The 56,497-nt window shown below is 67.4% G+C and carries 54 protein-coding genes and 1 pseudogene (2 of these 55 cut by a window edge); 41 read left to right on the top strand and 14 right to left on the bottom strand.

Annotated elements, in window-relative coordinates:
• On the bottom strand, positions 1-1,450 hold the 5' portion of the coding sequence (locus BCR55_RS28970; RefSeq protein ID WP_065497160.1) for an ABC transporter ATP-binding protein. The gene continues 404 nt to the left of window position 1, outside the view; 1,450 of the gene's 1,854 nt are visible here — the first part of the coding sequence; the start codon lies at positions 1,448-1,450; the stop codon falls past the left edge of the window.
• A gap of 278 nt (positions 1,451-1,728) precedes the next feature.
• Between BCR55_RS28970 and BCR55_RS28965 the strand changes: the two genes are divergently transcribed.
• The 10 genes and pseudogenes from BCR55_RS28965 to BCR55_RS28925 all read left to right on the top strand — a co-directional run bounded on the left by BCR55_RS28965 (position 1,729) and on the right by BCR55_RS28925 (position 7,517).
• A complete protein-coding gene (locus BCR55_RS28965) occupies positions 1,729-2,295 on the top strand; it encodes a TetR/AcrR family transcriptional regulator (RefSeq protein WP_006399226.1) in 567 nt (188 codons plus the stop codon).
• A gap of 233 nt (positions 2,296-2,528) precedes the next feature.
• Entirely contained in the window at positions 2,529-2,954 is a 426-nt protein-coding gene (locus BCR55_RS28960) for an organic hydroperoxide resistance protein (RefSeq protein WP_065497159.1), read from the top strand.
• A 59-nt stretch (positions 2,955-3,013) separates the two neighbouring features.
• Positions 3,014-4,048 (top strand): alpha/beta hydrolase, encoded by a 1,035-nt coding sequence (locus BCR55_RS28955; protein WP_006405408.1) that lies wholly within the window; start codon positions 3,014-3,016, stop codon positions 4,046-4,048.
• 68 nt (positions 4,049-4,116) lie between these two features.
• A pseudogene (locus BCR55_RS33980) lies at positions 4,117-4,236 on the top strand (acetaldehyde dehydrogenase); the annotation flags it as partial.
• A gap of 34 nt (positions 4,237-4,270) precedes the next feature.
• Positions 4,271-4,468: a hypothetical protein gene (locus tag BCR55_RS33650; RefSeq protein ID WP_244104639.1), complete on the top strand. Its 198-nt coding sequence runs from the start codon at positions 4,271-4,273 to the stop codon at positions 4,466-4,468.
• A gap of 23 nt (positions 4,469-4,491) precedes the next feature.
• Positions 4,492-5,550: a maleylacetate reductase gene (locus BCR55_RS28945; protein WP_065497231.1), complete on the top strand. Its 1,059-nt coding sequence runs from the start codon at positions 4,492-4,494 to the stop codon at positions 5,548-5,550.
• A gap of 163 nt (positions 5,551-5,713) precedes the next feature.
• On the top strand, positions 5,714-5,836 hold the full coding sequence (locus BCR55_RS33645) for a dioxygenase (protein WP_230847226.1): 123 nt from the start codon (positions 5,714-5,716) through the stop codon (positions 5,834-5,836).
• A 54-nt stretch (positions 5,837-5,890) separates the two neighbouring features.
• Positions 5,891-6,262, top strand: a complete 372-nt coding sequence (locus tag BCR55_RS28935) for a CidA/LrgA family protein (RefSeq protein WP_006411108.1) — start codon at positions 5,891-5,893, stop codon at positions 6,260-6,262.
• Positions 6,259-6,993, top strand: a complete 735-nt coding sequence (locus BCR55_RS28930) for an LrgB family protein (protein WP_006405403.1) — start codon at positions 6,259-6,261, stop codon at positions 6,991-6,993. The genes BCR55_RS28935 and BCR55_RS28930 overlap by 4 nt, the downstream gene beginning before the upstream one ends.
• A gap of 215 nt (positions 6,994-7,208) precedes the next feature.
• On the top strand, positions 7,209-7,517 hold the full coding sequence (locus BCR55_RS28925) for a hypothetical protein (protein ID WP_006399218.1): 309 nt from the start codon (positions 7,209-7,211) through the stop codon (positions 7,515-7,517).
• Positions 7,518-7,607: 90 nt separating this feature from the next.
• Here the strand turns inward: BCR55_RS28925 and wrbA are convergent, their stop codons facing one another.
• The gene (wrbA, locus tag BCR55_RS28920) at positions 7,608-8,210 is read right to left on the bottom strand and encodes an NAD(P)H:quinone oxidoreductase (protein WP_006405402.1); all 603 of its coding nucleotides are present in this window, start codon (positions 8,208-8,210) and stop codon (positions 7,608-7,610) included.
• Between the two features lie 62 nt (positions 8,211-8,272).
• On the bottom strand, positions 8,273-8,998 hold the full coding sequence (locus BCR55_RS28915) for a pirin family protein (protein WP_006410166.1): 726 nt from the start codon (positions 8,996-8,998) through the stop codon (positions 8,273-8,275).
• A gap of 127 nt (positions 8,999-9,125) precedes the next feature.
• Between BCR55_RS28915 and BCR55_RS28910 the strand changes: the two genes are divergently transcribed.
• From BCR55_RS28910 to BCR55_RS28850, 13 genes are all read left to right on the top strand, one after another.
• Positions 9,126-10,010 carry a LysR family transcriptional regulator gene (locus BCR55_RS28910; RefSeq protein WP_065497158.1) on the top strand — a complete coding sequence of 295 codons (885 nt, stop codon included), beginning with the start codon at positions 9,126-9,128 and terminating at the stop codon, positions 10,008-10,010.
• A gap of 197 nt (positions 10,011-10,207) precedes the next feature.
• Complete coding sequence (locus tag BCR55_RS28905) at positions 10,208-10,402, top strand: DUF3311 domain-containing protein (protein ID WP_006405399.1); 195 nt, start codon at positions 10,208-10,210, stop codon at positions 10,400-10,402.
• A gap of 78 nt (positions 10,403-10,480) precedes the next feature.
• The gene (locus BCR55_RS28900) at positions 10,481-11,875 is read left to right on the top strand and encodes a sodium:solute symporter (RefSeq protein WP_006405398.1); all 1,395 of its coding nucleotides are present in this window, start codon (positions 10,481-10,483) and stop codon (positions 11,873-11,875) included.
• A 36-nt stretch (positions 11,876-11,911) separates the two neighbouring features.
• Positions 11,912-13,579, top strand: coding sequence for an amidohydrolase (locus BCR55_RS28895; protein WP_065497157.1), 1,668 nt, complete (start codon positions 11,912-11,914; stop codon positions 13,577-13,579).
• Entirely contained in the window at positions 13,576-14,568 is a 993-nt protein-coding gene (locus BCR55_RS28890; protein WP_065497153.1) for a GTP-binding protein, read from the top strand. The genes BCR55_RS28895 and BCR55_RS28890 overlap by 4 nt, the downstream gene beginning before the upstream one ends.
• 137 nt (positions 14,569-14,705) lie before the next feature.
• Entirely contained in the window at positions 14,706-15,635 is a 930-nt protein-coding gene (locus BCR55_RS28885) for a TauD/TfdA family dioxygenase (protein WP_065497230.1), read from the top strand.
• A gap of 47 nt (positions 15,636-15,682) precedes the next feature.
• Positions 15,683-16,738, top strand: coding sequence for an ABC transporter substrate-binding protein (locus BCR55_RS28880; RefSeq protein ID WP_065497151.1), 1,056 nt, complete (start codon positions 15,683-15,685; stop codon positions 16,736-16,738).
• A 152-nt stretch (positions 16,739-16,890) separates the two neighbouring features.
• A complete protein-coding gene (locus tag BCR55_RS28875; RefSeq protein ID WP_065497149.1) occupies positions 16,891-17,811 on the top strand; it encodes an ABC transporter ATP-binding protein in 921 nt (306 codons plus the stop codon).
• The gene (locus BCR55_RS28870) at positions 17,811-18,689 is read left to right on the top strand and encodes an ABC transporter permease (protein WP_065497147.1); all 879 of its coding nucleotides are present in this window, start codon (positions 17,811-17,813) and stop codon (positions 18,687-18,689) included. Before BCR55_RS28875 ends, BCR55_RS28870 begins: the two co-directional genes overlap by 1 nt.
• Positions 18,690-19,125: 436 nt before the next feature.
• Positions 19,126-19,539: a DoxX family protein gene (locus tag BCR55_RS28865; protein WP_006405389.1), complete on the top strand. Its 414-nt coding sequence runs from the start codon at positions 19,126-19,128 to the stop codon at positions 19,537-19,539.
• 129 nt (positions 19,540-19,668) lie between these two features.
• Positions 19,669-20,661 carry an SDR family oxidoreductase gene (locus tag BCR55_RS28860; protein ID WP_065497228.1) on the top strand — a complete coding sequence of 331 codons (993 nt, stop codon included), beginning with the start codon at positions 19,669-19,671 and terminating at the stop codon, positions 20,659-20,661.
• 270 nt (positions 20,662-20,931) lie between these two features.
• On the top strand, positions 20,932-21,261 hold the full coding sequence (locus BCR55_RS28855) for an H-NS family nucleoid-associated regulatory protein (RefSeq protein ID WP_006399203.1): 330 nt from the start codon (positions 20,932-20,934) through the stop codon (positions 21,259-21,261).
• A gap of 202 nt (positions 21,262-21,463) precedes the next feature.
• A complete protein-coding gene (locus tag BCR55_RS28850; protein WP_065497146.1) occupies positions 21,464-22,711 on the top strand; it encodes an MFS transporter in 1,248 nt (415 codons plus the stop codon).
• 10 nt (positions 22,712-22,721) lie between these two features.
• On the opposite strand, the gene BCR55_RS28845 is transcribed toward BCR55_RS28850, so the two are convergent.
• Positions 22,722-23,981 carry a LysR family transcriptional regulator gene (locus BCR55_RS28845; protein WP_006405386.1) on the bottom strand — a complete coding sequence of 420 codons (1,260 nt, stop codon included), beginning with the start codon at positions 23,979-23,981 and terminating at the stop codon, positions 22,722-22,724.
• Positions 23,982-24,529: 548 nt separating this feature from the next.
• On the opposite strand from BCR55_RS28845, the gene BCR55_RS28840 reads away from it, so the two are divergent.
• From BCR55_RS28840 to BCR55_RS28810, 7 genes are all read left to right on the top strand, one after another.
• Entirely contained in the window at positions 24,530-25,834 is a 1,305-nt protein-coding gene (locus BCR55_RS28840; protein WP_006399199.1) for a gallate dioxygenase, read from the top strand.
• A gap of 118 nt (positions 25,835-25,952) precedes the next feature.
• Positions 25,953-27,302 carry an aromatic acid/H+ symport family MFS transporter gene (locus tag BCR55_RS28835; RefSeq protein WP_006410193.1) on the top strand — a complete coding sequence of 450 codons (1,350 nt, stop codon included), beginning with the start codon at positions 25,953-25,955 and terminating at the stop codon, positions 27,300-27,302.
• Between the two features lie 86 nt (positions 27,303-27,388).
• Entirely contained in the window at positions 27,389-28,414 is a 1,026-nt protein-coding gene (locus BCR55_RS28830) for an amidohydrolase family protein (protein ID WP_006399197.1), read from the top strand.
• 2 nt (positions 28,415-28,416) lie between these two features.
• A complete protein-coding gene (locus BCR55_RS28825) occupies positions 28,417-29,100 on the top strand; it encodes a 4-carboxy-4-hydroxy-2-oxoadipate aldolase/oxaloacetate decarboxylase (protein WP_035946852.1) in 684 nt (227 codons plus the stop codon).
• Positions 29,101-29,113: 13 nt separating this feature from the next.
• A complete protein-coding gene (locus tag BCR55_RS28820; protein WP_065497145.1) occupies positions 29,114-29,821 on the top strand; it encodes a substrate-binding domain-containing protein in 708 nt (235 codons plus the stop codon).
• A gap of 235 nt (positions 29,822-30,056) precedes the next feature.
• Positions 30,057-31,877 carry a tannase/feruloyl esterase family alpha/beta hydrolase gene (locus BCR55_RS28815; protein ID WP_065497143.1) on the top strand — a complete coding sequence of 607 codons (1,821 nt, stop codon included), beginning with the start codon at positions 30,057-30,059 and terminating at the stop codon, positions 31,875-31,877.
• Positions 31,878-31,950: 73 nt separating this feature from the next.
• Positions 31,951-33,168, top strand: coding sequence for a porin (locus BCR55_RS28810; RefSeq protein WP_053299086.1), 1,218 nt, complete (start codon positions 31,951-31,953; stop codon positions 33,166-33,168).
• A gap of 118 nt (positions 33,169-33,286) precedes the next feature.
• Here BCR55_RS28810 and BCR55_RS28805 read toward each other — a convergent pair whose 3' ends face one another.
• Positions 33,287-34,375, bottom strand: coding sequence for a porin (locus tag BCR55_RS28805; protein WP_053299085.1), 1,089 nt, complete (start codon positions 34,373-34,375; stop codon positions 33,287-33,289).
• A 238-nt stretch (positions 34,376-34,613) separates the two neighbouring features.
• Here BCR55_RS28805 and BCR55_RS28800 point away from each other — a divergent pair, with 238 nt between their 5' ends.
• Positions 34,614-35,960, top strand: coding sequence for an MFS transporter (locus tag BCR55_RS28800; protein WP_006410172.1), 1,347 nt, complete (start codon positions 34,614-34,616; stop codon positions 35,958-35,960).
• A gap of 14 nt (positions 35,961-35,974) precedes the next feature.
• Entirely contained in the window at positions 35,975-36,814 is an 840-nt protein-coding gene (locus BCR55_RS28795; RefSeq protein WP_065497140.1) for an IclR family transcriptional regulator, read from the top strand.
• 33 nt (positions 36,815-36,847) lie between these two features.
• On the opposite strand, the gene BCR55_RS28790 is transcribed toward BCR55_RS28795, so the two are convergent.
• The 4 genes from BCR55_RS28790 to BCR55_RS28775 form a co-directional block, all read right to left on the bottom strand.
• Positions 36,848-38,197 carry an amidase family protein gene (locus tag BCR55_RS28790; protein WP_065497136.1) on the bottom strand — a complete coding sequence of 450 codons (1,350 nt, stop codon included), beginning with the start codon at positions 38,195-38,197 and terminating at the stop codon, positions 36,848-36,850.
• A gap of 2 nt (positions 38,198-38,199) precedes the next feature.
• On the bottom strand, positions 38,200-39,531 hold the full coding sequence (locus BCR55_RS28785) for an MFS transporter (RefSeq protein WP_012218357.1): 1,332 nt from the start codon (positions 39,529-39,531) through the stop codon (positions 38,200-38,202).
• 2 nt (positions 39,532-39,533) lie between these two features.
• On the bottom strand, positions 39,534-41,009 hold the full coding sequence (locus BCR55_RS28780) for an amidohydrolase family protein (protein WP_006405373.1): 1,476 nt from the start codon (positions 41,007-41,009) through the stop codon (positions 39,534-39,536).
• 137 nt (positions 41,010-41,146) lie between these two features.
• Complete coding sequence (locus BCR55_RS28775; protein WP_006410195.1) at positions 41,147-42,049, bottom strand: LysR family transcriptional regulator; 903 nt, start codon at positions 42,047-42,049, stop codon at positions 41,147-41,149.
• A gap of 557 nt (positions 42,050-42,606) precedes the next feature.
• Here BCR55_RS28775 and BCR55_RS28770 point away from each other — a divergent pair.
• The 3 genes from BCR55_RS28770 to BCR55_RS28765 are packed head-to-tail and all read left to right on the top strand — an operon-like array spanning position 42,607 to position 44,500.
• Positions 42,607-43,008: a sugar ABC transporter ATPase gene (locus BCR55_RS28770; RefSeq protein ID WP_065497134.1), complete on the top strand. Its 402-nt coding sequence runs from the start codon at positions 42,607-42,609 to the stop codon at positions 43,006-43,008.
• A 41-nt stretch (positions 43,009-43,049) separates the two neighbouring features.
• Positions 43,050-43,424, top strand: coding sequence for a hypothetical protein (locus BCR55_RS32870; RefSeq protein ID WP_139094101.1), 375 nt, complete (start codon positions 43,050-43,052; stop codon positions 43,422-43,424).
• Positions 43,421-44,500: a tartrate dehydrogenase gene (locus BCR55_RS28765; RefSeq protein WP_035946844.1), complete on the top strand. Its 1,080-nt coding sequence runs from the start codon at positions 43,421-43,423 to the stop codon at positions 44,498-44,500. The genes BCR55_RS32870 and BCR55_RS28765 overlap by 4 nt, the downstream gene beginning before the upstream one ends.
• 41 nt (positions 44,501-44,541) lie before the next feature.
• On the opposite strand, the gene BCR55_RS28760 is transcribed toward BCR55_RS28765, so the two are convergent.
• The 4 genes from BCR55_RS28760 to BCR55_RS28745 all read right to left on the bottom strand — a co-directional run bounded on the left by BCR55_RS28760 (position 44,542) and on the right by BCR55_RS28745 (position 49,458).
• On the bottom strand, positions 44,542-45,612 hold the full coding sequence (locus tag BCR55_RS28760; protein ID WP_065497226.1) for a PAS domain-containing protein: 1,071 nt from the start codon (positions 45,610-45,612) through the stop codon (positions 44,542-44,544).
• Between the two features lie 161 nt (positions 45,613-45,773).
• Complete coding sequence (locus BCR55_RS28755) at positions 45,774-46,739, bottom strand: PDR/VanB family oxidoreductase (RefSeq protein WP_065497132.1); 966 nt, start codon at positions 46,737-46,739, stop codon at positions 45,774-45,776.
• Between the two features lie 85 nt (positions 46,740-46,824).
• Positions 46,825-48,285 (bottom strand): NAD-dependent succinate-semialdehyde dehydrogenase, encoded by a 1,461-nt coding sequence (locus BCR55_RS28750; RefSeq protein WP_065497128.1) that lies wholly within the window; start codon positions 48,283-48,285, stop codon positions 46,825-46,827.
• A 24-nt stretch (positions 48,286-48,309) separates the two neighbouring features.
• A complete protein-coding gene (locus BCR55_RS28745; protein ID WP_065497125.1) occupies positions 48,310-49,458 on the bottom strand; it encodes a Rieske 2Fe-2S domain-containing protein in 1,149 nt (382 codons plus the stop codon).
• Positions 49,459-49,820: 362 nt separating this feature from the next.
• Between BCR55_RS28745 and BCR55_RS28740 the strand changes: the two genes are divergently transcribed.
• The 3 genes from BCR55_RS28740 to BCR55_RS28730 are packed head-to-tail and all read left to right on the top strand — an operon-like array spanning position 49,821 to position 52,410.
• The gene (locus BCR55_RS28740; protein ID WP_065497123.1) at positions 49,821-51,263 is read left to right on the top strand and encodes a cytosine permease; all 1,443 of its coding nucleotides are present in this window, start codon (positions 49,821-49,823) and stop codon (positions 51,261-51,263) included.
• A gap of 41 nt (positions 51,264-51,304) precedes the next feature.
• Positions 51,305-51,511, top strand: coding sequence for a hypothetical protein (locus BCR55_RS28735; protein ID WP_065497120.1), 207 nt, complete (start codon positions 51,305-51,307; stop codon positions 51,509-51,511).
• Entirely contained in the window at positions 51,508-52,410 is a 903-nt protein-coding gene (locus BCR55_RS28730) for a LysR substrate-binding domain-containing protein (protein WP_012218345.1), read from the top strand. Before BCR55_RS28735 ends, BCR55_RS28730 begins: the two co-directional genes overlap by 4 nt.
• Before the next feature lie 136 nt (positions 52,411-52,546).
• Here BCR55_RS28730 and BCR55_RS28725 read toward each other — a convergent pair whose 3' ends face one another.
• A complete protein-coding gene (locus tag BCR55_RS28725) occupies positions 52,547-53,293 on the bottom strand; it encodes a TetR/AcrR family transcriptional regulator (protein WP_006405359.1) in 747 nt (248 codons plus the stop codon).
• Positions 53,294-53,438: 145 nt separating this feature from the next.
• On the opposite strand from BCR55_RS28725, the gene BCR55_RS28720 reads away from it, so the two are divergent.
• The 3 genes in view from BCR55_RS28720 to BCR55_RS28710 are tightly spaced (at most 38 nt apart) and all read left to right on the top strand, a layout consistent with a single transcriptional unit that may run on beyond the window.
• Complete coding sequence (locus BCR55_RS28720) at positions 53,439-55,112, top strand: bifunctional 3-(3-hydroxy-phenyl)propionate/3-hydroxycinnamic acid hydroxylase (protein WP_065497119.1); 1,674 nt, start codon at positions 53,439-53,441, stop codon at positions 55,110-55,112.
• Between the two features lie 10 nt (positions 55,113-55,122).
• A complete protein-coding gene (locus BCR55_RS28715; protein ID WP_006405357.1) occupies positions 55,123-56,193 on the top strand; it encodes a VOC family protein in 1,071 nt (356 codons plus the stop codon).
• Between the two features lie 38 nt (positions 56,194-56,231).
• Positions 56,232-56,497, top strand: the beginning of a protein-coding gene (locus BCR55_RS28710; protein WP_006405356.1) for a fumarylacetoacetate hydrolase family protein. Its footprint extends 691 nt past the window's final position; the window shows 266 of its 957 coding nt (coding positions 1-266); its start codon is at positions 56,232-56,234; its stop codon lies off the right edge, out of view.

Genomic DNA, 56,497 nt, shown 5'->3' with positions numbered 1-56,497 from the left:
GCAGCCGCTCGATGAATTCCGACGCTTCCGCACGCTCGGCGGCGGCGCGCATCTCCCGTTCGGTCGCATCCGGGCGGCCGTACAGGATGTTCTCGCGCATCGTCCGATGCAGCAGCGACGTATCCTGCGTGACCATGCCGATGGCCGCGCGCAGGCTGTCCTGCGTGACGTGCGCGATGTCCTGCCCGTCGATCCGGATCGCGCCGCCGTCCACGTCGTAGAAGCGCAGCAGCAGGTTCACGAGCGTCGACTTGCCGGCGCCCGAGCGGCCGATCAGGCCTATCCGCTCGCCCGGACGAATCGTGAGGTTCAGCCCGTCGAACACCGGCTTCTCGTTGTCGTCATGCGCGAACCGTACGTTGTCGAACACGATCTCGCCGCGCGACACGACGAGCGGCCGCGCATCGCGCGCGTCGACGACGCTGCGCACGCGCGTGAGCGTCGTGATGCCGTCCTGGATCGTGCCGACGTTCTCGAACAGCTCGGTCATCTCCCACATGATCCAGTGCGAGTAGCTCGACAGCCGCAGCGCCATCGCAATCACGGCGGCGACGACGCCTGCGCTCGCTTCGCCGTGCATCCACAGCGCGACCGCGAGGCCCGTCGAGCCGACCAGCAGCGCCGTCGACAGCAGATGATTGACGATCTCGAACGCACTGACGAGCCGCATCTGCGCATCGCCGGTGACCTTGAACGCTTCGATCGCGCGCCGCGCGTGATCCGCCTCGCGGCGCGTATGCGAGAACAGCTTGACGGTCGTGATGTTCGAATACGCGTCGGTAATGCGGCCCGTCATCAGCGCGCGCGCATCGGCCTGCTCGCTGCCGACGCGGCCGAGACGCGGCACGAAATACGCGCACGCGGCGCCGTAGCCGAGCGCCCACAGCGCGAGCGGAATCATCAGTCGCCAGTCGAAGCTCGCGGCAAGCGCGAGGATGCCGAGCAGGTACGCAGCCACGCCGATCACGACGTCGACCGACATGAACAGCGCGTCGCGCACGGCGAGCGCAGTCTGCATGATCTTCGTCGTCACGCGGCCCGCGAATTCGTTCGCATAGAACGACAGGCTCTGTTCGAGCATCAGTCGATGAAACAGCCAGCGCAGCCGCATCGGGAAATTGATCGCGAGCACCTGATGCTTGACCATCGTGTGCAGCGCGATCAGCACGACGCTGCCTGCGAGGATCGCCGCGAAGCCGGCCAACGTGCCGAAGTGAAGCTCGCCGAACGTCGCCGGCGTGGCCGACGACAGCCAGTCGACCACGCGGCCCATCATCGCAAACAGCGCGGCTTCGTAGGCGGCGAGCGCCGCCGAGGTCAGCGCGATCAGCAGGATCCAGCCGCGCGCGCCCTGCGTGCAGGCCCAGACGAACGAGAAGAAGCCGTTCGGCGGCGTCGCGGGCTCTTCGAGCGGGAAGGTCGGCAGCCGTCGTTCAAACCACGAATACATCGATCATTCTCCTGATGCGATCAGGCGACGGGGCCCGATCGGTCATGCTAATAGCGGTGGGTGTGCGGCCGCATGTGCCCGCGCCGGCTCACGGCCGTTACAGCGCGGATTGCGTCGCGGCCGCGACGCCCGGCTGCGAGTGTCGCATCGTTTCGCCTGCGTTGCAGGGCGGTTGTAAACCATGCCGGCACGGCGGCCGCTCGGCGGCGCGCCATCTTTTTTATCGAGTCGCAAAAAAGTCCTTGACTGTCTATCTATGAGTAGATAAAGTTCGATCCATGGAAACGAAACCGACCGTCCGCGAACAGATTCTCGATCACGCGATCACGCTGATGATGCTGCGCGGCTACAACGGCTTCAGCTATCGCGACCTGTCCGATCTGGTGGGCGTGAAGACGTCGAGCATCCATTACTACTTCCCGTCGAAGGACGATCTCGTGCTGGAAGCGGTAGCGGCATACAGCGACGAAGTGCTGGCCGCGATGCGCGCGATCGATCCGTCGTTGCCGGCCGACGTGAAGCTGAGTCTGTACACGAAGCTGTTCGGGCGCACGCTCGGCGACGGCGACCGGATCTGTCTGTGCGGCATGCTTGCGGCCGATATCGAGTCGCTGCCCGACAACGTGCGGCAGGCGGTGCAGGCGTTCTTCCAGGCGAACGAGCGCTGGCTCGCGGAGCTGCTCGCGCAAGGCGCGAAGGAAGGCACGCTCAGCTTCAGCGGCAAGCCCGACGCGGCGGCGCGCGCGCTGTACGCGGCGTTTCAGGGCAGCGTGCTCGCGAGCCGGCTGTTTCATACGCGGGCGCGCCTCGAGGACGTCGAGGCGGTCTGGAAGACGCGGGCCTGACGACGGGGCGCGTGAGCAAGAAGGAGGGCGGTTCGCCGCCCTTTTGTCGGGTTTGGTTGTCTATCTTTTGGTAGATAGACTAAGTTGCGCAGATGCCTGGGCATCTGCATTTTTTGGGGATGTTTATCTATCTATGAGTAGATAAACAAGCGCGAAGCCGGCGACGACGATGCCGCCTGCGAGCGACCCCGGTTGGAAGGTTGTTCCACTCACTCGTTGAAAAGGAGCCTGTCATGTCGATCGAAAAAGTGCTGTACCGCGCTCACGCAAAAGCCACCGGCGGCCGCGACGGCCGTGCGACGGTGCCCGAAAGCAATCTGGACCTGAAGCTCACGACGCCGCGCGAACTCGGCGGCGCGGGCGGTGCAGGCGCGAATCCCGAGCAGCTGTTCGCGGCCGGCTACAGCGCGTGCTTCATCGGCGCGATGAAGTTCGTCGCGGCGCGCGCCAAGATCGCGATGCCCGCCGACGCGTCGATCGAAGGCAGCGTCGGCATCGGCGCGATCCCGAACGGCTTCGGCATCGAAGTCGAACTGAAGATCTCGCTGCCGGGCCTCGAGCGCGAGGTCGCGCAGACGCTGATCGAGCGCGCGCATGTCGTCTGCCCGTACTCGAACGCGACGCGCGGCAACATCGACGTCACGCTGACGCTCGTCTGACCGTACATGGCAACCGACCCGTTCATCGCCCATCCATTACCCGATTCAGGAGTCTCATCATGAAGATCGTCAAGCCGCTGCTGATCGTCGCCGCCGTCGCGGCATTGTCTTCCGCCGTTCCGGCCGCGTTCGCGGCAGGCGCCGACACCGTGCGCCCCGACGCGACCACGAGCGCGTTTCTCGCCGCGTTGAACGCGCAGAAGGGCCCGGGCCTCGAAACGCTGAGCCCCGCGAAGGCGCGGCAGGTGCTCGTCGACGCACAGAACGGCGTGAAGGTCGACCTGTCGGGGATCGACGTGTCGAACCGCACGATCGAGCAGGACGGGCTGTCCGTGCCGATCACGATCGTGCGTCCGCAACACGCGACGGGCACGCCGCCCGTGTTCATGTTCTTCCACGGCGGCGGCTGGGTGCTCGGCGATTTCCCGACGCACGAGCGGCTCGTGCGCGATCTCGTCGTGCAATCGGGTGCGGTGGCCGTGTTCGTCAACTACACGCCGTCGCCGGAAGCGCGTTATCCGGTCGCGATCAATCAGGCCTATGCCGCGACGAAGTGGGTCGCCGCACACGGTGCCGAAATCGGCGTCGACGGCAGCCGTCTCGCGGTGGTCGGCAATAGCGTCGGCGGCAACATGGCGGCGGTCGTCGCGCTGATGGCGAAGGACAAGGGCGGGCCGGCGATTCGCTTCCAGGGTTTGCTGTGGCCCGTCACCGATCACGACTTCGACACGGGTTCGTATCGCGCGTATCAGCAGGGCCACTTCCTGACGCGCCCGATGATGAAGTGGTTCTGGGACGCGTACACGAAGAACGAAGCGCAGCGCAACGAGATCTATGCGTCGCCGCTGCGCGCGAGCGTCGCGCAACTGAAGGGGCTGCCGCCCGCGCTGATCCAGGTCGCGCAGTTCGACGTGCTGCGCGACGAAGGCGAAGCATACGGCCGCAAGCTCGACGCGGCCGGCGTCGAAGCGACGACGACGCGTTACGACGGCACGATCCACGATTTCGGGCTGCTCAACGCATTGGCCGCCGATGCGCCGACGCAGGCCGCGCTGAAGGCGATGGCGAACGAAATCGCGACGCGTCTGAAGTAACCGCGCATGCGCGCGCCGCGAGGTGCGCGCGGAGATCGACGCGGCGGGCCTACGCCCGCCGCTTTTGCGTGCATGCGAAGCCGGGCGACCGCGTCGCGCAGCACGCAGGGTTCGGCCCGTTCGTGACGGTCACGACGTTTCGCACCGGCGACGAGGCGCTCGCGATCGCGGCCCGCGTCGCGTGCGGGCTCGGCGCCGGCCTCTGGACGCGCGACCGACAGCGTGCGCACGGCTTCGCACGCGGATCCGAGAGGCGATGCGGATCGCTACAAGCGCGTGAGCCCCGGCTCGCCGCTCGGCAGCGTCTGCGCGAGCGACGACGGGCGCGCAAAGAGCTTCGACGCGATGCACGAGTACATCCATGCGAAATCGGTGTGGTTCGACGTCGATGCGCAGATTCCGCCGTACTATCCGCGTTGAACCTTTACACGGAGCGCATCGCGATGCATTCGTTCGTCTACAACGGCCTGCCGTCGCGCGTCGTATTCGGCGCGGGCAGTCTCGCGCAGTTGCTGCAGGAAATCGAGCGCCTTGGCGCGACGCGCGCGATCGTGCTCTCGACGCCGCCGCAGCGCGCGCAGGCCGAAGCGCTCGCGCATCGGCTCGGCGCGCGCGCCGCCGGCGTGTTTGCCGAAGCGGTCATGCACGTGCCGATCGAGACGGCGCGCGCGGCCCGCGCATTTGCCGCGCAGGTCGATGCGGACTGCGCGATCGCGATCGGCGGCGGCTCGACGACGGGCCTCGGCAAGGCGATCGCGCTCGATTCGGGGCTGCCGATCGTCGCGGTGCCGACGACCTATGCCGGCTCCGAAATGACGCCGATCTACGGGCTCACCGAAGGCGGGGTGAAGAAGACGGGCCGCGACCTGCGCGTGCTGCCGAAGGCGGTGATCTACGATCCGGACCTGACGCTGTCGCTGCCGGTGGCGCTCTCGGTGACGAGCGGGATCAACGCGATCGCGCACGCGGCCGAAGGGCTGTACGCGCCCGACGCGAACCCGGTCGCGAGCCTGATGGCGGAGGAAGGCATACGTGCGTTGGCCGGCGGCCTGCCGCGCATCGTGCACGACGCGCACGACGCCGACGCGCGCGCCGACTGTCTGTACGGTGCCTGGCTGTGCGGTGCCGTGCTCGGCAGCGTCGGGATGGCGCTGCATCACAAGCTGTGCCATACGCTCGGCGGCACGCTGAACCTGCCGCACGCGGAAACGCATACGATCGTGCTGCCGCATGCGCTCGCTTACAACCGCGACGCCGCGCCGGCCGCGATGCGCCGCATCGCTGCCGCACTGGGCGCCGACGACGCGGCACGCGGCGTCTTCGATCTCGCCCGTGCCAGCGGCGTGCCGGTCGCGCTGAAGGACATCGGCATGGAGGAGGCCGACATCGAACGCGTGCTCGATCTCGCGTTGCGCAACCCGTACTGGAACCCGCGCCCGCCCGAGCGCGCATCGCTGCGCGCGCTGCTCGAAGACGCCTATGCGGGCCGCCGGCCGGCGTGAGCGGCGCGACGCCGGCGAGCCCATTGCGGCGCGCGCGTCGCGCCGACGAAGAGACGAGACGGAGCCGAGTTCCGGCGCACGCGCCGACGAAGCGCCGAGCGCGATCCTCGACACGGTGCGCGCGACATTCGATGCCTGGCACGATCTGCGGCTCAAAACGATCATGAGCGCACTGGTACGGCATCTGCACGGCTTCGCGCGCGAGCTCGAACTGACGCCGGCCGAACGACGCTGCAGGTTTCGCGAACTTGGTACGATCGCGCTTACCGCGCGCCAAGGCCGGTAGCGGCCGGCGCGTGCCGGCCGCCGCGGCGCGCGCCGTCGTCAGGAGAATCGCTTCATGTTGCAGGCTTTCGCGGTATTGCTGACCTTCCAGTGTCTCGGGGAAGGGGTGTCCTATCTGTTCGGTTTGCCGGTGCCCGGCCCGGTGATCGGCATGCTGCTGTTGTTCGGTTTCGCGATGCTGCGGCCGCAGGTCGCCGACGCGATCGAGCCGACCGCGCTCGAACTGCTGCGCCATCTGTCGCTGCTGTTCGTGCCGGCCGGCGTCGGGATCATGGTGTCGGCGGGCCGCGTGCGCGGCGATGCGGTCGCGGTCGTCGTCGCGCTCGTCGTCAGCACGACGCTCGCGATCGCCGTTACCGCACTCGTCACGCGCGCGCTGCTGCGGCGCCAGCAACGCGCGACCGGCACCGCGGAGGGCACGCGATGACGGCCTTCCCGAAGCTCGGCGCGATCTGGGTCTACCTCGCCGCGAGTCCGCTGCTCGGACTCACGATCACGTTGATCGCGTATCTCGTCGCGCAGGCCGTCTATGCGCGTGCCCGCTTCAATCCGCTCGCGAACCCGGTGCTGATCGCGGTCGCGCTGATCGTCGCGCTGCTGACGCTGACGCGCACGCCCTACCCGACGTATTTCGAAGGGGCGCAGTTCGTCCACTTCCTGCTCGGCCCCGCGACCGTCGCGCTCGCGCTGCCGCTGTATCGCCAATGGGCGAAGCTGCGCCGCGCGGCGTTGCCGCTGCTGATCGGCCTCGTCGCCGGTTCGCTGACGGCGATCGTGTCGGCGGTCGGCATCGCCGCGTTGCTCGGCGCGTCTCATCAGACGATTGCGTCGCTTGCGCCGAAGTCCGCGACGACGCCGATCGCGATGGCGGTCGCCGCGGAGATCGGCGGCATTCCGTCGCTGACGGCCGTGCTCGTCATTTCGACCGGGATCTTCGGCGCCGTCTGCGCGCGCAGCATCCTGAACGCGCTGCGCATCGACGAGCCCGCGGTGCGCGGCTTCGCGCTCGGCGTCGCCTCGCATGGCATCGGCACCGCGCGCGCGTTTCAGGTCAGCGAGGAAGCCGGTGCGTTCGCCGGGCTCGGGATGGGACTCAATGGCGTGCTGACCGCGTTCGTCGTGCCGATCCTGCTGCCGATCGTATCGCGCTGGCTCTGAGCGGCGCGGTGCGGTCGTACGGCAGTCTCGCATTGCGCGTTTCGATCGCGGCCGGCACGTATGCGGGCCGTTATCGCCGGAATTCACGAATGCACAAGGACAATTCCGCGGCGATCGGCTAACGTTGCATCGGCGCCGTCGTGCGCAACCGACATCCGTCGCGAGCGCGCCGGCGCCGCTCGATTCACCCTCGACAATCGACAAGGAGATCCGGCATGAAGCAGTCTCGCGTGGTTTCGGTGGCAGTGGCAGTCACGGCGTCGTTCGGTCTGCTGTTGACCGCCGCGCCGGCGGCATGGGCGCAGGACACGACGGCGGCATCCGCGCCGACGCAGAAGCAGCTCGACAAGGCGAAGAAGAAAGCGGCGCGCAAGGCGGCACGCGAGCGGCACGCGAAGGACCTGAAGGCGATCGGCACGGGCAGCGGCTATCGGCTGACCAACGATCAGAGCAACTATCCGCAGAACGCGGTGCAGAAGGCGCCGGCCAACGCGGCGCCGGCCGCGCCGGCTTCCGGGCAGTAACGCCGGCGGCGCCCGCCGCCTGCGCGCGGCGTCGCGGCGCCACGCCCGTAACGCGCATGGTCGCCCCACGCGCGCGACCTGACGACGGGCTTACGAGGCGAGCTTCACCGCGAGTTCCGCGACGTGCTTGCCCTGATAGCGCGCGATGTCGAGTTCGTTCGCGCTCGGCTGACGGCTGCCGTCCGCGCCCGCTAGCGTCGTCGCGCCGTACGGCGTGCCGCCCGTGATCTCGTTCATGTTGACAAGCCCGCTGCACGCATACGGCACGCCGACGATCACCATCCCGTGATGCAGCAGCGTCGTATGGAACGACGTGATCGTCGTTTCCTGGCCGCCGTGCTGCGTGCCCGTCGACGCGAACACGCTGCCGATCTTGCCGACCAGCGCGCCCTTCATCCACAAGCCGCCCGTCTGGTCGAGAAACGTGCGCATCTGGCCGGCCATGTTGCCGAAGCGCGTCGGCGTGCCGAACAGGATCGCGTCGTAGTTCGCGAGCTCGTCCACGGTCGCGACCGGTGCGGCCTGATCGACCTTGATGCCGATCGCCTTCGCCTGATCGGCGGGAATCGTCTCCGGCACGCGCTTGAGCGTGACCTCGACGCCGGGCACCGATTTCGCGCCTTCCGCGACGTGCTGCGCCATCGTTTCGACGTGTCCGTAGGACGAGTAGTAAAGAACGAGTACCTTGGCCATGTTGCGAATCTCCGCTTAAAAGAAGCCCCGCACGCGGCGGGGCCCGGTTTCCCGAGCAGGCGTCATGCCCACTCGGCCGTCACTTCGATCGGACGCAGGTCGAAGACCAGCACTTCGGCGTCGTGGCCATCGGCGAACGTCAGCGCCTGTTCGCCGCGAATCCGTGCGCCGTCGCCTTCACCGAGCGTCACGCCGTTGACCGTGACGCTGCCGCGCGCGACGTGCACGTACGCGAAGCGATCCGGCGCGAGCTCGAGCGTCGCGCGTTCGTCGCCGTCGAACAGGCCCGCGTAGATCCGCGTGTCCTGGCGGATCTTCAGCGAACCGGCGGTGCCGTCCGGCGACACGACGAGCGCGAGCTTGCCGCGCTTGTCGTCGGCCGCGACGTGCGTCTGCTGGTAGCGCGGCGCGGCGCCTTTCTCGGCCGGCCCGACCCAGATCTGCAGGAAGTGGACGGGCGCGTCCGGCGAGTGGTTGAACTCGCTGTGGCGCACGCCGGTGCCGGCGCTCATCAGCTGCACGTCGCCCGGCACGATCACCGAGCCGGTGCCCATCGAATCCTTGTGCTCCAGCGCGCCTTCGAGCACGTACGACAGGATTTCCATGTCGCGGTGCGGGTGCGTGCCGAAGCCGCGCGCCGGCGCGACGCGATCGTCGTTGATCACCAGCAGATCGGAGAAGCCGACCTGCTGCGGATCGAAGTAGTTCGCGAACGAGAACGTGTGGCGGGAGCTGAGCCAGCCGTGCTCCGCACGGCCGCGTTGGTTTGCTGCACGGATGTCGATCATGATGGGTCCTTGGTGACGCGTCGCCTCGGAGGTGGGCAGTCGCGCTGTGTTGACATCCATCGTAGGTCAATCGATTTGACAAATAAATCGCTGAGGCGATAATCACTGTCGCACCCAAGTGGACAATATGGAACTCAACGACCTCCGGATCTTCGTCGCGACCGTCGATGCGGGCAGTTTCACCGCAGCGGCCGATCAACTGATGCTGTCGAAGCAGTTCGTCAGCCGGCGCACGATGGCGCTCGAGGCATCGCTCGGCGTGCGCCTGCTGCACCGGAACACGCGCAATCTCGCCGTGACCGAATCGGGCCAGGAGTTCTATGCACGCGCGCAGCGGATCCTCGCGGAAGTCGCCGACGCCGAGCAGGCGATGTCGGTGCGCAGCACCGAACTGCACGGTTCGCTGAAGATCAGCGCGCCGCTGTCGTTCGGGATCACGCACGTCTCGCCGCTGATCGCCGAGTTCCTGTCCGCGCACCCGGCTGTGCGGCTCAATCTCGATCTGACCGATCGACGCGTCGACGTGATCGGCGAGGGCTTCGATCTCGTGCTGCGGATCGGCGCACTCGAGGATTCGACGCTGATCGCGCGGGCGCTCGGCGCGTGGAAGATGATCGCGTGCGCGAGCCCCGCGTATCTGAAGCGGCACGGCGCGCCCGCGACGCCGGCCGAGCTCGCGAATCACACGTGCCTGCTGTACGGGCGCGAGCGGCGCGTCGGCTGGGAGTTCCGCGTCGACGGCGCGCCGCGCACGTTCGACGTGCAGGGGCCGCTCGTCGCGAACAACGGCGAAGTCGTGCGCGATGCGGCGATTGCGGGGCTCGGCATCGCGCTGCTGCCGTCCTTCATCGTCGGCGCGGCGCTCGACAGCGGCGCGCTCGTGCCGGTGCTCGACGCGTACGCGCCGGCGCCAATCACGCTGAACGCGGTGTTTCCCCAGCATCGCGAAGGCTTCGTCACGCTGCGTACGTTCATCGGATTTCTCGCCGAACGCCTCGGTCCGCGCGCGTGACGCGGTGCGGCGCGGTGCGGCGCGCGTCGCGCTCGCGTTCACGTTGGCCTGCACGCCCGCTGGCCCAAACGATTCCCCGCGTCTGGCACTATCGCCGCGCATTTTGGCTTCGAATACTGGGTTCGACGATTGCGCGCGACGTGCCGCAGCGCGCTCGCATCGCTGTTCCCGACGAACCCGTTAGCGAGGAGGCGCGCATGCTCCGATATCTGATCGGCATCGGTATTCCGTATCTCGGTGTGATGGGCGTGCTGCCGTGGGTCGCGTCGCAGGACCGCTACGTGTTCGGCGTGCCGTTTCTGTTCATGTGGATCTTCGCGTGGTTCGTGCTGACGTCCGGCTGCCTGTTCGCGTGCTGGATGCTGTTCGACCGCCATGCACCCGGCGCATAGCCGATTCGTTCGCGCGGACCGCCGGCCGCCTGCGCTTTCCGGCGAACCCTTCGTTCCCGTTCTTTCGCCGAGGTGCGCATGTCCACGGTCGTCTTCGCCGCGCTGATCGCGCTGTCGCTTTACCTGGCCTACCGCTCGCGACGCGGGCACGGCAAGCAGAGCGTGCATGACTTCTTCGTCGCGTCGGGCCAGTTCGGCACGGCGCTGCTGTTCTTCCTGACCGCCGGCGAGATCTACAGCATCGGCACGATGGTCGGCTTTCCGGGCGGGATCTACGCGAAAGGGCCGACCTACGGCGTATGGTTTCTCGGCTATATCCTGCTCGCCTATCCGATCGGCTATTTCATCGGCCCGAAGATCTGGGAAGCCGGGCGCCGGCATCATGCGATTACGCTCGCGGATCTGTTCAAAGGCCATTACGGCAGCCGCGCGCTCGAGCTGATCGTTGCGCTCGCATCGATCGTGTTCCTGATTCCGTGGGGGCAGATGCAGTTCACGGGGCTCGCCGCCGCACTGAAAGGACTCGGCTGGCACGTCGATCCGCTGTATCTGATTCTCGTCTGCGCGGCGCTCGCGTTCACGTATATCGCGATGTCGGGCGTGCGCGCGTCCGCGTATATCGCGATCCTGAAGGACATCCTGATGCTGGTCGCGATCGTCGTCACGGGCACGGCCGTCGCATTGAAGGTCGGCAGCGTGCATCCCGTATTCGAAGCCGCGAGCCGGCACGTGAGCAACACGATGACTGCACCGCAGCTGCGCTTCTCGATGAGCACGATGCTCTATCAGTCGCTCGGCTTCTACATCATGCCGTTCGCGGTGCAGGGCTTTTTCACGGCGCGCGGGCCGAACACGATTCGCCGCACGCAGGTCGCGATGCCGCTGTACATGCTGATGTATCCGTTCCTCGTCGTCGCGTCGTATTACGCGATCAGCGCGAACCTGAAGCTTGCGTCGCCGAACGATGCCTTCTTCGCGGCCGTCGTCCATCTGCTGCCGGGCTGGCTGATCGGGCTCGTCGCGGCGGGTGCCGCGTTGTCGGGGCTGCTCGTGCTGGCCGGCATCTGTCTCGCGATCGGGCCGATCGTCACGCGCAACCTGATGCCGAATCTGCCCGAGACGCGCCAGAAGCGCGCGGCGAAATACGTGATCGTCGGCTATCTGCTGCTGTCGATCGCGACGACGATGCTGACGCCGAATCTGATGCTCACGCTGATCAACACGACGTTCTACGGCATCGCGCAGTTTCTGCCCGGCGTGCTGATCCTGCTCGCCCAGCGTCGCGTGCGACCCGTCGCCGTGGCATCGGGCATGCTGTGCGGGCAGGCGCTCGCGATGCTGTTTTACCTGTTGCATGTCGATTTCGGCGGCATCAATCTCGGCCTGGTGTGCCTCGTCATCAACATGCTGGTCGTCGCGGCCGTGCACGCGACGCTGCGCGGGCGACCGGTCAAGCACTATGCGGTGTCCTGACGCGCGTGTCGCGCGTCTCATGGAGGAAAACCATCGATGCAAGCATTCGCGAGCCCCGACGCGCGCGTGACGATCTTCGCCGCGCGCCGCATCCTGACGATGAATCCGGCGCAGCCGGCGGCCACGCACGTCGCGGTGCGCGACGGCCGCATTCTCGCGGTCGGCGACGCCGACGACGCGGCCGCGTGGCACACGCGCTTCGGCGCATGCGCGACCGACGACACGCTGCGCGACCAGGTGCTGATGCCGGGTTTCGTCGAAGGGCATTGCCATCTGATGGAAGGCGCAATGTGGGATGCGGCGTACGTCGGCTACTACGATCGCCGCGGGCCGGACGGCACGCGATGGCCGGGCCTGCGCTCGCTCGACGCGGTGCTCGACCGGCTCGCGCAGGCCGAGCGCGCGATGACCGACGACGGGCCGCTGCTCGCCTGGGGCTTCGATCCGATCTTCTTCGGCACGTCGCGGCTGACGGTGCGCGAGCTCGATCGCGTGTCCGCGCGCCGGCCGATCGCGATCCTGCATGCGAGCGTGCACCTGATGAACGTGAACGGCGCGATGCTTGCGCAGGCGGGCATCGACGAAGACACCGACATCGACGGCATCTCGCGCGACGCCGACGGGCGGCCGACCGGCGAATTGCAGGAGTTTGCGGCGATGTTTCCGGTCTATCGGGCGATCGGCAGCAAGCTCGCGATTTCGGCCGGCGAGCAGCCGCATGCGATCCGCAATTTCGGTCGCGTCGCGCAGCTCGCGGGCGTGACGACGGCGACCGATCTCGTGAACGATCTTTCGCCGGCAGGCAATCGCACGCTGCGCGACGTGACGGGCGACGTCGACTATCCGGTGCGCATCGTGCCGGCGTTCGCGCCGCAGCGCAGCCCCGCGCGCTCGGCCGACAGCGTGCTCGCCGAAGTGGCGCGCAATACCGACAAGCTGCGTTTCGGCGCGGTGAAGTTCATCGTCGACGGCTCGATCCAGGGCTTCACGGCGCGCGTGCGCTGGCCCGGCTACGCGGGCGGCCAGCCGAACGGGCTGTGGCTGATTCCGCCCGCGCAGCTCGTCGACGTGTTCGCGCCGTTTCATCGCGCGGGATTGCAGCTGCATATCCACACGAACGGCGACGAGGCGACCGAGGTTGTGCTCGACGCGATGACGACGCTGCTCGCGCGCGATCCGCGCCCCGATCATCGCCACACGCTGCAGCACTGCCAGATGGCGGACGCCGCGCAGCTCGCGCGCATCCGCGCGCTCGGGATGTGCGTGAACTTCTTCGCGAACCATCTGTACTACTGGGGCGACGCGCATTACGCGCAGACGATCGGCCCCGACCGTGCGAACCGGATGGACGCGGCCGGCTCCGCGCAGCGGCTCGGCATTCCGTACGCGCTGCATTCGGACGCGCCGATCACGCCGCTGAATCCGCTGTTTACCGCTTGGTGCGCGGTGCAGCGCGAGACCGCGTCGGGGCGCGTGCTCGGCGAGCACGAGCGAATCTCGGTCGACGACGCGCTTCGTGCGATCACGCTCGGTGCCGCGTATACGCTGAAGATGGATCATCTCGTCGGCAGCATCGAGGTCGGCAAATGCGCGGATTTCGCCGTGCTCGACGACGATCCGTCGCGCGTTGCGCCGGCGCGGCTCAAGGACGTGCGTGTGTGGGGCACCGTGCTGGGCGGACGCGTGTTCCGCGCACCGCAATGAACGCGGCCGCCGCGCCGATCGATCTCGCGGTCGTCGGCGGCTATCTCGGCGCGGGCAAGACCACCGTCGTGAACGCGATCCTGCAGGCCCGGCACGGCCGCCGCATCGCGGTGCTCGTCAACGACTTCGGTGCCGTCAACATCGACGCGCGCCTCGTGCGTGCGCGTGGCGACGACGTGATCGAGCTCGACAACGGCTGCATCTGCTGCACGATCGGCGGCGCGCTCGTCGATGCGCTGACACGCGTCGCGGCGCGCGATGTGCGTCCCGAACTGCTGCTCGTCGAAGCCAGCGGCGTCGCCGATCCCGCGAAGATCGCGCAGATCGGCATGCTCGACGGTGCGTTCCGGCTGACGTCGGTGCTCGTCGTCGCCGACGCGCTGGCGCTCGACGATACGCTCGCCGATCCGCACGTCGGCGCGATCGCGCAACGGCAGCTCGACGGCGCGAGTGCGCTCGTCGTCACGAAGCTCGACCTGCTTGCGCCGCCGCAGCGCGACGCGGCGCTGGCGCGTGTGCGTGCGCGCGCGTCGACCGACATCGTCGTTGCCGCGTCGCACGGCGCGATTCCGCTCGCGCTGCTGTTCGATGCCGCGGTGCCCGATCGGCGCGCGACGCTGCGCATCGCACGCGGGCACCGGCCGATCGGCAGCGACGCGATGCCGGCGCTCGCGAGCGTGACGGTCGCGCTGCCGCAGGTGCTCGACAAGGCGCGGCTGCGCGCGTGGCTGAAGGCGCTGCCGCGCACGATCCTGCGCGCGAAAGGCGTCGTGCGCGTCGCGGACGGCGACGACGTCGCGCTGCGCGTATGTCAGGTCGCGGCACGGCGCGTGCGCCTCACGCCGCACGAATCGGAAGCCGAAGCCGACCGGCGCTGCGCGATGGTGTTCATCGGCATTCTCGATGCCGGCACGGCGGCTGCGCTGCATGACGGGCTCGCGCAATGCCGCGCGTCGGGCGTGGCGGCGTCGCCGTCGCCGGTAGATTGACGGCGGGCGATGGCGCGCCGACGCCCGAGCGTCGGTCTTTATCGTCAAAGCAGATAAACGTATCGAAATCGCTTCGTTGACGCTTGTGTTGCGGCGCTCGTAGATTCGCGTTTTTGACCGAATCGGAGGGCTGCACCGTGACGACCACTGCCACCCGCGACGCGGCACCGGATGCCGCCGTGCGACCGCCCGTGTCGCACGCGTCGGCCGCGCCGCAGCGGTTCGAGATCGTGCCGTTCGATGCGCCGCTCGGCGCCGAAGTCGTCGGCATCGACCTGTCGCAGCCGCTCGACGCCGACGCGTTCGCGCGGATCCGGCGCGCTCATCTCGACCATCATGTGCTCGTGTTTCGCGACCAGCGCATCACGCCGGACGAACACGTCGCATTCAGCCGCCGTTTCGGCCCGCTGCAGACCCACGTGCTGCATCAGTTCGCGCTGCCCGGCCATCCGGAAGTGCTTATCGTGTCGAACATCGTCGAGAACGGCAAGCCGATCGGCCTTGGCGACGCCGGCTACTTCTGGCATTCCGACCTGTCGTACAAGCGCCGCCCGAGCCTCGGCTCGCTGCTGCACGCGCAGGAGCTGCCGGCCGAAGGCGGCGATACGTTGTTCGCGAACATGCATCTCGCGTGGGACACGTTGCCGGCGGCGCTGCGGCGCGCCGTCGAAGGGCGCCGCGCGGAGCACACCTATCTCGCGCGCTATGCGGAGCTGCAGGCACGCAGCCCGTGGCGGCCGAACCTGTCCGCCGAGCAGATCGCGCAGGTCGAGCCGGTCGTGCATCCGGTCGTGCGCACGCATCCGGAGACGGGCCGCCGCGCGCTGTTCGTCAGCGAGCATTTCACGACGCGCATCGTCGGGCTGCCCGACGATGAAAGCCGTGCGCTGCTCGACGAATTGTTCGCGCACAGCGTGCGCGCCGAGCATCAGTATCGGCATCGCTGGCGCGACCACGACCTCGTGTTCTGGGACAACCGGTCGCTGCTGCATCTGGCCGCCGGCACGCCCGACCATCTGCGCCGCAAGCTGTACCGCACGACGATCGAAGGCGACGAACCGTTCTGATCGCACGCCGCACCCGTTTCCGCCACTCATTTCCGACCGGAGGTCCGATGTCGTTTTCGTTTCTGTCCGCGCTGACCGGCGCTGCATCGCGCCGGCGTCGCGCGCTCGCCGCGACGTTCGCCGCCGCACTCGCATTCGCGGGCATGGCGGCGCCGCAGGCCGCGCAGGCCGAAGGCCGGATTCGCATCGCCGAGCAGTTCGGCGTCGTCTATCTGATGCTGAACGTCGCGCGCGACCAGCAGCTGATCGAGAAGGAAGGGCGCAAGGCGGGGCTCGACATCAAGGTCGACTGGGTGCGGTTGTCGGGCGGCGCGGCCGTCAACGATGCGCTGCTGTCCGGGGCGGTCGACATCGCCGGCGCGGGCGTCGGCCCGCTGCTGACCGTGTGGGACCGCACGCGCGGCCGGCAGAACGTGAAGGGCGTCGCGTCGCTCGGCAATTTTCCGTACTACCTCGTCAGCACCAATCCGAACGTCAGGACGATCGCGGACCTGAGTGCGAAAGACCGGATCGCGGTGCCGGCCGTCGGCGTGTCGGTGCAGTCGCGCGTGCTGCAGTATGCGGCCGCGAAGCAATGGGGCGACCGTCAGTTCGACCGGCTCGACGCGCTGACGCAGGCGATTCCGCATCCGGACGCGACGGCGGCGATCGTCGCGAACAGCAACGTGATCACGGGCCACTTCGGCAACCCGCCGTTTCAGGAGCAGGAACTGGCCGGCAATCCGAACGCGCATGTCGTGCTCAATTCGTACGACGTGCTCGGCGGTCCGAGCTCCGCGACCGTGCTGTACGCGACCGAGGCGTTTCGCCGCGACAACCCGAAAACGTACCGCGCGTTCGTCGCCGCGCTCGCGGATGCCGCGCAGCAGATCGCAGCGGACCCCGAGCGTGCGGCGGACGTCTACATTCGTGCGAACGGCTCGAAGATCGATCGCGCGTTGCTGCTGAAGATCCTGCGCAATCCGCAGGTGCAGTTCAAGATCGCGCCGCAGAACACGCTGCGGCTCGCGCAGTTCATGTATCGCACGGGCGCGATTCGCCACGAGCCGACGTCGTGGCGCGACTATTTCTTCGACGATCCGGCGACGGCCGGCGGCAGCTGAGTGCGCCGACGCAAGCGTCGCCGCTGCTGCAGCGGCGGCATGCACGCTTATGCATCGCCCGGATTAGGTTATGCGCAATCGTTGGTTGGTGTGCGCACCGGGCAGCCGTATCGTGATGCGTTATCGACGTTTTATCCGCGAGAGCTTCGATCGTGAATGCCCCTTCTTCCCGCACCTGGCTGCCGCCGTTCGCGGCGCGCGATCGCGCGTCGTCCGATACGGGCACGCCTGCGTCCGCGTCGCGTGACGCCCATCGCGCGGCGCCGCAGGCCGCACCTTCCGCCGCGCACAGCGCACGTCTGCTCGCCGTCGACCGCGTGACGCTCGAGTACCGCACCGGCACGCGCATCGTGCGTGCGACGCAGCAGGTCAGCTTCGACGTGTACGGCGGCGACCGCTTCGTGCTGCTCGGCCCGTCCGGCTGCGGGAAATCGACGCTGCTGAAGGCGATCGCCGGCTTCGTCGAACCGGTCGCCGGCACGATCTCGCTCGACGGTGCGCCGGTGCACGGGCCGGGCCCGGATCGCGTGGTCGTGTTTCAGGAGTTCGATCAATTGCCGCCGTGGAAGACCGTCGTGGAGAACGTCGCGTTTCCGCTGCGCGTCGCCGCGAAGCTGACGCGTGCCGAAGCGCGCGAACGTGCGCTGCACTATCTCGACAAGGTGGGGCTCGGCGCGTTCGCCGATGCGTATCCGCATACGTTGTCGGGCGGCATGAAGCAGCGCGTCGCCATTGCGCGCGCGCTCGCGATGCAGCCGCGCGTGCTGCTGATGGACGAGCCGTTCGCCGCGCTCGATGCGCTGACGCGCCGCAGGATGCAGGAAGAGCTGCTGCGGCTGTGGGACGACGCGCGCTTCACGCTGCTGTTCGTCACGCACTCGATCGAGGAAGCGCTCGTCGTCGGCAATCGCATCCTGCTGCTGTCGCCGCATCCGGGCCGCGTGCGCGCGGAGCTCAACAGCCACGCATATGGGCTCGACAGCGTCGGCAGCGGCGATTTCCGCGCGAGCGTCGCGCGCATTCATCGGCTGCTGTTCGACACCGATACATCGCAGACGGGGGAGGCCGCCTGATGCGACCGTTCGATCCTGTCCTGCCGCCCGTGCGCGCGGAATACGAGCGCGAGCTCGAACCGCCGCGCGATGCCGAGCGCGCGGCGCCGTTGCCGTTGGTGCGACGTGTCGCCGACGCGGCGTGGTTTCGCCGCGCGGCGATCGCGTTCGTTCTGATCGCCGCATGGGAGATCGTCGCGCGCGTCGTCGCGAACGATCTGCTCGTGCCGACCTTCGGCGCGACGCTGGCCGCGTTCGTCGACGGCATCGTGTCGGGCGAGCTGCTCGTGAAGACCGGCATCTCGATGTCGGTGCTGCTGCGCGGCTATGCGCTCGGCGTGCTGCTCGCGTTCGTGCTGACGTCGGCGGCGGTGTCGACGCGCTTCGGCCGCGATCTGCTGGCGATGCTCACGTCGATGTTCAATCCGTTGCCGTCGATCGCGCTGCTGCCGATCGCGTTGCTGTGGTTCGGGCTCGGCACCGGCAGCCTGCTGTTCGTCCTCGTGCATGCGGTGCTGTGGCCGCTCGCGCTGAACATGTATACCGGCTTCGTCGGCGTGCCGGCGACGCTCAGGATGGCGGGCCGCAACTACGGCCTCACTGGCCTGCGGCAGGTGCTGCTGATCCTCGTGCCGGCCGCGCTGCCGTCGATCCTGTCCGGGCTGCGCGTCGGCTGGGCGTTTGCGTGGCGCACACTGATCGCGGCGGAACTCGTGTTCGGCGCGAGCGCCGGGCAGGGCGGGCTCGGCTGGTACATCTTTCAGAACCGCAACGAGCTCTATACGGACCGCGTGTTCGCCGGCCTGGCGGCCGTCATCGTGATCGGGCTGCTCGTCGAGCATCTCGTGTTCGACACGCTCGAACGCGTGACCGTGCGGCGTTGGGGCGTCCAGCACTGATCGGTACCGACACCGATGCGCGCCCGACGGCGTGCCGCTCGGACGGAGGTTGTCCACAGGGTTATGCACGAAAACTGTGGACAGCTTGAGGCATGCGGCCGTGTGAGCCCGGTTCCGCGAGGGAGGCGCATGGTGCCGCGTCATGCGGCGTCTCGATTTTGCGTGCCGGCGATCGGTTCGATTGTCCACCAAATCGTGACAGCCAATCCGAATCCAGCCAATTGATGAATTTCGGCGGGACAGTAGACTGCACCCGTGCTTCGCCGAAACCGCTCCGAAACCGCGCCGTGAAGGTGTGGCCGGGACGGTTCTACGTGACGCGCGCCGACCGGCGCACGGATCGATCGTGCGAGGAAAGGGTCCGTTGTCGACGTCGCCGCCCGCGCGGCGGCCGCGCGCTGCGGATGCAACGAACGTCAATTGAAGGATGACTGCCATGCGTTACCTGTCGCTGGAATCGAAGAAGGACGAGCTGCTGCTGGCCGCTCGCGTACTGTTGATGATCCTGTTCGTGCTGTTCGGCTGGCAAAAGCTGACCGGCTTTGCGGGCACCGTCGCGTATATGGCGTCGACCGGTTCGCCGTCGCCGGAGCTGTCGGCGGCGATCGCGGTGGGCGTCGAGCTGGTCGGCGGCGTGCTGATCGCGATCGGGTTCTATACGCGTCCGCTCGCGCTCGCGTTCGCCGTCTACACGCTCGCGACCGCGTTCATCGGCCACCGCTACTGGTCGCTCCAAGGCATGGACCAGTACCTCGCGATGATCAACTTCTACAAGAACATCAGCATCGTCGGCGCGTTCCTGCTGCTCGCGCTCACGGGCCCCGGCCGGTATTCGCTCGACCGGCAATGACGAAGCGGCGCATCCGCGCGGATGCGGCAGCCCGGCGCGCGACAAGTGCGCCGGGCTTTTTTGATGGGACGCCCGCGCTTCGCTAAGATGGGCGACCGGAATCCGCTATGGCCTGCGCCCGCACTGCACATGACAGCCTCTTCCCCGTCGTCCCGTCCCGCCACCGTTCTCGTGATCGGCGCATCCGGCCTGCTGGGCCGCGCGGTCGTCGCGTCGCTGTCGCGCGATCCGGCATTCGGGACGATCGCCACGATCCGCAACCGCGATACACGCGGCGCACGTCTGCTCGCGCTGCCGCCCGACAAGATCGCGATGCTCGACGTACTCGATCGGCCGGCGCTCGAACGCGCATTCGACCTGCATCGGCCGGCGGCGGTCGTCGTCTGCGCGGCCGAGCGGCGCCCGGATGTCTGCGAGCGCGATCCGGCCGGCGCGCGCGCCATCAACGTCGACGCGCCGGCCCGCATCGGCGCGCTCGCCGCGCGCTACGGCGCATGGACGCTCGGCATCTCGACCGACTATGTCTTCGACGGGCGCGCGGCACCTTATCGCGAGGACGCGACGCCGAATCCGCTGAACGTCTACGGCCGCACGAAACTGGAAGGCGAAGCGGCGCTGCTCGCCGCGTCGCCGCTGTCGTGCGTGCTGCGCTTGCCGCTGCTGTACGGACCGATCGCCGACTGGAGCGAGTCGGCGGTGACGAGCCTCGTGCCGGCGATCGTCGCATCCGCGCGCGCGGGCGCCGAGGCGGTCGGGATGGATGCATGGGCGATCCGCTATCCGACCTACACGCCCGACGTCGCGGCCGTGATCCGCGATCTCCTGCATCGGCATCTGGCCGGTGCGTCGGTCGTCGGCATCCGCCATTGGTCGGGCGACGAAGCGATGACGAAGTACGAGATCGCGCAGCGTATCGCCGAGGCGATGGGCCTGCACGCATCGCTCGCACCGATCGACACGCCGGCCGATGCGACGCCGCGTCCGTACGACTGCCATCTCGACGCGGCGCGGTTGCACGCGCTCGGCATTCGTCATGCGACGCCGTTCGACACCGCGCTGCGCGAGGTGCTGCGTGAAGCACCGCCGCTTCCGTCGCCATCGGCTGCGCCTCACAAGTCCTGAAACGCGCGGGCCGCGCACTGTTATCATTCGCGCCATGCCGCCTGTGCCAGGGGGCGGAGCCGGCGGCGAGGAGGTCGTTGCCGGCCGCGTGCGTCGTGCGCGTGCGCGTGTTGCGGTTCGACGGTGTGGTGTGGACGGCGCGCCGGCGTTCGACGAAGTTCGGACCCGTTCGGTCGGCCGCGTCACAGATTGCAACACGGATCGGCGGAACTTCGTGTTAGGTTCGGCCATCGGAGTTTTTCAGAAAACATGCCCAAAGAGGATGAATAAATGACCCAGGCCCTGCGGGATCTCGAAGCGCAGCTTCGAGACCTGAACATCAAGCTGTCGGAAGCCAAGCAGAAGGAGAAGCAGGCCGCACTCGCGGCATTCAAGCAGCAAGTCGAGCTGTACGGCATCACGCAACAGGAAGTGCTGAGCGCGCTCGGTTATATCGTCCAGCGCAAGCGCAAGGCGCCGGCCAAGTATTACGATCCGACGACCGGCCGCTCGTGGTCCGGCCGCGGCCCGAAGCCGAAATGGCTCGAAGGCAAGGATCTCGATTCGCTGCTCGTCGATCGCGAAGCGAAGACGTGGTGGCCCGGCGACGATCAGGGTTGATGCAGGTCGCGCCGGACGGCAGGCCGGCGCCGCTCGCGTTGCGCGAGCAGGTTTTTCCGGCGATATGTGGCGTCGCCGTTCTTCTGCGGTTTCACCGCGGCATCCCGTTCAGCCGGTCGTCGATCGTTCGACGGCCGGCTTTCCTTTTTTCTGCGGCTGCCGATTCGCCTAGAATGTCGCGAACATTTTTCGGCAGAACACGATGGCAGCAGACATCCCTTCTTCGGCGCTCGGCGATTCGTCGACGTCGCCTGTGCAGCAGGTCGGTCCCTACGCGTGGAAGGCGCTCGCCGGCTCGGCGATCGGCTATGCGCTGGACGGCTTCGATCTGCTGATTCTCGGCTTCATGCTGCCCGCGATCACGGCGGCGCTGCGGCTGACGCCCGGCGAGGGCGGCGCGCTCGTTACATGGACGCTGATCGGCGCGGTCGCGGGCGGCATTCTGTTCGGCGCACTGAGCGATCGCTACGGACGCGTGCGCGTGCTCACGTGGACGATCATGCTGTTCGCGATCTTCACGGGCCTGTGCGCGTTCGCGCGCGGCTTCTGGGATCTGCTCGTCTACCGGACCGTCGCAGGGATCGGCCTCGGCGGCGAGTTCGGCATCGGCATGGCGCTCGCGGCCGAAGCGTGGCCGGCGAACCGGCGTGCACGCGTGTCGTGCTACGTCGCGCTCGGCTGGCAGGTCGGCGTGCTGCTTGCGGCGCTGCTCACGCCGTGGCTGCTCGCGCATATCGGCTGGCGCGGGATGTTCGTCGTCGGCGTGGCGCCCGCGCTGCTCGCCTGGGTGCTGCGCAACCGGCTGCACGAGCCCGAGGTGTTCGTGCAACGCGCCGCGCTGCCGAGGTCCAATGCGTTCCGGATGCTCGTCGCCGACGGCCGCACCGCGCGTACGAGCGCCGGCATCGTGATCTTGTGCGCGGTTCAGAACTTCGGCTACTACGGCATCATGATCTGGCTGCCGACGTTCCTGTCGAAGCAGATGGGCTTCTCGCTGACGAAGTCGGGGCTGTGGACCGCGGCGACGGTCGTCGGAATGATGCTCGGCGTCTGGGTGTTCGGACAGCTCGCGGACCGCATCGGCCGCAAGCCGACGTTCCTGATCTATCAGCTCGGCTCGGTCGCGACCGTCATCGCCTATGCGCAGCTGTCGAATCCGACCGCGATGCTGTGGGCCGGCGCGTTGATGGGCATGTTCGTGAACGGAATGGTGGGCGGATACGGCACGCTGATGTCCGAAGGCTATCCGACCGCGGCGCGCGCGACCGCGCAGAACGTGCTGTGGAATATCGGCCGCGCGATCGGCGGCTTCGGCCCGATGACGGTCGGCGCGCTCGCCGCGCGCTACTCGTTCCAGACGGCGATTGCACTGCTTGCGGGCCTGTACGTGCTCGACATGGTCGCGACGGTGTTCCTGATTCCCGAACTGAAGGGCGTCGAACTCGAGTAGCGCACGCGCGCTAATGCGCGGCTTTTCGTGCGACGATGCGCGGCCCGCGCGCAATGTCGGTCGCGACGACGCGTATCGCGTCGATCAGCGCGCGCGCCGCCGGCGACGGCGGGCTGCCGCTGCGCGTGATCAGCCCGATGTCGCGCGTCGTATCGTGCATCGGCACGTCGAGCACCGCGAGCAACCCCGACTCGCATTCGTAATGCAATTGCTGCGCGGACAGCACCGCCAGCATGTCGCTATGCAGCAGCAGCCCGCGGATCACCGCGAGATCGGCGCTTTCGACGGTCGGCATCGGCGGCTTGAGCTTCATGCGCCGGAACAGCGCATCGAACAGGCCGCGTGCGGGCGCATGGCTGCGCGGCAGGATCCATTGCGCGGCCGCGAGGCTGCGCAGCCCGAGATTGCGCACGCGCGCGAGCGGATGATCGCGGCGCGCCAGCACGACGAGATTCTCCGACATCAATCGTTCGTTCTCGAGGTCGCCGGCTGCATCGTTCGCGCGCAACGCGCCGAGGATGAAGTCGATGTCGCCCGCGCGCACGCCCGCGACGAGCGCTTCGTACGCGCTTTCGTCGGTGATCACGCGCACTTTCGGGAAACGCGTGACGACGCGCGCGAGCGCTTCCGGCAGGATCAGCGTGCGGCCGAGCGGCAGCGCGCCGACGGTCACCACGCCCTGGATGCTGCCGTGCAATGCGGCGACGTCGTCGGCGACATGCCGCAACTCGTTCAGCGCGCGCCGCACGTGCAGCAGAAACGTTTCGCCGTCGGCCGTCAGCAGCAGGCCGCGCGGATGGCGGTGAAACAGCGCGAAACCGGCGCCGCTTTCGAGAATCCGGATCGCGCTGCTGACGGCCGGCTGCGTCACGCCGAGCGCGCGGGCCGCGCTCGGCATGTGACGGTGCCGCGCGAGCGTCGAGAACAGCTGCAGCCGCCGCGTGTTCAGCAGATACGCCGGCAGCCCGCCTTCGCCGGGCGCACGGCGGCGCGACTGCCGCAACGCACACCAGTTCGCGAGTTCGCCGAGCTCGGCGAAGACGCGCTCGCTGCGTTTCAGCACCGCGCGTCCGACCGGCGTCGCCAGCATGCCGGACGGCTTGCGATCGAACAGCGGTTCGCCGAGCGCCGCTTCCACTTCCTGCACGGCACGCGTGACGGCCGATTGCGCACGAAACAGGGCGGCGGCCGCGCGGCTGACGCTGCCCGTTTCGGCAACGCGCTGGACGGCATACAGACACGCAAGGTTCGGCAGATCGTTGGAATCCATGGTCGCGGAAGTTCGATGGAGGACGGGCGCGCGTCGTCGCGGCCGCGCGCCAATGACGATCGACTTTACCGGAACGGCGGCGCCCGAACTTGCGTCGTGCTTATCGACGTATCTGTTTTATTTATCGGGGATGAATCGGGCGACGGCGGCACGCGTGCCGGGCAACGCGCGACGGCCGCGGGCGGAAGCCCTGTCCCGCGGGCCTGCGGCGTGTGCGGCACGCCTGCGGCGCGCTCGCCGAACGTGTACTGCGTGCGACTTTCCGCTCAAAACCAAGGGTTTACCCCGACTGGGTGGCGACGATGCGCAATGGGTAATTTCGGCCTGGTCAGCAGCGTGAGCGCCGTTGCCGGCGACCGGGCGGGCCATCTGATCCGTTGTTCGTCCGATCGAAACGGGACATCGGGCGGCAACGGCGAGCGGCGACACGCGCGCCGCGCACCGTCCGCCGCGACGGTGGCGACGCGCACACCGCACACGCGCATCCACTCTGCCGGACCGTCGAGTCGACGATCCGCATTCGAACATCGCGAAGGAGCACACAGGCCATGGCACGGATTATCGGGGGCATCGCGGCCTCCCACACGCCCACGATCGGGTTCGCGTTCGACAAGAACAAGCGCGACGATCCGGTCTGGGCGCCGATCTTCGAGAACTTCGCGCCGCTCGCCGCATGGCTCGACGCGCAGCGCCCGGACGTGCTGCTGTTCATCTACAACGACCATGTGACGTCGTTCTTCTTCGATCACTACTCGGCATTCGCGCTCGGCGTCGGGCCGCAATGGCATCCGGCCGACGAAGGCGGCGGTGCGCGCGACCTGCCGCCGATCGCCGGCGATCCGGCGTTCGCCGCGCATATCGGCCAGTCGCTGATGGCCGACGAGTTCGACATGTCGTTCTTCCAGAACAAGCCGCTCGATCATGGCTGTTTCTCGCCGTTGTCGGTGCTGTGTCCGCATCGCCCGGACTGGCCGGTGCGCCTCGTGCCGCTGCAGATGGGCGTGCTGCAGCTGCCCGTGCCGTCCGCGCGCCGCTTCTACCGGCTCGGGCAGGCGCTGCGCCGCGCAATCGAGAGCTATCCGGAAGACCTGCGCGTCGCGATCGTCGCGACCGGCGGGCTGTCGCACCAGGTGCACGGCGAACGCGCGGGCTTCAACGATCCGGAATGGGACCGGCGCTTTCTCGATCTGTTCGAGCGCGATCCCGAACGTCTCGCCGGCATGACGCTGGCCGAATACGCGACGCTCGGCGGCTTCGAAGGCGCCGAGGTCGTGATGTGGCTCACGATGCGCGGCGCGCTGCCGGCCGGCGTCGTGTGCCGGCATCGCAGCTACTACCTGCCGTCGATGACGGGCATCGCGACCGCGATCTACGAAAGTGCGGACCCGGACGTCGACACGGCCGCCGTCGAACGGCACCGTCGGCGCATCGCGGCCGAGCTCGACGGCGTCGAGCGCCTGCCCGGCACGTATCCGTTCACGATCGCGCGCGCGGTGCGTGCGTACCGGATCAACGACTATCTGCACCGGATGATCGAGCCTGCCCATCGCGCGCAGTTCCTCGCCGACCCCGAAGCGAGCTTTGCGGCGGCGGGCCTCAGCGACGAAGAGCGCGACCTGATCCGCCGGCGCGACTGGGCCGGCCTGCTGCGCTACGGCGTGATCTTTTTCCTGCTGGAAAAACTCGGTGCGGTGACGGGCGTGTCGAACCTGCACATCTATGCGGCGATGCGTGGCGAATCGCTGGAAGATTTTCAGCGCACGCGCAATGCGCCCGGCGCGCTGTATTCGGTCGCCGGCAAGAGCGCCGGGCCGCTCGGCTGGGACGCCGGCACGGAGGGCAACGAAAGCTAGCGAATGCGCACGCGGCAACGTTGCCGCGTGCGTCGCCGGCCTCCGCAGGAGACCGGCTCAGATAAATAGGATGGCGAAGCAAATCGCGGGTCGCTACCAAGGAGACAGGAGAAACAGGATGGCAAGTGGAAAGACAATCGACATCAAGTCGTTCATCGACGACCGGCCGGTGTCGCGCTACCAGTGGCTGCTGGTCGCGCTGTGCTGCCTCGTCGTGATTGCGGACGGGATGGATGTCGCGATCATGGGGTTCGTCGCGCCGTCGGTGATTCGCGACTGGGCGATCTCGCGGCCCGAATTCGGGCTCGTGATGAGCGCGGCGCCGATCGGCCTCGTGATCGGTGCGCTCGTCGCCGGCCCGAGCGCGGACCGGTTCGGGCGCAAGCGCGTGCTGATCGCGTCGGTGTTTCTGTTCGGCCTTTTCACGATCGCGACCGCGTATGCGGGCTCGCCGGTTCAGATGGCCGTGCTGCGGCTGCTGACCGGCATCGGGCTCGGCGCCGCGATGCCGAACACGACGACGCTGCTGTCGGAGTATGCGCCGCAGCGGATGCGGTCGCTGATGATCACGATCATGTTCACGGGCTTCAATCTCGGCTCGGCGCTGATCGGTTTCGTCGCCGGCTGGCTGATTCCGCTGCACGGCTGGCGCGCGGTGCTGCTGTTCGGCGGCGCGCTGCCGCTGCTGCTGATTCCGCTGCAACTGTGGCTGCTGCCCGAATCGGCGCGGCTGCTGGCCGTGCGTGGTGCGCCGTCGCAGCGCATCGGCGCGTTGCTGAACCGCGTCTGCGGCGCACGCTTCGACGGCAACGAGACGTTCGTCTCGAACGAGCCGCCGCTGCCGACGCGCAAGCCGATCGGCGTGCTGTTCTCGCAAGGCTATGGCGTTGTCACGGTATCGCTGTGGATCACGTACTTCATGGGACTGCTCGTGATCTATCTGCTGACCGGCTGGCTGCCGACGCTGATCAAGGATGCGGGCCTGTCGGTCAGCACGGCCGCGAACGTGACGGCGATGTTCCAGATCGGCGGGACGATCGGCGCGATCGGCGTCGGCTGGCTGATGGACAAGGTGCGGCCGGCACCCGTGATCGGCGCAGCGTATCTCGGCGGCGCACTGTGCGTGGCCGTGCTCGCGTGGGCCGGCGCGCTGTCGTCGTCGCTCGCGCTGCTCGTGTTCGCGGCCGGCTTCTGCATGAGCGGCGCGCAGACGGGGCTGAACGCGTATGCGCCGGGCCGCTACCCGACCGTCGCGCGCGCAACCGGCGTGAGCTGGATGCTCGGCATGGGCCGCTTCGGCAGCATTTTCGGTTCGGCGATCGGCGGTGCGCTGCTCGGCCTCGGCTGGAAGTTCGACGCGATCCTGTCGATGCTCGCGGTGCCCGCCACGTTCGCGGCGATTGCGATCGTCACGACGCAGCGCGCGGCCGCACGCGAACCGAAGGAAATGGAAAAACCGGCGCACTGACCGCGTCCGCGCGATCGCGCGTCCCGCGTCGCGGGACGGCGCCGACACGCGGCATCCGGCCAGCCCGTCATGCAACAGGAGTGTCAATGATCATCGATATTCACGGCCACTACACGACCGCGCCGAAGGCGCTCGAGACCTGGCGCAATCGCCAGATCGCGGCGATTCACAGCCCGTCCGAGCGGCCGAAGGTCGCGGAACTGAACATCAGCGACGACGAGCTGCGCGAATCGCTCGAGCCGAACCAGCTGCGGCTGATGCGCGAGCGCGGCCTCGACCTGACGATCTTCAGTCCGCGCGCGAGCTTCATGGCGCACCACATCGGCGACTTCGACGTGTCGAGCACGTGGGCCGCCGTCTGCAACGAGCTGTGCTACCGCGTGCACCGGCTGTACCCCGACCGCTTCGTGCCGGCGGCGATGCTGCCGCAAAGCCCCGGCGTCGACGTCGCGACCTGCATTCCGGAGCTCGTCCGGTGCGTCGAGGCGTACGGCAACGTCGCGGTCAACCTGAATCCCGATCCGTCCGGCGGCCACTGGACGAGCCCGCCGCTGTCGGACCGCTACTGGTATCCGCTGTACGAGAAGATGGTCGAGTACGACATCCCCGCGATGATCCACGTGAGCACGAGCTGCAACGCGTGCTTTCACACGACCGGCGCGCACTACCTGAACGCGGACACGACCGCGTTCATGCAGTGCCTGACGTCGGATCTGTTCAAGGACTTTCCGACGCTGCGCTTCGTGATTCCGCACGGCGGCGGCGCGGTGCCGTATCACTGGGGGCGCTTTCGCGGCCTCGCACAGGAACTGAAGAAGCCGCTGCTGACCGAGCATCTGCTGAACAACGTGTTCTTCGATACGTGCGTCTACCACCAGCCGGGCATCGATCTGCTGACCGGCGTGATTCCGGTCGACAACATCCTGTTCGCGAGCGAGATGATCGGCGCGGTTCGCGGCATCGATCCGGAGACCGGGCACTACTACGACGACACGAAGCGCTATATCGAAGCGTCGGCACTCGACGCGCAGGCGCGCTACAAGATCTACGAGGGCAATGCGCGCCGCGTGTATCCGCGCCTGGATGCGCAACTGAAAGCGAAGGGGAAGTGAAGATGAACGAACTCGGCGTGGTTTACCGCACGATCCATCGCGCGGACGCGCAGATCGCCGCACGGCTCGGCGAACTCGGTACCGCGACGGTGCACGAGGCGATGGGGCGCACGGGGCTGATGAAGCCGTACATGCGTCCGATCTATCCGCGCGCGCATGCGGCGGGCACGGCCGTGACCGTGCTGCTGCATCCGGGCGACAACTGGATGATGCATGTCGCGGCCGAACAGATCCGGCCGGGCGACGTCGTCGTCGCGGCGATCACCGCGGACTGCACGGACGGCTATTTCGGCGATCTGCTCGCGACGAGCTTCAAGGCGCGCGGCGCGCATGCGCTGATCATCGACGCGGGCGTGCGCGACGTCGCGGTGCTCGAGGCGATGCAGTTTCCGGTATGGAGCAAGGCGATCTCCGCGAAAGGCACGATCAAGGCGACGCTCGGCTCGGTGAACGTGCCGGTCGTCTGCGCGGGCGCGCTCGTGCATCCGGGCGACGTGATCGTCGCCGACGACGATGGCGTCGTCGCGGTGCCGGCCGCGCAGGCGGCCGACGTGCTCGACAAGGCGCTTGCGCGCGAAGCGAACGAGGCGAAAAAGCGCGAGACGCTCGCGTCCGGCGTGCTCGGCCTCGACATGTACGACATGCGCGAGCCGCTGCGGCAGGCCGGCCTGCGCTATATCGACTGACGCGGAGGCGACGATGGCACACGCGCCCCGCACGCCGGCCGCGATCGCCGGCATCTCGTCGATGGCGACGCGCCCGCTGCTCGCCCGGCTCGTCGAGTGCTATGCGCACGACACGGGCGGACGCGTCGACGTCACGTCGATCGGCGGTGTCGATGCCGCGCGTCGCGTGCAGGCCGGCGAGCCGTTCGACTTCGTCGTGCTCGCTGCCGACGCGATCGAGCGGCTCGCGGCCGAGGGCCGGGTCGATAGGGAAGGCCGCGTCGACGTCGCGCGCTCGGCCATCGCGGTGGCGGTGCCGGCCGGCACGTCGCGCCCCGATCTCGGCACCGAAGCCGCGGTGCGCGACGCGGTGCTGCGCGCACGCCGGATCGGCTACTCCACCGGGCCGAGCGGTGTGCATCTGAACCGTTTGTTCGCACGCTGGGGCATCGCCGATGCGCTCGCGTCGCGCATCGTGCAGGCGCCGCCCGGCGTACCGGTTGGCTCGCTGATCGCATCCGGCGACGTCGAGCTCGGCTTTCAGCAATTGAGCGAGCTGACGAACGTCGACGGTATCGACGTCGCGGGCCTGCTTCCCGACACGATTCAGTCGATCACGGTGTTCGCGGCGGCCGTCTGCACGGCGGCGCGCGAACCGGCTTCGGCCGCGCAGTTTCTCGCCTATCTGGCTTCGCCGCACAACGATGCGGCAAAGCGTGAATGCGGGATGCAGCCGGCGTGACGCCGTCGTGCGCGGGGCGATGTCGGCGCGCGCGTCGGCGGTATCCCGAGCGATAAACAGATCGGATGGCACGGCGCGCGGTTCGCAACGCAGCGATACGACGTCGCTGGTTATGCTGACCACGGAACGTCGCGCCTGTCGATGCACGGCGTTCAACCGCGTGTCGACGCTTTCACGAACGGCCGTCGCGCGACACGCGCGTATGGCTCGCCAATCAAAACGACAGGAGACGGACATGGAGACGAACGGCAACGCAGCGTGCGCGCGGCGCACGGGTGGACGCGAGACGGGCAGCGGAACGGAGCGGCTGCTGCGGCGGCTGACGATCGCGATCGGATGGCTCTTCGCGGTGATGCTCGGCTGGCCGCTGGCGGCGAGCGCGGCAAGTGCAGCGAGCAGCGGCGGTCTCGCGAATCTGCCGGCCGTGATGCCGGCGATGTCGTGTCAGGCGATCGCGTCGCTCGACCTGAGCGGCGTGACCGACGGCCCTGTCACGATCGCGTCCGCGACCGTGCTGCCCGCGGGCACGGTCGTCGGCAACAACACGCTGGCCGCGCCGATGTGCGACGTGAAGGGGACGATCGGCCCCGGCGCGTCGCTGTTCGAGCTCCAGCTGCCGACGCAAGGGTGGACGCAGCGCTATCTGCAGACCGGATGCGGCGGCTTGTGCGGCAATCTGTCGGTCAACGCGCCGATGGCGTCGACCTGCGTGCCGGTGACGAACGGTACGATCGCGATGGCCGCGACCGACATGGGGCACGAAGGCGGCAACGACGGCACCTGGGCGCTGGACCCGCGCGCGAAGCTCGACTTCGCGTATCGCGCCGAGCATGCGACCGCGCAGGTCGCGAAGGCGATCATCCAGCGCTTCTATGCACGACCCGCACGCTATTCGTACTTCGACGGCTGTTCGGACGGCGGCCGCGAGGCGCTGATGGAAGCGCAGCGCTACCCCGACGATTTCGACGGGATCGCCGCCGGTGCGCCCGCGAACGATCTGATCGTGCAGAACACGTTTCATCACGCGTGGCCCGCCGCCGTGAACACCGATCCGAAGACCGGCAACGCGATCCTGCTCGCCGGCAAGCTGCCGATGCTGCATGCCGCCGTGCTGAAAGCATGCGATGCGCTGGACGGTGTCGTCGACGGCGTGATCGACAATCCGCGCGCGTGCCGCTTCGATCCCGCGACGCTCGTGTGTGCAACCGGCCAGGCGAACGCGACCTGCCTGACGCCGCAGGAGGCGGCGGTCGTACGCCGGCTTCACGACGGCGCGACGACGGCCGACGGGCTGCGGCTCGAACCGTTCGTATCGCGCGAGTGGGGCTCGGAGCTGAACTGGACGCTGTTCGTGCCGGCGACGGCCACCGCGCAGAGCGGCACGATCGGCTTCGTGCTGCCGTTCCTGCGCTACCTCGACTATTACAACGCGTCGTATCCGTCCGCGACGATCGGCGATCTGAAGTTCACGCTCGCGGGTTTCCTGAAGACGGTGGTCCCCGTGTCGAACTACCTGGCCGCGACCGATCCCGACCTGAGCCGCTTCGCGGGCCGCAACGGCAAGCTGCTGCTCTGGCACGGGCTCGAGGACCAGCATATCTCGCCGCGTTCGAGCATCGAATATTACGAAGCGATGAAGCGCTACATGGGCGACGCGAACGTCGACCGCTTCGCGCGCTTCTATCTGTTCCCGGGCGTCGCGCACTGCGGCGGCGGCCAGGGGCCGAACGTGTTCGACGTGCTGACGCCGCTGATGGCTTGGACCGAGACGGGCACGACGCCGGGCCGGATCGTCGCGTCGATCGTCGACGCGAGCGGCAACACGACGCGCACGCGGCCGGTGTTTCCGTACCCGGCCACCGCGCGCTACACGGGCAGCGGCAGCACCGACGACGCGGCAAACTTCGTCGCCGACACGCCGAAGGCCGATCCGTTCGTCGACCTGCACTGGGCCGGCGAATGGCTGTACTCGCCGGGCTACGAAGCGACGTGCCGCGTGAACGGTTCGCAACTCGCGTGCACGGGCGGCAACGGCTGGCGCGCGTACCGCCCCTGATCGAACGAGCGGCGTCGATGCGCCGCTCGCCATTTCAATCCTGTCAGACAAAACCAACGAAGGAGACATATCGATGAAGAAGCAGGCATGGCGGACGGCGCTGACGTCCGGCGTCGCGTTCGCGGTCGCTGCCCCGGCATTCGCGCAAAGCAGCGTCACGCTGTACGGGATCGTCGACAACGGCATCGGCTACCAGAGCAGCGCGACGACGGTCGGCTCGACGTCCGGCGGCAAGTCGCTCGTCAAGATGAATCAGGGCGTGTGGGCCGGCAGCCGGTTCGGCCTGAAGGGCACGGAGGATCTCGGCGGCGGCACGAAGGCGATCTTCACGCTCGAATCCGGATTCAATTCGGGCACCGGCGCCGCGCAGTACACCGACGCGATGTTCGGCCGGCAGGCGTGGGTCGGGCTCACCAACGCGACGTACGGCACGCTGACCGCCGGGCGGCAGTACGCGTCGTACTACCAGACGATGGCGCCGTTCAGCCCGATCACGTGGATCACGGGCTACTACGGCGCGCACCCGGGCGACGTCGACGGGCTCGACACCATCTACCGTGCGAACAACACGATCGAATATACGTCGCCGAAATGGTACGGCCTGACGCTGAGCGGCTCGTACTCGCTCGGCGGCGTCGCGGGCAGCACGAACGCCGGCTCGACGTGGGCAACCGGCATTCAGTATGCGGCCGGTCCGCTCGGTGTCGGCGTCGCGTTCGAGCGCATCAACAACTCGAATACCGCCGGCGGCACGTGGGGCGCGAATTCGACGACGTCGAACGGCGGCTCGCAGATCGGCGTGTCGGCGGTCACGAACGGCTATCAGACGGCGAAGGCGCAGCAGCGCTTCGCGGTCGGCCTCAGCTACCGGTTCAGCGACGCGTGGGATGCAACGGCGACGTACACGAACACGCAGTACCTTCCGGGCGCCGCATCGAAGTTCTTCAATACGGCGATCTTCAATACGGCGGGCGCGGTGCTGCACTGGAAGCCGTCGGCGGTGTGGGATTTCGGTGCGGGCTATGCGTATACGCGCGCGACGGAATCGAACGGCATCACCGATAGCGCGCAATATCATCAGTTCAACCTGTCGCAGTACTACTCGCTGTCGAAGCGCACCGGGCTGTATCTGCTCGAAGCGTATCAGCATGCGAAGGGCAAGACGCTCGGTACGAACGGCGCCGGCAATATCGTCAATGCGACCGCGACGCTCGGCGACGGGCTGAACACGGCGCCGTCGTCGACCGGCAATCAGTTCGCGTTCGGTGCCGGGATCATTCACCGGTTCTGAGACGAACGGGAAGCAACGCCGATTTCATGGAGGGGCGTGAACGGGCCGACAGGCCCGTTTTTCATGGTCGTGCGACTGCTGCGCGCATTCGGCCGATCGCCCGGTATGGAACGCGCGTTCAGAACGAATGCGTGATCCCTACATGCGCGAGCAACTGCGACCTGCCCGACGACGGCCCGTTCGGATAGGTCGCGGCCGTCGCGCCGTTGCCCGACGCGAGCTGCCACGTCAGCGTCGCCTGCACCTGCGTGCGTTTCGACAGCGAATACAGGTTGCCGGCTTCCAACGTGTTCCAGTGCATGCCTTCCATGCGCGAATACGTGTAGTCGAGCGTGACGGCCTCCGCCGCCGTGAACTGGTAGAGCGTGCCCGCATCGATGTTCTGCATGTGCGTGGCCGCCCGCGCACCCTTGATGTCGGTACGCGTGTACAGCAAGTTGATCGTCCACGGCTGCACGACCCGGTATGTGAGTCCGATGCCGAGATTGTCGACCGCGTTGGACTGGAACGTCTGCTGCGCCGACAGCGTCTGCCCGAGAAAGCGTGTCCAGCCGAAGTAGTTGTAGAGATCGAGCACGCGGCGCTTGCTCGTCATGTAGGTGACGCCGGCCGACAGCGGTCCGCGATCGTACGTCGCGTACGCGCCCGCGCTGTGCCCGCTCGCATCCGAGCCCGCAAAGCCGTATAGCGCGCCGACCCGCACGCCGTACCAGTCGGGGCTGCGGTACTTGACGGCGTTCTCGATCTGGTAGCCGTTGGTCAGGCTGTCCAGATTGCCCGCATGGAACGAGTACAGGCTGCGGTTCCAGAACGCATTCGAATAGCGGATCGCGACGTCGTCCATCAGATCGGACTGGCGGCCGAGCGTCAGTGTGCCGAGCGGCCCGTCGAGGCCGACGTAGGCCTGCCGGTCGAACAGCGTATTGGTCTTGATCAGCGCGCCCGTGTTGACGTTGAAGCCGCTCTCGAGCGCGAACACGGCGCGATAGCCGCCGCCGAGATCCTCGTTGCCGCGCAACCCCCAGCGCGTCGGCGAACCGATGCCCGAGGCGGTGCCCCACGACGAACCGCCGCGCTTGTTGCTGATGTACGTGATGCCGGAATCGACCTGCCCCCATAACGTCAACGCGCTGCTTTGCCCATGGGCGAGCGAAACCAGCGAGACGCCGCAGCCGGCGATCAGAAGCGTGCGAGGCAGGATTTTCATGTGTCGGATTTCGGAAGTGGAGTGAGGGCAGATCTGTGTCTAAGTGACCATAGGTGGTCGTTTCGTTATTACGTGGAAAAATCATAGGACTGCCGCTCGACGCCGTGCAAGCGGAAAAATAATCAAGCGCTGCTTGACCGGCATTTTTGACCACGCGATGATCGCGGCTCCGATGGTCGAAATGTCCATGTATGGTCATTCAAGGGCCAAACCGACGACACCGACGAGAGACGACCGAATGCCCGATACCGCTGCCCGGAAACCCACGCGCGTCCGCTTCCTGATGCTGTTTCTCGTGTTCGTCGGCACCGTCGTCAACTATGTCGACCGCGCGAACCTGTCGGTCGCCGCGCCGCTGCTCAAGCACGAGTTCGGGCTCGACCCGGTGGCGATCGGCGTGCTGTTCTCCGCGTATTCGTGGACGTACGTGCTGGCGAACCTGCCGGGCGGCTGGGTCGTCGATCGCTTCGGCTCGCGCGCGATGTATGCGCTGGCGCTGCTGATCTGGTCAAGCTTCACGTTCCTGCAGGGCTTCGCCGGCCGCTTCGCGACGCTGTTCGGGCTGCGGCTCGGCGTCGGCGTCGCCGAGGCGCCGACCTTCCCGATCAACAACCGCGTGGTGTCGATCTGGTTTGCGCAGCGCGAACGCGGCAGCGCGACGAGCGTCTATCTGGTCGGCCAGTACATCGGCATGGCGGCGCTGACACCGGTGCTGTTCTGGATCGCCGGCACGTTCGGCTGGCGCGCGATCTTCTTCGCGACGGGCCTCGTCGGCATCGTGTGGGCCGGCATCTGGTATCTGCTGTACCGCGATCCCGAGCAATGCCGATGGGTGAACCAGGCCGAGCTCGATCACATCCGACGCGGCGGCGCCGTCGTCGAGACCGGCAAGCCCGCGCGCGGCGAACCGTTTCCGTGGCGCAAGCTCGCGATCGTGTTCAGCAACCGGCAGATCGTCGCGATCTGTGCGGGCAAGTTCGCCTCGCTGTCGTCGCTGTACTTTTTCCTCACCTGGTTCCCGAGCTACCTGATCAGCGAGCGGCACATGACGGTGCTCAAGGCAGGCGGCGTCGCCTCGGTGCCGTTCGTGGCCGCGTCGATCGGCGTACTCGCCGGTGGTGCGCTATCGGACTGGCTGCTGCGACGCGGCGCGAGCGTCGGCACCGCGCGCAAGACGCCGATCATCACGGGCCTGCTGCTGGTGCCGACGATGACGCTGACGGTGCTGACCGACACGAACTGGATCGTGATCGCGATCATGTCGTTCGCGTTTTTCGCGCAGGGCGTCGCGTCCGCGTCGTGGTCGCTGATCGGCGACATCGCGCCGCGCAGCATGCTCGGCATCACGGGCGGCGCGGTCAACTTCGTCGGCAACCTGTCTGGTATCGTTACGCCGATCGCCATCGGCTTCATCGTCCGCGAGACGGGTTCGTTCGGGTGGGCGCTCGGGTTGATCAGCGTGTTCGCGGTGATCGGCGCGCTGTGCTACACGTTCCTGCTCGGCGAGGTCAAACGCATCGACCTCGATCCGCCCGAACGCGGCGGCCGCTCGCCCGAACCGCTGAAGTCGACCGTGCAAGACTGACACGCCAGCCCACGATGAATCCAGATACACCCGATACGACCGGCACGCCTGCCGACGACGAGACTTACCTGGTACCCGCGCTGGAGCGCGGCCTCAGGGTGCTCGAACTATTCAATGCGCGCGAGCCGGTGCTGACGCCCAACGTGATCGCGCAGCGCCTCGGCCTGCCGCGTACGACCGCGCTGCGTCTCGTGCAGACGCTGCATACGCTCGGGTACCTCGAACGCGCGAATCGCGACCGCGACTACCGGCTCGGCGCGCGCGTGATGAAGCTCGGCTTCGACTATCTGAGTTCGCTCGCGCTGACCGATATCGGCACGCCGGTGATCGAGCGGCTGCGCGACGAGACCGGTTTCGCGAGTCATCTGGTCGTGCGCGACGGACGCGACGTCGTGTTCGTCGCCAAGGCGTGGACGCACGATTCCGTGATGAGCGCGATCAAGGTCAATATCGGCACGCGGATTCCCGCGCATGCGTCGGTACACGGCCATGTGCTGCTCGGCGATCTCGATCTGGCGGAGCTCGAAGCGCTATTTCCCGAACCGATGCTGCCGACCTACACGCCGCATACGCCGCGCACGGCCGCCGAAGTCCATGCGCGTGCGCAGAAATATGCGGCGGAAGGCTATGCGCTGAGCGAGTCGTCGTTCGAGCCCGGCATTTCGGTGGTCAGCGCGCCCGTGCGCGACGGAAGCGGGTTGATCGTCGCGGCGGTCACGCTGACGGTCGCGCGGCCTTTCCTCGAGAAGTCGATGCTCGACCAAGGGCTCGTCGGCAAGGTGCTGAAGGCCGCCGGCGAACTGTCCGAGCGGTTGAACTACCGCGCGCCGGAGCCGGCGGGCACGCGCGACTGACACGTTACGCGCACGGCAGGAAACCGCCGCACCTCACCGGTTCGGACCGACGAGCCGCCGCGCGGCGTCCAGGCATCGCCGCTCGTCGCCGGGCCGGCCAATCAACTGCACGCCCGCCGGCAGCTCGCCCTTCGCGTGGCACGGCGCGCTGACCACGGGCAGCCCGGCAAACGAGATCGGTTGCGTGAACATGCCGAGCGTCGTCTTCGGATCGAGCGCCTCGCCGTTGACGTCGACCGTTGCATCGGAGAAGCGCGGCGCGACATACGGCGTTGCCGGCGCGATCAGGATGTCGAAGCGTTCGAACAGTGCAGCCAGGCGTGCCTGCCACTCGGCGCGATGGGCGAGCGCGTCGGCGTACGCGGCATCGCCGATGGCGAGCCCGGTGCGAATACGCTCGCGCAGATGCGCGGACACGCGCGACGCGTCGGCATCGAGCAGCGCGCGATGACGGCGCGCGACCTCGAAGTTCGACACGAGGCGCGCACTCGCGCGGATCGGCTCGAGCACCGATTCATCGATCGGCACGGCCTGCACATGGTCGTGTTGCGCGAAGCACGCGGTCGCTCGCTCGACCGCACGGCGCACCTGCGCATCCGCCCGGCGTTCGAATTCCCCGGTGAGCACGCCGACGCGCAGCGGCGCGTGGCCGATCGGTGCGTCGTCGCGGCTCGTACAGGACAACGCGTCGTAAAGCGCGCAAAGATCGTCGAGGTTCGCCGCGAACCCGCCGGCCGCGTCGAGCGAAGACGCATACGGCACGCAACCGTCCATCGACAGCCGCCCGTGCGTCGGCTTGATCGCCCATACGCCGCACAGTGCAGCGGGTGCGCGAATCGAGCCGTTCGTGTCGCTGCCGAGCGCGAGCGGCACGTGGCCGGCAGCCACTGCGGCCGCCGATCCGCTCGACGAGCCGCCGGTCATGCGTGAAGCGTCGGCCGGCAGGCGCACCGCACCGAAATGCGGATTGACGCCGGTCGCGCCGCACGCGAATTCGTCCATATGCGTTGCGGCGACCGGCACCGCGCCGGCCTGCACGAGGCGATCGACCATGGACGCGTCGCAGCGCGCCGCAGGCGCGCGAAGCCGGGTCGGCGAACCTGCGACGGTCGCATAGCCGGCGACGTCGAAATTGCTCTTCACGACGAACGGCACACCGGCGAGCGGCCCGGCGTCGCGGCCGGCGCGCACGCACGCGTCGATGCGCGCCGCCGCCTCGAGCGCACGGGTATCGAAGCACGTGCTGATCGCGTTGAACTGCGCATGGCGCGCGCCGATGTCGTCGAGCGCCTGCCGCGCGACCTCGACGGCGCTCAGCCGGCCCGCGCGAACCGCGCGCGCGATGCCGTGTGCGTCGCGCATGTCGATCGTATCGGTCGGCATGATCAGGCGCGGCCGATGAAGCGGCGCGGGATCGACAGGATCAGCGCAGCCGCACCGAACAGCGTGAGCGCGAGCAGCGCGACACCGATCTCGGTGCTGCCCGTCATCGCCTTCAGATAGCCCATGATCGACGGCCCGACGAAGCCTGCCACGGCCGCGCCGATGTTGACGAGCCCCGCGCCGCCCGCGGCGGCCTCGCCGGCGAGGATGCGCGACGGCAGGCTCCAGAACATCGCGAGCGTGCTCATGATGCCGGCCACGCCGACGGTCAGGCACACGACCGCGAGCAGCGGGTGCGCACGCATGCCGACGCTCGCGAGCAGCGCGACGCCGCCGACGATGACAGGCGCGGCGGTGTGCCAGCGACGCTCGCCGGTGCGCACCGAGTGCTGCGCGTTGAGCACCATCGCGACCGAGGCGACGAGATACGGGACCGCGCTGACGACGCCGACCGCGAAGTTGCTGAGCGAGCCGAGCGCCTTGATCATCGTCGGCATCCAGAAAATCAGCCCGTAGTTGCCGACGTTGTAGAGGAACGACGTCGCGAACAGTAGCCACAGCGTCGGCTCGCGCAGCGCGGCGCCGAGGTGGGCGCGCTTGCCTTCGGTTTCCTGCGCCATCTCCGCGTGGATCATCCGCTTCTCGGCGTCGGTCAGCCAGCGCGCGTCATCGATGCGCTCGGTGACCGACGCGAGCAGATAGAGGCCGAGCAGCACGGCCGGCAGGCCTTCGAGCAGGAACATCCATTGCCAGCCGCGCAGCCCGAAGCCGCCGTGCGTCGCGTCCATGATCCAGCCCGACAGCGGGCCGCCGATCACGACGCCGAGCGGCATCGCGAGAAACAGCAGCGCCATCACGCGCGACAGGCGTCGCGACGGAAACCACACGCTGAAATAGGCGATCACCGCCGGGAAGAAGCTCGCTTCGGTCACGCCGAGCAGGAAGCGCAGCACGTAGAAGCTGGTCTGGCCGGTCGTCGCGAGCGTGCCGATCGACACGACGCCCCACGCGAGCATCGAACCGGCGATGCATTTCTTCACGCCGATGCGCTGCACGAGCCAGCCGGCCGGCACCTGCAGCAGCAGATAGCCGACGAAGAACAGCCCGGCGCCGACGCCGTATGCGGCTTCGGACAGGTGCAGGTCGGCCGCCATCTGCAGCTTCGCGAAGCCGACGTTGACGCGGTCGAGATAGCCGAAGAAGTAGCACACGAGAATCAGCGGAATGATGCGTCGCGTGAGCTTGCCGTAAAGGGCGTCGATATCGGCGGCGGTGCCGGCATCGCGTTCGGATGGCATGTCGTGCATCCGTGCCGTGTCGTTGGTGCTTGCCATGATCAGTTCCCCGCGAGGCGGTCGTTGTGGCGAATCGGCGTGGCGGCCTGACGGCGCAGCGCGCGGCCCGGGCGTGCGCCGGTGTGCTGCCCGTGCGCGAGCACCGCGCGGCCGTTGACGAAAACATGGTCGATGCCTTCCGGGCGCAGCGTCGGATGCTCGAAGGTCGCGCGATCCAGCACGCGTTCGGGATCGAACACGACGAGGTCGGCGCAATGACCGACCTTCAGCTCGCCGCGCCCGGCAAGACCGAACTGCGTGGCCGTGAGCCCCGTCATCTTGTGCACCGCCGTCTCCAGCGGAAAGAGTCCGCGCCGCCGCGAGAATTCGCCGAGCACGCGCGGGAAGGTGCCCCACAGGCGCGGATGCGGACGCGTGTCGTTCGGCAGGCCGTCCGAGCCGACCATCGTCAGGTCGTGCCGGAAGATGCGCTCGACGTCGCCTTCGTCCATCACGAAGTAGATCGCGCCGGCCGGGCGCAGCGCGTCGATCGCCGCGTCGACCGAATCGCCGAACAGCGGCAGCAGTTCATGGAAATCGCGGCCGGCCAGTTCCGGATGCGGCTTCGACCATGCGAGCATCACGCGCGACGACTGGCGGATGCGATCCGCACGCAGCATCGTCGACGTGGCCGTGTACGGATGGCAGTCGAGGCACAGCGGCTGCAGCGCGCGTTGCGCGTCGATGCGCGCGAGCGTCTCGACCGAGCGCCCGTGGTTTTCCTTGCCGGCGACCTTGTGATGCGACAGCACGACACGCACGCCGAGCGCGCGGCCGATCGCGAAGGCCTCGTCGAGCGATGCGAGGATCTGCGCGGTCTCGTCGCGCAGGTGCGTCGCGAATACGCCGCCGGTGTCGCGCAGCGGCGCGCACACGTCGATCAGCTCGGCCTGCGTCGCGGCGGCGGCGGGCGGGTAGAACGTGCCCGACGACACGCCGAACGCGCCTGCGGCCATTGCCTCGCGCACGTCGGCGCGCATCGCGGCGATCTCCGCCGTATTGGCTTCGCGCTGCAGATCGGCGACGTGACGCACGCGCAAGGTCGAGTGGCCGACCAGCGCGGCCGTGTTGACCGCGGCAGGCGTCGCGTCGAGCGCGTCGAGATAGGCGGCGAAGCTCGGAAAGCGGAACCGCTGCCATGCGCCGAGCAGGTCGAGCGGCTGCGGCACCTCGTGCTCGGCCAGCAGCGGCGCGAGGCTGATCCCGCAGTTGCCGGCGACGACGGTCGTCACGCCTTGCGCGACCTTCGGCTCGACATCGGGATCGGTCAGCACGAACGCGTCGTCGTGCGTGTGGCTGTCGATGAAACCGGGCGCGACGATGCGGCCCGAGACGTCGATGACCTGATCGGCCGACGCGTGCGACAGGTCGCCGATCGCGGCGATGTGCGCGCCGCTCACGCCGATGTCGGCGCTGAAGCGGGCGGCGCCGGTGCCGTCGATCAGTTCGCCGTGGCGCAGGATGACGTCGAAATGCATGGTGGCTCCTTGCTGCAGCCGGGCCGTGGGGTGGGCCGGTACTGTCTGCCACTTATCGTCCGCGGCCAATTTCCGGCCGTCCAATGCGAGTCTGCTCGCGATTCATGCGCGAACGCTATCAAACCGGCATGCGCAACTTATTCCCGCGCGGCGGCGGCCTTGACCAGCGCGCACAGGTCGCTCGCCATGCTCGACATCGACACCGCGCGATGCCGGACGATGCCGACCGTGCGCGAGATGACGGGGCTCGTGATCGGCACCGCACGCACGTCGGGCGACGCGAGCATGCCGATGCCGTCGACCGCGCTGCGCGGCAGGATCGCGCAGCCCACACCGGCCGCGACGAGTGCCGCGACGCACGAGATGTGCTCGACTTCGTAGAACCAGCGCAGGCGCACGGCTTCCTGTCCCATTAGCATTTCGAGCAGCAGCCGGTTGCCGCTGTCGCGCCCGCCGATTACGAGGCGCGCGTGGCGCAGCTCGGCGAGCGTCACGCCCTCGAGCTGTGCGAGCGGGTCGTCGCGATGCACGGCCAGCACGTAGCGATCGGGAAACAGCGGCTCGAACAGCAGATCCTCGTCGTCGCCGGGATGCAGGCTCACACCAAACTCCGCGATGCCCGCGCGCACCTGCGACAGCACGAAGTCGTGATTGCCGTCGAGGATCTGCACGCCGATCAGCGGATATTTCTCTGCATACTGAAGCAGCACCTTCGGCAGCAGCTGCGCGACGACGGTCGGAATGCTCGAGACGCGCACCTTGCCGTAGCGCTTCTCCGCGATTTCCTGGATCGACGACAGCATCATCCCGAGCTGCGCGATCTGCTCGCGCGCCATCGGCAGGAACTGGCGGCCCACGCCGGTGAGCGTCACGCTGCGCGTCGTGCGCTGGAACAACTCGACGCCGAGCGCCTGCTCGAGTTTCTGGATGCGACGGGAAAGCCCCGGCTGCGTGAGGTGCAGCTTCTCTGCCGCACGATGGAACGTCCCCAGTTCCGCGACGGCGACAAACGCTTCGAGTTCCGAGTTTTCTACTTTCATGGCGCTTCCGCATCAATTCCAAACGGGTCGTCATTGGACGACGGATTTTGATACGCCGACCATTGTCACCGAAAAATATTCGCGGGGCCGTGCAGCGCCTTGCTGGCAGCGATGCGAAAGACGTTACCTCCACAACCGTCGAACGAGCTCACGCGACCATGAGACCAGTCCATCGATTCGCATTCCAAAATCACGTTTGCGACGATGCATGGCGTCGATGAAGCGCATCGCGTGCGTCGTCAGTTAACGTCCGATGTCGGTGCCGCGCCATGCGTCATTCACGCCGAGCCGGGCAGGGGGGCGACGTCCGTCATTCGTGCGCGGCCATAGCGCAGCCTTTGATCGGGAGCATGGCCGCGAACTCGGCAAGCCCGGTTGCGCCCCTTTTCTTGAAAAAAGCGTCGAATGGCCGCTGTGAGAATCGGTGGTGCGTCCTGGCAACGTTGTTGTGTGAGTGTGTCTACTTAAAGCGCTTCGACGCGATTCGAGGCACACTTGCGCTCAGGATCTATCGCGCTTGGATCCGAAGAATCGATGGGCACGCAATGGAGGGTGGCATGAACGGACTGCAGTCATCGGCGGCCATGCTGTGTGTCGGATGCGCCATCGTCTGCGGCGCTGCGTATGGCGCGGGCGGCGGGGACGCGTCGCCATGTCGTGCGGCGAACGCTGCGCCGCCGGGTATGCAGCCGATGTTGCCGGATCGACAGGGCGCGTCGATGATCGCCGACTCGACGGTTCGCAGCTTTTCGACGCAGGGATGCGCCGGCGCCGTGCTGAAGGGCGAGCGGGGAACGGCGACGGTCGACGGGGACAAGATCGAATTGAAGCAGGGCACGGTGTACGTGAACGGCATTTCGTACGGGGCCGTGACGCCCGCGCAAACGGTCGAATACGACGTCGCGCGAGGGGCGCGCACGTTGAGGGTGGATGGGGAAGTGCGCACGCCGGCGCGATGATGGGCGGACCTGCGTTGTGCAACTGACGGCGATCGACCGGTTTGAAGATCGACCGCGTAGTCATCGATTGCCCGCGCAGACCGTGGATCGGACAAATCGATGCCGACACGCGCAACGGAAAGCGGCAACGGCTCGACACCCCCGACGAGCCCGACGAGGCGCGCGTTTTCAACCGGATCGCCAAGGTCGGCAACGCTTCCTGCGAGCGGGATGCTCGCCGCCCCGCGATTATCCACGATTCGTGCAAGACGAATCCCCGGTTGAGCGGATTATCCGCGCCGCGCTTTCCGGCATCCTGTCGTCCATGCGTTGCGTGCACCCGCGCATGTCGCGCGCACGCCGACCGAGCGCCGCACACCGGCGCATCGAAGCAGACGCAAGACGTACCGACGACACACAGGGAGAACCGGAAATGACCCAGACATTCAAGATCGCCGCGATCGCCGGCGACGGCATCGGCCAGGAAGTGATGCCCGAAGGCGTGCGCGTGTTGCAAGCGGCATGCGCGAAGTTCGGCCTGAACCTCGAGTTCACGCATTTCGAGTGGGCAAGCTGCGACTACTACCTGCAGCACGGCAAGATGATGCCGGACGACTGGTTCGAAACGCTGCGCGGCTACGATGCGATCTACTTCGGCGCAGTCGGCTGGCCCGACAAGGTGCCCGACCATATTTCGCTGTGGGGTTCGCTGCTGAAGTTCCGCCGCGAATTCGACCAGTACGTGAACCTGCGTCCCGTGCGCCTGCTGCCCGGCGTGCCGTGCCCGCTCGCGAATCGCAAGCCCGGCGACATCGATTTCTATGTGGTGCGCGAGAACACCGAAGGCGAATACACGTCGGTCGGTGGCAGGATGTTCGAAGGCACCGATCGTGAATTCGTGCTGCAGGAGTCGGTGTTCACGCGTCACGGCGTCGACCGCATCCTCAAGTACGCGTTCGAGCTGGCGAATACGCGTGCGCGCAAGAAGCTCACGGCGGCGACCAAGTCGAACGGCATCGCGGTCAGCATGCCGTACTGGGACGAGCGCGTCGCCGCGATCGCGGCCGGCTATCCGGACATCGCGTGGGACAAGCAGCACATCGACATTCTGTCGGCGCGCTTCGTGCTGCAGCCGGATCGCTTCGACGTGGTCGTCGCCTCGAACCTGTTCGGCGACATCCTGTCGGATCTCGGTCCTGCGTGCACGGGCACGATCGGTCTTGCCGCATCGGCGAACCTGAATCCGGAGCGCATCTTCCCGTCGCTGTTCGAGCCCGTGCACGGCTCGGCACCGGACATCTTCGGCAAGAACATCGCCAACCCGATCGCGATGATCTGGTCCGGCGCGATGATGCTGGATTTCCTCGGCGATGGCGACGCACGCTTCAAGGACGCGCACGACGCCATCATGCGCGCGATCGAGACGGTGCTCGTGAGCGGGCCGCGCACGCCCGACATGGGCGGCACGGCCGATACGACGGCGCTCGGCAAGGCGGTCGCGGCCGCACTCTGACGCTGGCCGTACGCGACGCGCGATGCGCAGGCAGACGGACGTCAGTGCGGCGTGGTCGCCGCGGCCGGTTGCGCGGCGAAAGCCATCGCGTCGGCGGGTTCCGCTGCGCGGCACATGGCCGTCACCCGCACGCCGTCGCCTTCGTCGTCGGGCCGCGCGTGGCCCTGCTCGAGCATCAGCCGCACGGTGCCGTCGGGCAGCAGTGCGCGATACAACGCGCGATAGTCGCCGTGCTTCGCCATCGCTTCCTGCAGTGCGGCATCGCGCGCGGCGCGATCGTCCGGATGCACGCGTGCCTGCACTTGCGCATGACGATGCGGCGCATCGTCACGCTCGACGCCGAACAGCCGGCACCATTCGTCCGAGACCATCACTTCATCCGGTGCCTGCCGCCATTGCCACGCCCCGCGCCCGGCCAGGCGCTCGGCGTCGGCGAGCAGCGCGATCTGCGCACGCAGCTGCTGTTCCAGCGACTTGCGCACGCTGATGTCGATCGTCGTGCCGACCATCCGCGTCGGCCGGCCCGCATCGTCGACGAGCGTCGCGGTGCGCGATTCGATCCAGCGCACGGTGCCGTCCGGCAGCACGATCCGGAACTCCCACACGTACGGCTTGCGCGCGTCGATCGCTTCCCGCAGCGCGCGGCTGTTGAGCCAGCTGCGCTCGTCGGGATGCAGGATGTCCCAGAACTCCTCGTTGCTATGGATTTCGCGGCCGTACAGCTTCGCGCAGTTGTCGGAATAGATCAGCTCGTCGGACACGAGATTCCATTCCCAGGTGACGATGCCGGCCGCTTCCTGCGCGTGCTTCATGCGCGCTTCGCTCGACACGATTTCGGCGGTATAGCGGCGGCGCAGGTCGGTCATCGGCAGTTCGGGCTGCGCGCCGATGCCGAGATCCTTCACCGCGTCGTCGCCGTAGCGCAGCCAGACCCAATTGACGTCGAGGAACGCGGCGAGCTTGCGCAGGTTGGAATAGTCGATCTCGCCGCCGCGCGTCCACTTGTGTACGGCCGGCCGCGAAATGCCGACCGCGTCGGCCACCTGCTGCAGGCTCAGCTTCTTGTGCTCGAGGAGCACCTTGAGACGGAACGCGAACGTATCCTCGGACATCCATTCCTCTTTCTGACGGCGGCGCGCGGCCAGGCGACAAGGCGGCATCGGCCGCGGCGCGCGAGGGGCGGGCCGCGGGCGATGCCGCCGCGTCGAAAAGGAACGGCGCGCCGGGGTTCCTGTATCCGGCGTAGTTTACCGGATACGGCGCGCGGGAAAATTTACAGGTCGATCACGAGGCGCGGCGTGCGCGCACGCGAGACGCACAGCAGGATCGTCTTCTGCGCGGCCTTTTCGTCGTCGTCGAGATACTGGTCGCGGTGATCGGCCTCGCCTTCGAGGATCGCGACCTCGCAGGTACCGCACACGCCTTCGCGGCACAGCGAGTCGATCGTTACGCCGGCGCGCTCGATCGCCTGCAGGATCGTCGTGTCCTCGGGCACCTCGAGCTCGATGCCCGAGCGCGCGAGCACGACGGTGAAGGCCTGGCCGGCCGTATCGGTCGCGGCGAACTGTTCGGCATGGAGCTGCGACTTCGGCCAGCCGAGCAGCGCGGCATTCGCATAGACGGCGTCGTTCAGGCCTTGCGGTCCGCACACGTAGACGTGCGCGTCGGCGGGCAGCGTCTTGAACAGGCGCATCAGATCGAGGCGCTGGCCGAGGCTGTCGACGTAGGTATGCACGTTCGCCGCATGCGGGCCGGCCTTCAGCTCGTCGACGAACGCACCGTGTTCGGGGCTGCGGTACGCGTAGTGCAGTTCGAGCTCGACATCGCCGCCGGGCGCATGCTCGGCGAGTTGCGCGAGGAACGGCGTGATGCCGATGCCGCCGGCGATGAACACGTGGCGGCGCGCGCCGCGTTCGAGTTCGAACAGGTTCGCGGGCGCGCCGATCGCGAGCCGCGTGCCGGGCGCGACCTGCTCGTGCATGAACGCCGAACCGCCGCGCGACGCTTCCTCGCGTCGCACCGCGATCTGGTATTGGCGCGTGTCGTGCGGCGAGCTCAGCAGCGAGTACGCGTTGTGGTGCCACCGCTCGCCGTTTTGCATCGACACGAGCACGTGGGCGCCGCCGCTGAACGGCGGCAACGGCGCGCCGTCGGGCAGCGCGAGCGTGAAGCGCTTGATCAGCGGGGTCAGGGTTTCGACGGCGACAACGTCGACGAAGATCGATTCACGGGCGTTCATCAGGCATTCCTTTGCCGGCGGGTAAAGCAGGGATTCGGTACAGCAGAAAAAGGCGCGCGACCGAAGCGCGCGCCCGTCACGGAGATCAGGCGCTCACGCCGCCCATGCACAGGTATTTGATCGACAGGAAATCCTCGATCCCGTACTTGGAGCCTTCGCGTCCGATGCCCGATTGCTTGACGCCGCCGAACGGCGCCACTTCGTTCGAAATCAACCCGCTGTTGATGCCGACGATCCCGTATTCGAGCTGCTCGGCCACGCGCCACACGCGGCCGATGTCGCGGCTGTAGAAGTACGCGGCGAGGCCGTAGATCGAGTCGTTCGCGAGACGCACGACTTCGTCGTCGCTCGTGAAGCGCACGATCGGCGCGACAGGTCCGAAGATTTCCTCGCTCAGCACGGCCATCCCCGGCTTCGCGTCCGCAAGCACGGTGGGCGCGTAGAAGTTGCCGCCGCGCGCGTGCGGTGCGCCGCCCACCAGCACGCGCGCACCTTGCGCGACCGCGTCGCGTACGAGGCCGTCGACCTTGTCGCGCGCGGCTTCGTTGATCAGCGGGCCGATGTTGACGCCGGCATCGAAACCGTCGCCGACATGGAATGCCGCGACGCGCTCCGCGAAGCGGCGGCAGAATTCGTCGTACACGGCGTCGTGCACGAAGAAGCGGTTCGCGCACACGCAGGTCTGGCCCGCGTTGCGGTACTTCGACAGCAGCGCGCCTTCGACCGCGCGCTCGAGATCGGCATCGTCGAACACGATGAACGGCGCGTTGCCGCCCAGCTCGAGCGACATCTTCTTCACGGTATCCGAGCACTGGCGCATCAGCAGTCGGCCGACTTCGGTCGAACCGGTGAAGGTCAGCTTCTTCACGAGCGGGCTCGAGGTCATTTCCGCGCCGATCTCACGCGACTTGCCGGTCACGACGTTGACGACGCCGGCCGGAATGCCGGCTTCCTCGGCGAGCGCCGCGAGCGCGAACGCGGACAGCGGCGTCTCGTTCGCGGGCTTGATCACGATCGTGCAGCCGGCCGCGAGCGCGGGGGCGGCCTTGCGCGTGATCATCGCCGCGGGGAAATTCCACGGCGTGATCGCCGCGCAGACGCCGACCGGTTCCTTCGTCACGACGAGGCGCTGATCGGGGTTCGGGCTCGGGATCACGTCGCCGTCGATGCGCTTGGCCTGCTCGGCGAACCATTCGACGAACGACGCCGCATAGGCGATCTCGCCGCGCGCTTCGGCGAGCGGCTTGCCTTGCTCGCGCGTCATCAGCGCCGCGAGCTCTTCCTGGCGCGCCATGATGAGCTCGAACCAGTTGCGCAGCAGGCGCGCGCGCTCCTTCGCGGTGGTCTTGCGCCACGTCGCGAACGCCGTATGCGCGGCCTCGATCGCGGCGCGCGCCTCGGCGGCGCCCATGTTCGGCACGCGTGCGATCCGCTCGCCGGTCGACGGATTGGTGACGTCGAGCACCGCGCCGTCGTCGGCGCCGCGCCACGCGCCGGCAATGTAGGCCTGCTCGCGCAGCAGGCTCGGTGATTGAAGGGCAGTCATGTTATGTCGTCCTGGTGCGGGGTGTCAGTCCTGATACTTTTGTGCGAGCAGATGATGGAAGTGCGCGATGCCGTGTTCGCTGATGCCGCTGCGTCGCTGGTCGACCATGATCCGGCCCTGGCCGCGATAGCCACGCGACTTCAGCCCCTTCTGCACGCTCTCGACGAGGCGCAGGTCTTCCGGACGGAACACGTTGCGGTACCACTCGATCAGGTTCTTCTGATAGTCGGTCAGCTCTTCGTTCAGGAAATAGATGTCGTAGTGCTGCAGCGTCACTTCGGCGTTGACCGGGAATTCATAGATCACCGTCATGAAATCCGCGCCTGGCGGCACGTTGAACATCGTGCACGGCCACGCCCAGAAGCCCTGGAAGCTCGCGTCCTTCATCGACGGGTCGAGCTTGAACGAACGCTCCGACGATTCCGCGTGTCCGAACTGCAGCGTCCAGTTGCCGTGCAGCGTGTGCGTGTACTGGTCGATCTTCACCGAGTCGGAGAAGCCGGGGTGCGCGGGGCCGCAGTGGTAGCACTCGAGATAGTTGTCGACGATCGACTTCCAGTTCGCGGGTGTCTCGCTGACGAACCGCGCGGCGAGCTTCAGGTCGTCGATCACCGGGCACGCGGCGCGCAGGCGCGCCTCCATGCCGGGCAGCTGCGCCTCGACCGTGCCGGCGTTCGGGTTCAGGTTGATGAACACGAAGCCTGCGTATTCCTCGACCTTGACCGGCACGAGGCTCGCGTTCTCCTTGTCGAACGCCATCACGTGATCGCAGTTGTTCGCGTGCGCGAGCGCGCCGTCGAGCTTGAACGTCCACGCGTGGTACGGGCACGTGATGACGTTCTTCGCCTTGCCGCTGCCTTCGAGCAGCTGATGCCCGCGGTGCGGGCAGACGTTGTAGAACGCGCGCAGCACCTTGTCCTTGCCGCGCACGATCAGCACGTTTTCGCCAATCACTTCGCGCGTTACATACTGGTTCGCGTCGGCCAGTTCGCTGCGATGCGCGACGCAGATCCACGTGTCGGCGAAGATTTTCTCTTCCTCGACCTTGAAGACCTCCTGCGACGTGTAATAGGTTTTCGGAATCGTCCACGCGAGTTCCGGGTTCGAGCAGAAATCGGCCGGCAGTTGCGGCAGCTTGGCTTTCTGGTGGAATTCGATCGGCAGGTAGGTCATGGCGTCGTGCTCGGTGCGGTACTTTGATTAACTGACGGTTACGATAAAACTGACGGTTAACGAAATATAGAAGATGTGCAGCCGGTTTTGGATCAGGGTTATCCCGAGATTGGCGGCTTTTAACGCGCTTATTTCGCCTGATGCGGGCCGAACATCGTGAGCACGTCGGTTTGACCTTGCGTCAATAGGAGATTGCGCTAGTACGGTGCCGGAGGAGAAGTGCGTACCATTGTTAACCATGAGTTCATCGTTAACTGTAAGGTAACGTCGCAGGTGTACGGTGGCCGGCCGCGGCGCGATCGGATCTCGATCGGCTAGCGGCGCCGCGCGCCACCGCCGCCGACAGACGCAATGGAGGAGACATGAGACAGCAGGCAGTGGCCGACGGCCTCGCGATGGAAGGTCGCGGCAAGTCGCGCATCGAGGCGCGTTCGATCGACTATGTGCCGCTCGCGGAGCGGCGCGGCAAGGCCTGGCACTTGTGGCCCGTCTGGTTTACCGGCGACGCGAATCTCGCGACGATCGCGTGCGGTGCGATCGGCGTGAGCATGGGCGGGAATCTGCTGTGGAGCGCAATCGCGGTGCTGATCGGCAATCTGCTCGGCACGTTCTTCATGGCGTTCCATTCGAGCCAGGGCCCGCAGCTCGGGCTGCCGCAGATGATCCAGTCGCGGCCGCAGTTCGGCTACATGGGTGCGCTGCTGGTATGGGTCGTCGCGCTCGTCACGTATGTCGGCTACAACTCGTTCAACCAGCTGATGGCCGGCCAGACCGCGCATCACTTGCTCGGCACGGAGCCGCACGTCAGCTATATCGTGTTTACCGCGATCGCGGTGGCGCTCGCGATCTTCGGCTACGACCTGATTCACAAGGCGCAGCGCTGGCTCGCGATCGCGCTGCTGGTTGCATTGAGCGTGTTCAGCGTCGGCATCTGCGTGAAGGTGCCGTTCCCGGCCGAACAGCTGTCGTTCGCGGCCTTCAAGGCGACGCCGTTCCTCGTGCAGCTGTTCGCGGCGGCGGCCTACCAGCTGTCGTGGTCGATCTACGTGTCGGACTACTCGCGCTATCTGCCGCCCAAGACCGGTGTGCGCGCAACGTTCTGGTGGACCTTCACCGGCGCGCTGATCGGCGGCGCGTGGATGATGCTGGTCGGTACGGCCGCGGCCGCGCTGAACTCGAAGATCGAGATTGCCGATGCCGTGCAGCGTGCGGGCGACGCGATCCATCCCGGTTTCGGCTCCGTCACGCTGCTGCTGTCGCTGCTCGGGCTGCTCGCGATCACGGGCCTGAATTTCTACGGCGCTTCGCTCACGCTGCTCAGCATCACCGATTCGTTTCGGCCGCTCAAGTCGAGCGCGGGCAAGCGCGTCGTGAGCCTGCTGATCGTTGCGGTCGTCGCGACGTCGCTCGCGTTCGCGGCGTCCGACGACTTCATGGGCAAGTTCGGCGACTTCCTCGGCATTCTCGGTTATCTGTTCACGCCGTGGACCGCGATCAACCTCGTCGACTTCTTCTTCGTGCGACATACGCATTACTCCGTGCGCGAAATCTTCAATCCGCGCGGCATCTACGGCCGCTGGAACTGGCGCGGCCTTACCGCGTATGCGGTCGGCTTCGTCGCGATGATTCCGTTCTTCAAGACCGAGATGTACAGCGGCCCCGTCGCACGTGCGCTCGGCGGTACCGATATCGCGATGCTGGTTGGCCTGCCCGTCGCCGCGCTCGTCTATCTGTGGGCGTGCCGCTCGCTCGATACCGAAGCGGAGCGCAAGCTCGTCGAGGCGGCCGATCGCGGCCTGAACTGATCCGCACGGATCGTCGACTTCGCGATGAAACGATGAACCCCATGTTGAAGCGGGTGCTGTCGCTGGTGGCGCTGGGTCTCGCATGCGCGGCCGCCGATAGCCGTGGGCAGGACGCGGTCATGCAAGGCGGCGTGCTCGCCAGTGCGTTCGATGTGGCCCGCGCGCGCGCGCCGAAAGGCGGCGACGAAGACGTACGCCGGCGCACGCACCGCCATCTGCAGTTCGCCCCGAACGGAAGCGCGCGATGAACGAGACGAGCGCGATGCCCGAACTCGGCGACCTGCGCGTGTTCTGCATGGTCGCGCGCAAGGCGAGCTTCAGCGCGGCGGCCGACGCGCTCGCGATGTCGTCGTCGTACGTCAGCAAGCGCGTCGGGATGCTCGAGACGAGCCTCGGGATTCGCCTGCTGCATCGCTCGACGCGACGCGTGTCGGTGACGGACGCCGGCGAGCGCGTCTACGCGTGGGCCGAGAAGATCCTCGACGACGTCGAGCATCTGGTCGAGGATGTGTCGAGCACGCGCCGCGTGCCGCGCGGCACGTTGCGCGTGTCGAGCAGCTTCGGCTTCGGCCGCAACGTCGTCGCACCTGCGCTGGCGGAATTGTCGGACCGCCATCCGCAGCTCAACGTCCGGCTGGAACTGTTCGACCGGATCGTCGATGTCGCGGCCGAGGGCTTCGACGTCGACATTCGCATCGGCGACGAGATCGCCGGCCATCTGATCGCGAAGCAGCTTGCGACGAACCATCGCGTGCTGTGCGCGTCGCCCGACTATCTGGCGCGGCATGGCGCGCCGAAGCAGGTCGGCGATCTCGCGTCGCACGCCTGTCTCGCGATCAAGGAGCGCGACCATCCGTTCGGCGTGTGGCGGCTCGACGCGCGCGGCGAGACGGTGTCCGTGCAGGTGACGGGGCCGCTGTCGAGCAATCACGGCGAGGTGGCCGTGCAGTGGGCGCTCGCCGGGCGCGGGATCGTGCTGCGCTCGGTGTGGGACGTGCAGCCGCTGCTCGATGCGGGCCGGCTGCAGCGTGTGCTGCCGGGCGTCACGCAGCCCGCGAACGTCTGGGCCGTCTATCCGGCGCGGCTCGCGCAGTCCGCGAAGGTGCGCGCGTGCGTCGAGTTTCTGAAGGACAGGCTCGGGGCATAGGGGTGCGGGTTACGCAGCGTTGAATTTTTCGTTGCGGGAACCTTGCTCCACCTATGCCGCAGGTGCCGCAGCGGTCTGCCGTAGAAGGTGTGTCGACGCGAGCGCGTCACCGCGGCGTTGTCCGCTGCACGTTGCCTCAACGCGCATGCGCGTCCGTCGAGACGGCCGGCAACGGCCGGTGCGCGATCTCTTCCGCGTCGGCGCGCGAGAGCCCGAGCCCTTGCAGCAGGACGGTCGCGGCCCGCTCCGGAAAGTCTTCGTTGCCGAATCCGCGTGTTCCGAATCCACGCGTCATGGGGCTGGACGGGATGGCGAATTGCAAGTCCGCGGCAATCGCGGCGAGGACCGTGCCCCCGACGGAAAGGACGGACATCAGCGGATCGGCGACATCGAACCGTCCGGCGGACGCGCCTTTCTGCACGTCGCGCAGCAGCCGCTGTCCGAGCCCGTGGCTCAACGCGCGCGCGGATAAACCCTCGCGGATCAGGAATTGCCCCCAGACCGGTTCGCGCCGCGCGCGCAGCAACGTGTGTCGAACCGATACCGAAATGACTTCGGCGGGATCCGACAGGTCTGCTGCGGCGCGGTCGAGCGTATCGGCAAATTCCTCGAATACCCAGTCCACGAGCGCTGCATAGATCGCTTCTTTCGATTCGAAGTGGTTGTAGAACGAGCCGAATCCGACGTCGGCCGCCTCGGTGATCTCGTTGATCGCCACGCCTTCCGCCCCTTTTTCCGCCATCAGCCCGAGCGCGGCTTCCAGCAGCCGCGCCCGCGTTTCGCGCTTGCGGCGGGCGCCGCGCGGCTCGCGTTCCGGGGCGGCGAGGTCGGAGGTGCCCTCTGCAGGGCGCTTGTCCAGGCGGGACTTCGGTGAATTCGGCATGGCATCACGGTCGTGCATCGAAGCCCGAGTATAGACTCAAACATCATGATTGACAAAGTTATCAGTTATGAGTTGAATGTCACTTACCGGCCGAACCGAGCCGGGCGGATCGATTACTGGAGTGCATGTGGAGACAAATGTGCAGATGAATGGCCGCGTCGACGCGCCGCCCGGTCGTGACCGGGAGAGCGTCGACGCGCTGCCGTCGAGCGTCGATGTACTCGTCGTCGGCTTCGGGCCGGTCGGCGCGGCGGCAGCCAATCTGCTCGCGCGCGACGGCGTGAACGTGCTCGTCATCGACAAGGCGACCGACATCTATATGGCGCCCCGGGCGATCGCCCTCGATAACGAAGCGTTGCGCATCCTGCAACTCATCGGTATGACGGAGCACGAACTGGAAACCGTGGCGATCCCATGTGTGCGGATGCACTCGCCGCTGCTGGGAGAGTTCGGCAAGGCCGAGACGCTCGGCAGCATCGACGGGCATCCCAAGCTCGTGACGTTCTATCAGCCGACCCTCGAACGCTGTCTGCGGCGCCGCCTGCAGCGATACGCGTGCGCGCAAACGGCGCTCGGCGTGTCGCTGCTCGGCATCGAAGCCGGGCACGACGCGGTCGCGGCAACGCTGGATCTCGGGCAGGGACGGACCCACACCGTCCGGGCCGGTTACGTGATCGGCGCCGACGGCGCGAGTTCGCTCGTCCGTCAATTGATCGGGCAGGAGTTCAAGGGCAAGACCTTCATGGAGGACTGGCTCATCGTGGACGCGCGCAACGTCCCCCGCCCGATCGACCATGTCGAATTCATTTGCGATCACCGGCGGCCGACGCCGCACATGGTGGCCCCCGGCGCGCGCGAGCGCTGGGAATTCATGCTGCGCCCCGGCGAAACGCGCGAGGAGATGGAATCCGACGCGCGCATTCGCGAACTGCTTGCGCCGTGGGGCAACGTCGACGACATGGTGATCGAGCGCAAGGCGGTCTACCGCTTTCACGCGCGGACCGTGAATGCGTTCAGCCAGGGACGTGTCTTTCTGGCGGGGGACGCGGCGCATATTACGCCGCCCTTTGTCGGGCAAGGGCTGGTCGCGGGGCTGCGCGACGCCGCCAATCTGTGCTGGAAGCTCGCGTCGGTGATCCACGGGCGCGCAGCGCCGAGAATTCTCGCCACTTACGACCAGGAACGGCGGCCTCACGTGAAAGCGATGATCCGGTTTGCGAAGCTCATGGGGCGGCTGGTGATGCCGCGTAACGCCGGAGTCGCATTGCTTACGCACGGCCTGATGCGCGCCACCCGGCTCGTGCCGAAGTGGCGCGCCTATTTCGAAGAACTGGAGATCAAGCCGGCCAACGCATGCCGGCGCGGGCTGTTCGTCCCGGGCCGCACCAGGTCCGGACTGGTGCGCGGGGCGGTGCTGCCGCAGGGCTGGGTGCGCGGAACCGATGGCCGGACCTGCCTGAGCGACGATGTACAGGGCGCCGGCCTCACGTTGATCGGGTTCGGCCGCGACGCCGCCGCGGCGCTCGACAGCGGGACGGCCGCGGCCTTTGCCGCCGTCGGCGGAACGGTCGTCCAGATCGCGCATCGCGGGCAGCGGCTGCATCTTGCGGCGAGCGGCAGCTGGGAGGATCTCGAGGGCGTGTTCCTGCCTCGCGCCGTGCCGCTGGGGTGGGCCGCGGTGGTCCGGCCCGACCGGGTGATCGTTCACGACGGGCCGGCGAGCGAAGCCAACCGTCTGGTTGCCGAGAGTCTGGCCCTGCTCGGAATGCCGATCGGCACAACGTCCTCCGTCACCGAACCTGTTCAATCTCCCGTCTGAGGCCTTCGACATGCAACTGACCACACCGCAACCGGCTCGCCATGCGCGGCCGACAACGAAAGCATCCGCGCTGGCGTACCTGATTTTCGATCGCCCCGATCTTGCCAGGGCAGAGCAATTTCTGAACGACTTCGGACTTCGTACCGTTTCGCGCGATAGTGAGCAAATGTTCCTGCGCGGCGCCGGGCCCGCGCCGTTTTGCTATGTCGTCCGAAAGGCGTCCAAAGCGCGCTTTGTCGGCTTCGGCCTGCGCGTGAATCGGATCGAGGATCTGCATGCGCTGACGCGCGTGCCCGGCGCATCCGATGTCGAGGCGCTGGACTGGCCGGGCGGCGGCCGTCGTGTGCGTCTCGTCGATCCGTCCGGTTTCCGCGTCGATGCGGTGTGCGGCCAGGCGATGGCCGCCCCGCTGCCGCATCGGCATCCTTTGCCGCTCAACACCATCGACGGCGCCTCCCGCATCAACGACACGCAACGCCCGCCGCAGGGTCCGCCGGAGGTGATCAAGCTCGGCCACGTCGTGCTGGAGCTGGCCGATTTCCAGCAAACTTGCGCGTGGTACACGCAGCATTTCGGGTTCATCCCGAGCGACGTGCAGGTGCTGCCGGACGGTTCGCCCGCCGTGGCGTTCCTGCGTCTCGATCTCGGTGCTGTCCCGGCCGACCATCACACGCTCGCGCTGGCCCAGGGCTTTGCACCGCTCTACAGCCATAGCGCCTACGAGGTCGTGGATACCGATGCGGTCGGCATGGGCCAACGCGTATTGCGCGATCAGGGCTGGACGCATGCATGGGGTATCGGACGGCACATCCTCGGCAGCCAGATCTTCGATTACTGGCAGGACCCGTGGGCCGACAAGCACGAGCATTACTGCGACGGCGACCTGTTCACAGCCGACGTGCCAATGGGCGTGCATGCGGTCAGTCGCGAAGCGATGTCCCAGTGGGGGCAGGCGATGCCGCGCAGCTTCACGAAACCCAAATTCACGTTGACCAGCGTTGCCGCGCTCATCCGCAGCCTGCGGCGCAGTCCGGATGTCACGGTCGGCAAACTGAAGACGCTCGCCAGGCTGTTCGCATGACGCGGCGCCCATTCGTTCAGCTATCCTGAGGCACATTCATGTCACTGCATGTTCTGCATTACCAGCATCGAGGACGCGCCCGGTGGGGCGTGATCAGGCAGGGGGCGATCACGCCGATCCCGGGCGAGTTCGAGACGACGGCCGATTTCGTGCGCGCGAACCGGATCGAGGAACTGGCCGCGCTGTCCGGGCCGACCCTACCGGAATCGGAGGTGACGTGGCTGTCGCCCGTCACGCGCAATCAGCAATTCGTGTGTCAGGGCGCCAACTATCGCCAGCACATGATCGAATCCGGCATGGATCC

Origin of the sequence: Burkholderia sp. CCA53 (assembly GCF_001685525.1) — a bacterium.
GTDB classification, from domain to species: domain Bacteria; phylum Pseudomonadota; class Gammaproteobacteria; order Burkholderiales; family Burkholderiaceae; genus Burkholderia; species Burkholderia multivorans.
This window is presented reverse-complemented; position numbering and strand designations above follow the sequence as displayed.

Bases quoted from the DNA above. Each gene is read 5' to 3' on its own strand.
- BCR55_RS28820 (WP_065497145.1), top strand. From the start codon at position 29,114: ATGGCACACGCGCCCCGCACGCCGGCCGCGATCGCCGGCATCTCGTCG.
- BCR55_RS28895 (WP_065497157.1), top strand. From the start codon at position 11,912: ATGCAAGCATTCGCGAGCCCCGACGCGCGCGTGACGATCTTCGCCGCG.
- BCR55_RS28740 (WP_065497123.1), top strand. From the start codon at position 49,821: ATGAGACAGCAGGCAGTGGCCGACGGCCTCGCGATGGAAGGTCGCGGC.
- BCR55_RS28850 (WP_065497146.1), top strand. From the start codon at position 21,464: ATGGCAGCAGACATCCCTTCTTCGGCGCTCGGCGATTCGTCGACGTCG.
- BCR55_RS28930 (WP_006405403.1), top strand. From the start codon at position 6,259: ATGACGGCCTTCCCGAAGCTCGGCGCGATCTGGGTCTACCTCGCCGCG.
- BCR55_RS28815 (WP_065497143.1), top strand. From the start codon at position 30,057: ATGGAGACGAACGGCAACGCAGCGTGCGCGCGGCGCACGGGTGGACGC.
- BCR55_RS28790 (WP_065497136.1), bottom strand. From the start codon at position 38,197: ATGCCGACCGATACGATCGACATGCGCGACGCACACGGCATCGCGCGC.
- BCR55_RS28955 (WP_006405408.1), top strand. From the start codon at position 3,014: ATGAAGATCGTCAAGCCGCTGCTGATCGTCGCCGCCGTCGCGGCATTG.
- BCR55_RS28910 (WP_065497158.1), top strand. From the start codon at position 9,126: ATGGAACTCAACGACCTCCGGATCTTCGTCGCGACCGTCGATGCGGGC.
- BCR55_RS28845 (WP_006405386.1), bottom strand. From the start codon at position 23,981: ATGGATTCCAACGATCTGCCGAACCTTGCGTGTCTGTATGCCGTCCAG.
- BCR55_RS28795 (WP_065497140.1), top strand. From the start codon at position 35,975: ATGAATCCAGATACACCCGATACGACCGGCACGCCTGCCGACGACGAG.
- BCR55_RS28825 (WP_035946852.1), top strand. From the start codon at position 28,417: ATGAACGAACTCGGCGTGGTTTACCGCACGATCCATCGCGCGGACGCG.
- BCR55_RS33645 (WP_230847226.1), top strand. From the start codon at position 5,714: ATGAGCGCACTGGTACGGCATCTGCACGGCTTCGCGCGCGAGCTCGAA.
- BCR55_RS28720 (WP_065497119.1), top strand. From the start codon at position 53,439: ATGAATGGCCGCGTCGACGCGCCGCCCGGTCGTGACCGGGAGAGCGTC.
- BCR55_RS28900 (WP_006405398.1), top strand. From the start codon at position 10,481: ATGTCCACGGTCGTCTTCGCCGCGCTGATCGCGCTGTCGCTTTACCTG.
- BCR55_RS28800 (WP_006410172.1), top strand. From the start codon at position 34,614: ATGCCCGATACCGCTGCCCGGAAACCCACGCGCGTCCGCTTCCTGATG.
- BCR55_RS28750 (WP_065497128.1), bottom strand. From the start codon at position 48,285: ATGACTGCCCTTCAATCACCGAGCCTGCTGCGCGAGCAGGCCTACATT.
- BCR55_RS28830 (WP_006399197.1), top strand. From the start codon at position 27,389: ATGATCATCGATATTCACGGCCACTACACGACCGCGCCGAAGGCGCTC.
- BCR55_RS28935 (WP_006411108.1), top strand. From the start codon at position 5,891: ATGTTGCAGGCTTTCGCGGTATTGCTGACCTTCCAGTGTCTCGGGGAA.
- BCR55_RS28810 (WP_053299086.1), top strand. From the start codon at position 31,951: ATGAAGAAGCAGGCATGGCGGACGGCGCTGACGTCCGGCGTCGCGTTC.
- BCR55_RS28880 (WP_065497151.1), top strand. From the start codon at position 15,683: ATGTCGTTTTCGTTTCTGTCCGCGCTGACCGGCGCTGCATCGCGCCGG.
- BCR55_RS28965 (WP_006399226.1), top strand. From the start codon at position 1,729: ATGGAAACGAAACCGACCGTCCGCGAACAGATTCTCGATCACGCGATC.
- BCR55_RS28915 (WP_006410166.1), bottom strand. From the start codon at position 8,998: ATGATCGACATCCGTGCAGCAAACCAACGCGGCCGTGCGGAGCACGGC.
- BCR55_RS28945 (WP_065497231.1), top strand. From the start codon at position 4,492: ATGCATTCGTTCGTCTACAACGGCCTGCCGTCGCGCGTCGTATTCGGC.
- BCR55_RS28925 (WP_006399218.1), top strand. From the start codon at position 7,209: ATGAAGCAGTCTCGCGTGGTTTCGGTGGCAGTGGCAGTCACGGCGTCG.
- BCR55_RS28765 (WP_035946844.1), top strand. From the start codon at position 43,421: ATGACCCAGACATTCAAGATCGCCGCGATCGCCGGCGACGGCATCGGC.
- BCR55_RS28860 (WP_065497228.1), top strand. From the start codon at position 19,669: ATGACAGCCTCTTCCCCGTCGTCCCGTCCCGCCACCGTTCTCGTGATC.
- BCR55_RS28745 (WP_065497125.1), bottom strand. From the start codon at position 49,458: ATGACCTACCTGCCGATCGAATTCCACCAGAAAGCCAAGCTGCCGCAA.
- BCR55_RS28725 (WP_006405359.1), bottom strand. From the start codon at position 53,293: ATGCCGAATTCACCGAAGTCCCGCCTGGACAAGCGCCCTGCAGAGGGC.
- BCR55_RS28855 (WP_006399203.1), top strand. From the start codon at position 20,932: ATGACCCAGGCCCTGCGGGATCTCGAAGCGCAGCTTCGAGACCTGAAC.
- BCR55_RS28835 (WP_006410193.1), top strand. From the start codon at position 25,953: ATGGCAAGTGGAAAGACAATCGACATCAAGTCGTTCATCGACGACCGG.
- BCR55_RS28735 (WP_065497120.1), top strand. From the start codon at position 51,305: ATGTTGAAGCGGGTGCTGTCGCTGGTGGCGCTGGGTCTCGCATGCGCG.
- wrbA (WP_006405402.1), bottom strand. From the start codon at position 8,210: ATGGCCAAGGTACTCGTTCTTTACTACTCGTCCTACGGACACGTCGAA.
- BCR55_RS28890 (WP_065497153.1), top strand. From the start codon at position 13,576: ATGAACGCGGCCGCCGCGCCGATCGATCTCGCGGTCGTCGGCGGCTAT.
- BCR55_RS28840 (WP_006399199.1), top strand. From the start codon at position 24,530: ATGGCACGGATTATCGGGGGCATCGCGGCCTCCCACACGCCCACGATC.
- BCR55_RS28770 (WP_065497134.1), top strand. From the start codon at position 42,607: ATGAACGGACTGCAGTCATCGGCGGCCATGCTGTGTGTCGGATGCGCC.
- BCR55_RS28905 (WP_006405399.1), top strand. From the start codon at position 10,208: ATGCTCCGATATCTGATCGGCATCGGTATTCCGTATCTCGGTGTGATG.
- BCR55_RS28755 (WP_065497132.1), bottom strand. From the start codon at position 46,739: ATGAACGCCCGTGAATCGATCTTCGTCGACGTTGTCGCCGTCGAAACC.
- BCR55_RS28960 (WP_065497159.1), top strand. From the start codon at position 2,529: ATGTCGATCGAAAAAGTGCTGTACCGCGCTCACGCAAAAGCCACCGGC.
- BCR55_RS28775 (WP_006410195.1), bottom strand. From the start codon at position 42,049: ATGAAAGTAGAAAACTCGGAACTCGAAGCGTTTGTCGCCGTCGCGGAA.
- BCR55_RS28715 (WP_006405357.1), top strand. From the start codon at position 55,123: ATGCAACTGACCACACCGCAACCGGCTCGCCATGCGCGGCCGACAACG.
- BCR55_RS28785 (WP_012218357.1), bottom strand. From the start codon at position 39,531: ATGGCAAGCACCAACGACACGGCACGGATGCACGACATGCCATCCGAA.
- BCR55_RS28730 (WP_012218345.1), top strand. From the start codon at position 51,508: ATGAACGAGACGAGCGCGATGCCCGAACTCGGCGACCTGCGCGTGTTC.
- BCR55_RS28870 (WP_065497147.1), top strand. From the start codon at position 17,811: ATGCGACCGTTCGATCCTGTCCTGCCGCCCGTGCGCGCGGAATACGAG.
- BCR55_RS28780 (WP_006405373.1), bottom strand. From the start codon at position 41,009: ATGCATTTCGACGTCATCCTGCGCCACGGCGAACTGATCGACGGCACC.
- BCR55_RS28865 (WP_006405389.1), top strand. From the start codon at position 19,126: ATGCGTTACCTGTCGCTGGAATCGAAGAAGGACGAGCTGCTGCTGGCC.
- BCR55_RS28760 (WP_065497226.1), bottom strand. From the start codon at position 45,612: ATGTCCGAGGATACGTTCGCGTTCCGTCTCAAGGTGCTCCTCGAGCAC.
- BCR55_RS28805 (WP_053299085.1), bottom strand. From the start codon at position 34,375: ATGAAAATCCTGCCTCGCACGCTTCTGATCGCCGGCTGCGGCGTCTCG.